Annotated in this window: 59 protein-coding genes and 1 tRNA gene (1 of these 60 only partly in view); 21 read left to right on the top strand and 39 right to left on the bottom strand. The window is 72.1% G+C overall.

The window, feature by feature from the left end:
- The 3 genes in view from LCD35_RS16855 to LCD35_RS16845 are tightly spaced (each overlapping or abutting the next) and all read left to right on the top strand, a layout consistent with a single transcriptional unit that may run on beyond the window.
- Window positions 1-156, top strand: the final stretch of a protein-coding gene (locus tag LCD35_RS16855; RefSeq protein WP_224958411.1) for a glycosyltransferase family 2 protein. It extends 822 nt beyond the left edge of the window; only the last 156 of its 978 coding nucleotides appear in the window; its start codon lies beyond the left edge, outside the window; its stop codon occupies window positions 154-156.
- Complete coding sequence (locus LCD35_RS16850; protein WP_224958410.1) at window positions 143-544, top strand: GtrA family protein; 402 nt, start codon at window positions 143-145, stop codon at window positions 542-544. The genes LCD35_RS16855 and LCD35_RS16850 overlap by 14 nt, the downstream gene beginning before the upstream one ends.
- The gene (locus tag LCD35_RS16845; RefSeq protein WP_224958409.1) at window positions 541-1,806 is read left to right on the top strand and encodes an NAD(P)/FAD-dependent oxidoreductase; all 1,266 of its coding nucleotides are present in this window, start codon (window positions 541-543) and stop codon (window positions 1,804-1,806) included. Before LCD35_RS16850 ends, LCD35_RS16845 begins: the two co-directional genes overlap by 4 nt.
- Before the next feature lie 52 nt (window positions 1,807-1,858).
- Here LCD35_RS16845 and LCD35_RS16840 read toward each other — a convergent pair whose 3' ends face one another.
- The 4 genes from LCD35_RS16840 to glf form a co-directional block, all read right to left on the bottom strand.
- The gene (locus LCD35_RS16840) at window positions 1,859-2,815 is read right to left on the bottom strand and encodes a decaprenyl-phosphate phosphoribosyltransferase (RefSeq protein ID WP_255615105.1); all 957 of its coding nucleotides are present in this window, start codon (window positions 2,813-2,815) and stop codon (window positions 1,859-1,861) included.
- Window positions 2,816-3,017: 202 nt separating this feature from the next.
- Window positions 3,018-3,536, bottom strand: coding sequence for a phosphatase PAP2 family protein (locus LCD35_RS16835; protein ID WP_224967134.1), 519 nt, complete (start codon window positions 3,534-3,536; stop codon window positions 3,018-3,020).
- Window positions 3,537-3,656: 120 nt separating this feature from the next.
- The gene (locus tag LCD35_RS16830; RefSeq protein ID WP_308011326.1) at window positions 3,657-5,636 is read right to left on the bottom strand and encodes a glycosyltransferase; all 1,980 of its coding nucleotides are present in this window, start codon (window positions 5,634-5,636) and stop codon (window positions 3,657-3,659) included.
- A gap of 1 nt (window position 5,637) precedes the next feature.
- Window positions 5,638-6,831, bottom strand: a complete 1,194-nt coding sequence (gene glf / locus LCD35_RS16825) for a UDP-galactopyranose mutase (protein ID WP_224958408.1) — start codon at window positions 6,829-6,831, stop codon at window positions 5,638-5,640.
- A 266-nt stretch (window positions 6,832-7,097) separates the two neighbouring features.
- On the opposite strand from glf, the gene LCD35_RS16820 reads away from it, so the two are divergent.
- Window positions 7,098-8,324 (top strand): glycosyltransferase 87 family protein, encoded by a 1,227-nt coding sequence (locus LCD35_RS16820; RefSeq protein WP_224978348.1) that lies wholly within the window; start codon window positions 7,098-7,100, stop codon window positions 8,322-8,324.
- A gap of 93 nt (window positions 8,325-8,417) precedes the next feature.
- Here the strand turns inward: LCD35_RS16820 and LCD35_RS16815 are convergent, their stop codons facing one another.
- On the bottom strand, window positions 8,418-9,227 hold the full coding sequence (locus LCD35_RS16815; protein WP_224958406.1) for an HAD family hydrolase: 810 nt from the start codon (window positions 9,225-9,227) through the stop codon (window positions 8,418-8,420).
- Between the two features lie 175 nt (window positions 9,228-9,402).
- Here LCD35_RS16815 and LCD35_RS16810 point away from each other — a divergent pair, with 175 nt between their 5' ends.
- Complete coding sequence (locus tag LCD35_RS16810; RefSeq protein WP_224958405.1) at window positions 9,403-10,275, top strand: LLM class flavin-dependent oxidoreductase; 873 nt, start codon at window positions 9,403-9,405, stop codon at window positions 10,273-10,275.
- A gap of 43 nt (window positions 10,276-10,318) precedes the next feature.
- Here LCD35_RS16810 and LCD35_RS16805 read toward each other — a convergent pair whose 3' ends face one another.
- Window positions 10,319-10,936: a helix-turn-helix domain-containing protein gene (locus LCD35_RS16805; RefSeq protein ID WP_224958404.1), complete on the bottom strand. Its 618-nt coding sequence runs from the start codon at window positions 10,934-10,936 to the stop codon at window positions 10,319-10,321.
- Window positions 10,937-11,041: 105 nt separating this feature from the next.
- Between LCD35_RS16805 and LCD35_RS16800 the strand changes: the two genes are divergently transcribed.
- The gene (locus tag LCD35_RS16800; protein ID WP_224958402.1) at window positions 11,042-11,677 is read left to right on the top strand and encodes an endonuclease; all 636 of its coding nucleotides are present in this window, start codon (window positions 11,042-11,044) and stop codon (window positions 11,675-11,677) included.
- Here the strand turns inward: LCD35_RS16800 and serS are convergent, their stop codons facing one another.
- From serS to LCD35_RS16780, 4 genes are all read right to left on the bottom strand, one after another.
- Window positions 11,678-12,943 (bottom strand): serine--tRNA ligase, encoded by a 1,266-nt coding sequence (gene serS, locus LCD35_RS16795; protein ID WP_224958400.1) that lies wholly within the window; start codon window positions 12,941-12,943, stop codon window positions 11,678-11,680. It lies immediately after the preceding gene.
- 93 nt (window positions 12,944-13,036) lie between these two features.
- A complete protein-coding gene (locus tag LCD35_RS16790) occupies window positions 13,037-13,924 on the bottom strand; it encodes a hypothetical protein (RefSeq protein ID WP_224958398.1) in 888 nt (295 codons plus the stop codon).
- A gap of 106 nt (window positions 13,925-14,030) precedes the next feature.
- Complete coding sequence (locus LCD35_RS16785; RefSeq protein ID WP_224958396.1) at window positions 14,031-15,197, bottom strand: glutathionylspermidine synthase family protein; 1,167 nt, start codon at window positions 15,195-15,197, stop codon at window positions 14,031-14,033.
- A 4-nt stretch (window positions 15,198-15,201) separates the two neighbouring features.
- Window positions 15,202-15,837, bottom strand: a complete 636-nt coding sequence (locus LCD35_RS16780) for a hypothetical protein (protein ID WP_224967121.1) — start codon at window positions 15,835-15,837, stop codon at window positions 15,202-15,204.
- A 204-nt stretch (window positions 15,838-16,041) separates the two neighbouring features.
- Here LCD35_RS16780 and LCD35_RS16775 point away from each other — a divergent pair, with 204 nt between their 5' ends.
- Both LCD35_RS16775 and LCD35_RS16770 read left to right on the top strand, forming a co-directional pair.
- Complete coding sequence (locus LCD35_RS16775) at window positions 16,042-17,043, top strand: septum formation family protein (protein ID WP_224958392.1); 1,002 nt, start codon at window positions 16,042-16,044, stop codon at window positions 17,041-17,043.
- Between the two features lie 4 nt (window positions 17,044-17,047).
- A complete protein-coding gene (locus tag LCD35_RS16770; protein ID WP_224958390.1) occupies window positions 17,048-17,398 on the top strand; it encodes a metallopeptidase family protein in 351 nt (116 codons plus the stop codon).
- Window positions 17,399-17,527: 129 nt separating this feature from the next.
- Here LCD35_RS16770 and LCD35_RS16765 read toward each other — a convergent pair whose 3' ends face one another.
- Together LCD35_RS16765 and pheA are read right to left on the bottom strand one after the other, a co-directional pair.
- Window positions 17,528-18,169: a histidine phosphatase family protein gene (locus LCD35_RS16765; RefSeq protein WP_224958388.1), complete on the bottom strand. Its 642-nt coding sequence runs from the start codon at window positions 18,167-18,169 to the stop codon at window positions 17,528-17,530.
- Window positions 18,166-19,089 (bottom strand): prephenate dehydratase, encoded by a 924-nt coding sequence (gene pheA, locus LCD35_RS16760; RefSeq protein ID WP_224958386.1) that lies wholly within the window; start codon window positions 19,087-19,089, stop codon window positions 18,166-18,168. Before pheA ends, LCD35_RS16765 begins: the two co-directional genes overlap by 4 nt.
- A 120-nt stretch (window positions 19,090-19,209) precedes the next feature.
- Between pheA and LCD35_RS16755 the strand changes: the two genes are divergently transcribed.
- On the top strand, window positions 19,210-19,809 hold the full coding sequence (locus LCD35_RS16755) for a macro domain-containing protein (protein ID WP_224967122.1): 600 nt from the start codon (window positions 19,210-19,212) through the stop codon (window positions 19,807-19,809).
- Between the two features lie 65 nt (window positions 19,810-19,874).
- On the opposite strand, the gene LCD35_RS16750 is transcribed toward LCD35_RS16755, so the two are convergent.
- Window positions 19,875-20,369, bottom strand: coding sequence for an Hsp20/alpha crystallin family protein (locus LCD35_RS16750; RefSeq protein WP_225044439.1), 495 nt, complete (start codon window positions 20,367-20,369; stop codon window positions 19,875-19,877).
- 225 nt (window positions 20,370-20,594) lie between these two features.
- On the opposite strand from LCD35_RS16750, the gene LCD35_RS16745 reads away from it, so the two are divergent.
- Complete coding sequence (locus tag LCD35_RS16745) at window positions 20,595-21,122, top strand: DoxX family protein (protein WP_224958379.1); 528 nt, start codon at window positions 20,595-20,597, stop codon at window positions 21,120-21,122.
- A gap of 70 nt (window positions 21,123-21,192) precedes the next feature.
- On the top strand, window positions 21,193-21,828 hold the full coding sequence (locus tag LCD35_RS16740) for a response regulator transcription factor (protein ID WP_224958377.1): 636 nt from the start codon (window positions 21,193-21,195) through the stop codon (window positions 21,826-21,828).
- A 270-nt stretch (window positions 21,829-22,098) separates the two neighbouring features.
- Here LCD35_RS16740 and LCD35_RS16735 read toward each other — a convergent pair whose 3' ends face one another.
- The 7 genes from LCD35_RS16735 to LCD35_RS16705 all read right to left on the bottom strand — a co-directional run bounded on the left by LCD35_RS16735 (window position 22,099) and on the right by LCD35_RS16705 (window position 32,327).
- Window positions 22,099-23,238, bottom strand: a complete 1,140-nt coding sequence (locus tag LCD35_RS16735) for a GAF domain-containing sensor histidine kinase (protein WP_225044438.1) — start codon at window positions 23,236-23,238, stop codon at window positions 22,099-22,101.
- Window positions 23,239-23,333: 95 nt separating this feature from the next.
- Window positions 23,334-26,750, bottom strand: coding sequence for a thiol reductant ABC exporter subunit CydD (gene cydD / locus LCD35_RS16730; RefSeq protein ID WP_225044437.1), 3,417 nt, complete (start codon window positions 26,748-26,750; stop codon window positions 23,334-23,336).
- Window positions 26,747-27,754, bottom strand: coding sequence for a cytochrome d ubiquinol oxidase subunit II (cydB, locus tag LCD35_RS16725; protein WP_225044436.1), 1,008 nt, complete (start codon window positions 27,752-27,754; stop codon window positions 26,747-26,749). The genes cydD and cydB overlap by 4 nt, the downstream gene beginning before the upstream one ends.
- A gap of 25 nt (window positions 27,755-27,779) precedes the next feature.
- Window positions 27,780-29,282, bottom strand: a complete 1,503-nt coding sequence (locus LCD35_RS16720) for a cytochrome ubiquinol oxidase subunit I (protein WP_225044435.1) — start codon at window positions 29,280-29,282, stop codon at window positions 27,780-27,782.
- Window positions 29,283-29,484: 202 nt separating this feature from the next.
- The gene (locus LCD35_RS16715) at window positions 29,485-30,138 is read right to left on the bottom strand and encodes an IclR family transcriptional regulator (RefSeq protein ID WP_224958418.1); all 654 of its coding nucleotides are present in this window, start codon (window positions 30,136-30,138) and stop codon (window positions 29,485-29,487) included.
- Between the two features lie 120 nt (window positions 30,139-30,258).
- Entirely contained in the window at window positions 30,259-31,464 is a 1,206-nt protein-coding gene (locus LCD35_RS16710) for a fumarylacetoacetate hydrolase family protein (RefSeq protein ID WP_225044434.1), read from the bottom strand.
- Window positions 31,461-32,327, bottom strand: a complete 867-nt coding sequence (locus LCD35_RS16705; protein WP_224958368.1) for a hypothetical protein — start codon at window positions 32,325-32,327, stop codon at window positions 31,461-31,463. The genes LCD35_RS16710 and LCD35_RS16705 overlap by 4 nt, the downstream gene beginning before the upstream one ends.
- A 396-nt stretch (window positions 32,328-32,723) precedes the next feature.
- Here LCD35_RS16705 and LCD35_RS16700 point away from each other — a divergent pair, with 396 nt between their 5' ends.
- From LCD35_RS16700 to LCD35_RS16690, 3 genes are all read left to right on the top strand, one after another.
- A complete protein-coding gene (locus tag LCD35_RS16700) occupies window positions 32,724-33,503 on the top strand; it encodes a DUF2470 domain-containing protein (protein ID WP_224958367.1) in 780 nt (259 codons plus the stop codon).
- Between the two features lie 52 nt (window positions 33,504-33,555).
- Window positions 33,556-34,365 carry a CPBP family intramembrane glutamic endopeptidase gene (locus LCD35_RS16695; protein WP_225044433.1) on the top strand — a complete coding sequence of 270 codons (810 nt, stop codon included), beginning with the start codon at window positions 33,556-33,558 and terminating at the stop codon, window positions 34,363-34,365.
- Between the two features lie 222 nt (window positions 34,366-34,587).
- Window positions 34,588-35,769: an arginine deiminase gene (locus LCD35_RS16690; protein WP_225044445.1), complete on the top strand. Its 1,182-nt coding sequence runs from the start codon at window positions 34,588-34,590 to the stop codon at window positions 35,767-35,769.
- Here the strand turns inward: LCD35_RS16690 and LCD35_RS16685 are convergent, their stop codons facing one another.
- Window positions 35,770-36,021 carry a zinc finger protein gene (locus LCD35_RS16685; RefSeq protein ID WP_224967127.1) on the bottom strand — a complete coding sequence of 84 codons (252 nt, stop codon included), beginning with the start codon at window positions 36,019-36,021 and terminating at the stop codon, window positions 35,770-35,772. It lies immediately after the preceding gene.
- A gap of 206 nt (window positions 36,022-36,227) precedes the next feature.
- Here LCD35_RS16685 and LCD35_RS16680 point away from each other — a divergent pair, with 206 nt between their 5' ends.
- The 4 genes from LCD35_RS16680 to LCD35_RS16665 all read left to right on the top strand — a co-directional run bounded on the left by LCD35_RS16680 (window position 36,228) and on the right by LCD35_RS16665 (window position 38,741).
- A complete protein-coding gene (locus LCD35_RS16680; RefSeq protein ID WP_224967128.1) occupies window positions 36,228-37,088 on the top strand; it encodes a helix-turn-helix transcriptional regulator in 861 nt (286 codons plus the stop codon).
- A gap of 20 nt (window positions 37,089-37,108) precedes the next feature.
- Window positions 37,109-37,300: a DUF397 domain-containing protein gene (locus LCD35_RS16675; protein WP_224967129.1), complete on the top strand. Its 192-nt coding sequence runs from the start codon at window positions 37,109-37,111 to the stop codon at window positions 37,298-37,300.
- 23 nt (window positions 37,301-37,323) lie between these two features.
- On the top strand, window positions 37,324-38,061 hold the full coding sequence (locus tag LCD35_RS16670; protein WP_224978095.1) for a hypothetical protein: 738 nt from the start codon (window positions 37,324-37,326) through the stop codon (window positions 38,059-38,061).
- A 119-nt stretch (window positions 38,062-38,180) separates the two neighbouring features.
- A complete protein-coding gene (locus LCD35_RS16665) occupies window positions 38,181-38,741 on the top strand; it encodes a ferritin (RefSeq protein WP_224958348.1) in 561 nt (186 codons plus the stop codon).
- A gap of 71 nt (window positions 38,742-38,812) precedes the next feature.
- Here the strand turns inward: LCD35_RS16665 and LCD35_RS16660 are convergent, their stop codons facing one another.
- The 15 genes from LCD35_RS16660 to LCD35_RS16590 form a co-directional block, all read right to left on the bottom strand.
- Window positions 38,813-39,325 carry a hypothetical protein gene (locus tag LCD35_RS16660; RefSeq protein WP_225044432.1) on the bottom strand — a complete coding sequence of 171 codons (513 nt, stop codon included), beginning with the start codon at window positions 39,323-39,325 and terminating at the stop codon, window positions 38,813-38,815.
- Window positions 39,325-39,900, bottom strand: coding sequence for a SigE family RNA polymerase sigma factor (locus LCD35_RS16655; protein WP_374108091.1), 576 nt, complete (start codon window positions 39,898-39,900; stop codon window positions 39,325-39,327). Before LCD35_RS16655 ends, LCD35_RS16660 begins: the two co-directional genes overlap by 1 nt.
- Window positions 39,901-40,019: 119 nt before the next feature.
- Window positions 40,020-40,970 carry a DUF5926 family protein gene (locus LCD35_RS16650; RefSeq protein WP_224978097.1) on the bottom strand — a complete coding sequence of 317 codons (951 nt, stop codon included), beginning with the start codon at window positions 40,968-40,970 and terminating at the stop codon, window positions 40,020-40,022.
- 71 nt (window positions 40,971-41,041) lie between these two features.
- The gene (locus LCD35_RS16645) at window positions 41,042-41,860 is read right to left on the bottom strand and encodes a glycerophosphodiester phosphodiesterase family protein (protein ID WP_308011299.1); all 819 of its coding nucleotides are present in this window, start codon (window positions 41,858-41,860) and stop codon (window positions 41,042-41,044) included.
- Window positions 41,861-42,000: 140 nt separating this feature from the next.
- On the bottom strand, window positions 42,001-42,927 hold the full coding sequence (locus LCD35_RS16640) for a DUF4328 domain-containing protein (RefSeq protein ID WP_224978098.1): 927 nt from the start codon (window positions 42,925-42,927) through the stop codon (window positions 42,001-42,003).
- A complete protein-coding gene (locus LCD35_RS16635; RefSeq protein WP_224958358.1) occupies window positions 42,924-43,265 on the bottom strand; it encodes a rhodanese-like domain-containing protein in 342 nt (113 codons plus the stop codon). Before LCD35_RS16635 ends, LCD35_RS16640 begins: the two co-directional genes overlap by 4 nt.
- Before the next feature lie 61 nt (window positions 43,266-43,326).
- Window positions 43,327-44,967, bottom strand: a complete 1,641-nt coding sequence (locus LCD35_RS16630) for a cation acetate symporter (RefSeq protein ID WP_374108090.1) — start codon at window positions 44,965-44,967, stop codon at window positions 43,327-43,329.
- Entirely contained in the window at window positions 44,964-45,278 is a 315-nt protein-coding gene (locus LCD35_RS16625) for a DUF485 domain-containing protein (RefSeq protein WP_224958354.1), read from the bottom strand. Before LCD35_RS16625 ends, LCD35_RS16630 begins: the two co-directional genes overlap by 4 nt.
- Window positions 45,279-45,784: 506 nt before the next feature.
- The gene (locus LCD35_RS16620; RefSeq protein ID WP_224958341.1) at window positions 45,785-47,569 is read right to left on the bottom strand and encodes a cation acetate symporter; all 1,785 of its coding nucleotides are present in this window, start codon (window positions 47,567-47,569) and stop codon (window positions 45,785-45,787) included.
- 12 nt (window positions 47,570-47,581) lie between these two features.
- Window positions 47,582-47,887 carry a hypothetical protein gene (locus tag LCD35_RS16615; protein ID WP_224958340.1) on the bottom strand — a complete coding sequence of 102 codons (306 nt, stop codon included), beginning with the start codon at window positions 47,885-47,887 and terminating at the stop codon, window positions 47,582-47,584.
- A 118-nt stretch (window positions 47,888-48,005) separates the two neighbouring features.
- The gene (locus tag LCD35_RS16610) at window positions 48,006-48,863 is read right to left on the bottom strand and encodes a LytTR family DNA-binding domain-containing protein (protein WP_258349521.1); all 858 of its coding nucleotides are present in this window, start codon (window positions 48,861-48,863) and stop codon (window positions 48,006-48,008) included.
- A 314-nt stretch (window positions 48,864-49,177) separates the two neighbouring features.
- A complete protein-coding gene (locus tag LCD35_RS16605) occupies window positions 49,178-50,074 on the bottom strand; it encodes a S49 family peptidase (RefSeq protein ID WP_224958339.1) in 897 nt (298 codons plus the stop codon).
- Between the two features lie 176 nt (window positions 50,075-50,250).
- A complete protein-coding gene (locus LCD35_RS16600; protein ID WP_224968866.1) occupies window positions 50,251-51,498 on the bottom strand; it encodes a sensor histidine kinase in 1,248 nt (415 codons plus the stop codon).
- 131 nt (window positions 51,499-51,629) lie between these two features.
- On the bottom strand, window positions 51,630-52,475 hold the full coding sequence (locus LCD35_RS16595; RefSeq protein ID WP_224958337.1) for an Fpg/Nei family DNA glycosylase: 846 nt from the start codon (window positions 52,473-52,475) through the stop codon (window positions 51,630-51,632).
- 31 nt (window positions 52,476-52,506) lie between these two features.
- The gene (locus LCD35_RS16590; RefSeq protein WP_224958336.1) at window positions 52,507-52,944 is read right to left on the bottom strand and encodes a DUF983 domain-containing protein; all 438 of its coding nucleotides are present in this window, start codon (window positions 52,942-52,944) and stop codon (window positions 52,507-52,509) included.
- Window positions 52,945-53,096: 152 nt separating this feature from the next.
- Between LCD35_RS16590 and LCD35_RS16585 the strand changes: the two genes are divergently transcribed.
- Both LCD35_RS16585 and LCD35_RS16580 read left to right on the top strand, forming a co-directional pair.
- Window positions 53,097-53,612 carry a PPOX class F420-dependent oxidoreductase gene (locus LCD35_RS16585; protein WP_225044431.1) on the top strand — a complete coding sequence of 172 codons (516 nt, stop codon included), beginning with the start codon at window positions 53,097-53,099 and terminating at the stop codon, window positions 53,610-53,612.
- Between the two features lie 102 nt (window positions 53,613-53,714).
- Window positions 53,715-53,787, top strand: a tRNA-Gly gene (locus tag LCD35_RS16580).
- A 54-nt stretch (window positions 53,788-53,841) separates the two neighbouring features.
- On the opposite strand, the gene LCD35_RS16575 is transcribed toward LCD35_RS16580, so the two are convergent.
- Window positions 53,842-54,051, bottom strand: a complete 210-nt coding sequence (locus LCD35_RS16575) for a dodecin (protein WP_224958332.1) — start codon at window positions 54,049-54,051, stop codon at window positions 53,842-53,844.
- 187 nt (window positions 54,052-54,238) lie between these two features.
- Between LCD35_RS16575 and LCD35_RS16570 the strand changes: the two genes are divergently transcribed.
- Window positions 54,239-54,847, top strand: a complete 609-nt coding sequence (locus tag LCD35_RS16570; RefSeq protein WP_224958330.1) for a lytic polysaccharide monooxygenase — start codon at window positions 54,239-54,241, stop codon at window positions 54,845-54,847.
- A gap of 229 nt (window positions 54,848-55,076) precedes the next feature.
- Here LCD35_RS16570 and msrA read toward each other — a convergent pair whose 3' ends face one another.
- Both msrA and LCD35_RS16560 read right to left on the bottom strand, forming a co-directional pair.
- The gene (msrA, locus tag LCD35_RS16565) at window positions 55,077-55,739 is read right to left on the bottom strand and encodes a peptide-methionine (S)-S-oxide reductase MsrA (RefSeq protein WP_224958328.1); all 663 of its coding nucleotides are present in this window, start codon (window positions 55,737-55,739) and stop codon (window positions 55,077-55,079) included.
- Between the two features lie 179 nt (window positions 55,740-55,918).
- A partial coding sequence (locus LCD35_RS16560; RefSeq protein WP_225044430.1) for a hypothetical protein occupies window positions 55,919-56,133 on the bottom strand: 215 nt, incomplete at its 5' end.

Raw genomic sequence — 56,133 nt, 5'->3', positions numbered from 1 at the left:
GGCTGGACGATGATCATGGTGGTGATGCTGTTCCTCGGCGGGGTGCAGATGCTCTCGCTCGGCGTGATCGGCAGCTACATCGGACGGATCTACGACGAGGTGCGCCAGCGCCCGCTCTACATCGTGCGCAAGGTGATCCGGCATGACGGGGGTTGAGCAGCGCCGGCTGCCGAGGCCGAGCCGCGCCCTGGTGCTGTACGGGATCATCGGCGTCAGCGGCGTCACCCTCGACTACCTGGTGTTCCTGCTGCTGTTCAACACCTGCGGGCTGCACGAGCAGCTCGCGAACGCGATCAGCACCAGCGTCGGCATCGCGAACAACTTCGCGCTCAACGCCCGGCTGAACTTCCGCACCCGGGACCGGCTGCTGGTCCGCTTCGCCCGGTTCTACAGCGTCGGCCTGGCGGGCATGGCGGTGACGTTCCTGCTGCTGCACCTGGGTTCCGGGCTGCTCGGGGTGACGCCGAACCTGGTGAAGGCGGCCGCGATCCCGCTGGTCGTGCTGCTGCAATACCTGATCAACAAGAGATGGAGTTTCGGATGAAGCTGGGTGTCGTGGGCGCCGGGGCCACCGGTCTGACCGCCGCGTTCGACGCGGTGAAGGCCGGCCACGACGTCACCGTGCTGGAGGCCTCCGCCGAGCTCGGCGGGCTCGCGGCCTCCATCGAGGTCGGCGGCACCCCGCTGGAGCGCTTCTACCACCACAGCTTCAAGACCGACCGGGCGATGATCGACCTGATCACCGAGCTCGGCCTGGCCGACGACCTGCGGTTCCACTCCCCCAGCACCGGCGTGTACCTGGACGGCGAGCTGCACCCGTTCGGCACCCCGCTGGAGATGCTGCGGTTCCCGAAGTTCTCGCTGCTCGACCGGCTGCGGTTCGGCGCCAGCTCCGCCGCGCTCAAAGCGGTCCGCGACGGCTCCCGGTTCGGGTCGGTGCGCGCCCTCGACTGGATGCGCCGCTGGGCCGGGCCGCGGGTCACCGGGACCATCTGGGAACCGCTGCTGACCGGCAAGTTCGGCGACCGCGCCGAGCAGGTGTCGATGGCGTGGCTGTGGGCGCGGATCCACTACCGCACCTTCGAGCTCGGCTACGTGCACGGCGGGTTCCAGAAGGTGTACCGGGCGCTGCTGGACGCGGTGACCGAACGCGGCGGCCGCGTCGAGTTCGACAAGCCCGTGGTCTCCGTCCGCCAGCCGAACTCGGTGGAGGTGAAGACCGCCGACGGCACCGCCTACGAGTTCGACCGGCTCGTCGTCACCGTCCCGCAACCGGTGTTCGCGAAGGCCGCCGAGATCGAATCCGACGACGTGCTGTGGCGCAACCAGTACCTGGGCGCCACCTGCTTCGTGCTGGAGTGCGACCGCAGCGTCATCCCGTACTACTGGCTCAACATCAACGACACCGATTTCCCGTTCCTCGCCGTCGTCGAGCACACCAACATGGTCGACCGCGCCGAGTACGGCGGGCGGCACGTCGTCTACGTCGGCAACTACGTGCCGCGGGACGACTGGCGGTTCACCACCGAACCCTCGGAGCTGCTGGCGCGCTACGTCCCGTGGCTGCGGAAGCTGAACCCGGAGTTCGACGAGTCGTGGATCCAGGACTGGCACTTCTCCAAGGCCGGGTTCGCGCAACCGGTCGTCACGCCCGAGTACCGGGACCTGATCCCGCCGCACGCCACCTCGATGCCGGGGGTCGTGCTGGCCACCATGTCGCAGATCTACCCGCAGGACCGCGGCCAGAGCTACGCGGTGCGGATGGCCCACGACGTCATCCGCGACCTCGGCCTGGACCGGCCCTAGAACGGCGGGGCGCCCCCGGCGGGCACCGGGGGCGTTCCGAGATCGGGTTCGATCAGAGGTAGTACGCGAGGAACAGGCAGCCCGCGAGCACGGCTCCGAGGACCAGCAGCACCTTGTCCTTCAGCGCCACCTCCTCCGGCTCGCCCGCGACGCCCTTGTCCACGTCCACCGCGTACCGCAGGATCGCGATCACCATCGGGATGATCGAGATGATGCCCCAGCGGGACTGCTCGATCTCGCGGATGTCGTACGCCCACAGGCAGTACGTCATGATCGTGATCGCGGCCGCGATGGCCCACACGAACCGCAGGTACGACGGCGAGTACGCCTTCAGCGACTTGCGGATCTTCGCGCCGGTCTCGGCCGCCAGCTTCACCTCGGCGTAGCGCTTGCCCGCCACCATGAACAGCGAGCCGAACGCCACCACGATGTAGAACCACTGGGTGATCTCCAGCCCGGCCGCGGCGCCACCGGCGACCGCGCGCAGCAGGAACCCGGAGGCCACGATGCACAGGTCGATCACCGGCTGGTGCTTCAGGCCGAAGCAGTAGCCCAGCTGCACCGCGATGTACACGGCCATCACCGTGAACAGCCCGAAGCTCACCACGCCGGAGATGGCCAGCGAGCCGCCGAGCAGCAGCACCGCCACCACCCAGGCGATCGGCACCGGGATGAGGCCCGCCGCGATCGGCCGGTTCCGCTTGGTCGGGTGCTGGCGGTCCGACTCGACGTCGATGGCGTCGTTGATGAAGTAGATGCCCGATGCGGCCATCGAGAACACCACGAACGCCAGGGCGGCGTCGAGCACGACGTCGGTGTTGAGCAGCGCGCCCGCGGTGAACGGGGCGGCCAGCACCAGGACGTTTTTGACCCACTGCTTCGGGCGCAGCTCCTTGATCAGGCCGCTGATCAGGCCCGCCGGAGTACCCGCCTTCGCGGTCACCTTCGCGTGGTAGGCGTCGGAGGACTTGTCCTTCTCGTCCCCGGCCTTCGCCTCGGACTCCTCCAGCGCGGCGGCGCTGCCGCCCGCCTCGGAGCCGATGGACCCCTCGGCGTCGGCCTCGACCTCGCGCACCTGCTCGGCGTCCGTCTCGACGGGAGCCTTCGCGCCGTTCCCGGCGGAGTTCTCCGTCCCGCCGTCCTCGGTCTTCGCCGCGGCCTCGTCGATCCCGCCTTCGGGTTCGCTGACGGTCGCGCCGGTCTCGTTCTTGTCAGCCACGGTTCCTCCGCCGTCTCGTGAACCGCCGGACGCCCAGCGCCACGGCACCGCCGAGCGCTGAACCGGCGAGAACGTCGCTCGGGTAATGAACCCCCAGGACCATCCGGCTGACCATCATCGGCGGCACCAGCGCCGGGGTCAGCCGCTTGCCCAGCAGACCGCCGTAGAGCACGGCGGCCGTCGTCGTCGATGTCGCGTGCGAGGACGGGAAGCTGAGCTTGCTCGGCGTTCCGACCAGCACCTTCACCTGCGGGTCACCGGGCCGGCTGCGCCGCACGACCCGCTTCACCCCGATGGACGCCCCGTGCGCGAAGGCGACGCCGGCCGCGGCCGCGACCCACTCGCCGCGCCGCTTGCGGTCCACCAGCGCACCCACGGCGCCGATCGCCAGCCAGCCTGCCGCGTGCTCGCCGAACAGCGACATCGCGCGGGCCGCCTTGACCACCGGCGGCTTGGCCAGCGCGCCCTGCACCTTGCGCAGGACGAGCGTCTCGGTGGTGACTTCCGGCATCGGTTCCTCGGTGCCGGGGATGAACTCCCGCTCCGCGGCGCTGGACGCGCCGGGAGTCGTCGTAGTCGGTTCAGCAGCCACTTCGTCTCCGGGGTCGGGGCACACAGGTCACGGGGTCGATCACTTCTCGTCGAAGACCTGTTTCCAGGACTCCGGGCTGGTCAGCTCGGGCAGCGCCGCGCGGTAGACCTCGCGCAGCCGCGGCCACTCGCGGGCCAGCTTGCGGTAGTTCGCCAGGGCGCGGAGCCCGAGCCTGCGGAACTCCTCCGGGTCGCGGCGCCGGAACGACACCCCGCTGCCGTCGGCGTTGGACACGGTCGCGCTGTCCAGCGCGCCGAGCAGGAACCAGCGGGCGCTGTCGGCCGGGATGTTCAGCTGCGGCCGCTCGCCCGCCGCCTGGTCGGGTTCCTTGAGGTTGTGCAGCAGCGCCTTCGACGCCCGCGCCGCGATGACCGCCGGGTTCACCGGCGGCTTCAGCAGGCCCTCCGCCATGATCGGGTCCGCCGAGGGCGGCGGGAACTCGCGCGCCGAGGGCAGCGTCTTCGCGTCGTCGTAGTCCTTGCGCAGCTCCAGCACGTCCGGGCGGGCCGTGCGCAGCGAGTCGAACAGCTCGCCCGGTCCGGCCAGGAAGTCCTCGATGGCCTTCTGCTGCACCGCCACCGTGGAGTACTCCATCGACAGCAGGTGCCGCAGGGTCAGCTTCAGGCCCTGCTTGACCAGGACCTGCCGCACCTCTTCCGGGCTGTGCAGCGCGGCCATCACCAGCCGGTTGCGGGTGTGGAAGTAGGCGGTCCAGTCCGTGGCGTCGTTCTTGTCCGTCCACGGCATGTGCCACACCGCCGCGCCCGGCAGCGTCACCGTCGGGTAGCCGTGCGCGCCGGCGCGCAACGAGTACTCCGAGTCGTCGAACTTGATGAACAGCGGCAGCGGCAGCCCGGAGTTCTCGATGACCTCACGCGGGAACAGGCACATCCACCAGCCGTTGTAGTTCGCGTCGATCCGCTTGTGCAGCTTCTTGCTCTTGCGCAGCGGGGTCTTCGCGAAGTCGTAGTCGGTGACCGCGCCCGGCGCGGGGCGCCAGATGCCGACGCCGACGTCGACGACCTCGCCCATGCTGTGCAGCCGCGAGCGGGCCTGCAGGTTCAGCATGTGGCCGCCGACGATCACCGGGTGGGAGGCGGCGCGGGCGAACGCGTTGGCGCGCAGCACGCCGTCCGGCTCCAGCGCGATGTCGTCGTCCATGAGCAGGACCTGCTCGGCGTCCGAGTTGTGCACGCCCTCGTACATGACGCGGGTGAAGCCGCCGGAGCCGCCGATGTTGGCCTGCTCGATCACCTGCAGCTTGTCGCCGAGCCGCTCGGCCGCCAGCTCGAAGCCCTCGGTGTCGCGGATCTTCTGACCGCCCTGGTCGGCGACGACGACCTTCTCCACCACGGCCATGACCTCGGGGTCCTCGCCCAGGGTCTGCAGCGCCACGACGCAGTCGGCCGGGCGGATCGTGGTGGTGCCCACGACGACCCGCTGCCGCGGCAGCTCGACGTCGGTGGTCCAGGCCGCCTCGTCGACCTCCAGCGCGCTGTCGTTGGTGAACAGGTCGAACCAGATCCAGCCGCCGTCCTCGAACGGCTTCAGCGAGACCCGGAACTCCAGCCACGTCCAGGACTTCGGGCTGGCGACCGGCGCACCTTCCAGGTGCACGCTGTCGCCGTTGGCCTTCGAGCGGTAGACGTCGAGCCGACCGGCCCCCTTGACCTTCAGCCGCAGCACCACCTCGTCGACCTTCGTCCACCGCTTCCAGTAGCTGGCGGGGAAGGCGTTGAAGTAGGACGCCAGCGAGATCTTGGAGTGCGCGGGCACCTTGATCGAGCGCCGGGACACCACCGTGGTGGTGCCGGTCTGCGGCTCGTCGATGTAGAGCGCGCGCACGTCCAGCGGGTCCTCACCACGCGGGAAGACCACGCGTTGCAGCACCTGCTCGGGAGCCACCTTGCGGCTCTTCGAGCGGGTGGCGGCCGCCTCACCGGTCTTGCTCTCGGCCGCGGTCGCGGTCCCGGCGCGCTTGGTGGCGGCCGCGGACTCGTCGGGGGTCCGGTCGGTCACGTCAATCCTCCAGCGAGCCGTCCAGGAGGCGGCCCTCGGTGAAATAGGGGGTGAGCTTGTTGTCGAACATGCTCAACGCCGAGCCGATCGCCATGTGCATATCGAGGTACTTGTAGGTGCCCAGCCGGCCGCCGAAGAGCACCTTGCGCTCCTTGGCCTCGGCCTTCGCCTTCTCGCGGTACGCCTCGAGCTTCGCCCGGTCGTCGCCGGTGTTGATCGGGTAGTACGGCTCGTCGCCGTGCTCGGCGAACCGCGAGTACTCCCGGACGATCACCGTCTTGTCCTTCGGGTGCCGGTCCTCCCGCTCGGGGTGGAAGTGCCGGAACTCGTGGATCCGGGTGTAGGGCACGTCCTCGTCCGCGTAGTTCATCACCGGCGTGCCCTGGTAGTCGCCGGTCGGCACGACCTCGGACTCGAAGTCGAGGGTGCGCCAGCCCAGCTCGCCCTCCGAGTAGTCGAAGTAGCGGTCCAGCGGGCCGGTGTACACCACGGGCACGTCGGCCGGGAGCTCGGCGCGGACGTCGAAGTAGTCCGTGCTGAGCTGGACCTCGATGTTCGGGTGCTCCGCCATCTTCTCCAGCCAGGCGGTGTAGCCGTCGACCGGAAGACCCTCGTAGGTGTCGTTGAAGTAGCGGTTGTTGAAGTTGTAGCGGACCGGCAGCCGGGTGATGTTCGCGGCGGGCAGCTGCTTCGGGTCGGTCTGCCACTGCTTGGCCGTGTAGCCGCGCACGAACGCGTCGTACAGCGGACGGCCGATCAGGGAGATCGCCTTCTCCTCCAGGTTCTGGGCGTCGGCGGTCTTGATCTCCGCCGCCTGCTCCGCGACCAGCGCCTTGGCCTCGTCCGGGGAGAACGCGCGACCGAAGAACTGGCACAGCAGGCCCAAGTTCATCGGGAACGAGTAAATCTGTCCCTCATGCCGGGTGAACACCCGGTGCTGGTAATCGGTGAAATCCGTGAACCGGTTCACGTACTCCCACACCCGCTTGTTCGAGGTGTGGAACAGGTGCGCGCCATAGCGGTGCACCTCGATACCGGTTTCCGGTTCCGGTTCCGAATAGGCGTTTCCGCCGATGTGGTCACGTCGGTCCAGCACCAGCACCCGCTTGTCCAGCTGGGTGGCGGCGCGCTCTGCGATCGTCAGTCCGAAGAATCCGGAGCCAACAACGATCAGGTCATAGCCTGCGAAGCTCACAGCCGTCGAGGGTAGCGGCCAGCCGACGGGGCCCGGGAACCGCGTTGAGGTTCCCGTCCCGATTCAACTACATCACGTGTTTTCGCTGGCCATCCGGGTGGCGCTGAGTCCGATCAAGACCGATCGTGCAGCACGAACAGTGACACTTCGCGACTCTCCGGAGTCGTCGCGACGATCGGTGTCGCTCAGCGCGGTGACGGGACCGGCGAGTCGGATTCGGTAGCATCGCCGCGGCCCGCTCCCGGACCTGGAAGGTGATCTGCAGCGTGACCAAGGTCCGAGACGGCCGGTACCTGCTGGTGGCGGCGATCGTCCTGGAAGCGCTGGCGATCTGGTTCGTGCACTGGATCGACACCCGCGGCTACATGGACACCGAGATTTACCGGCTCGGTGCCCGAGCGTGGCTGAACGGTTACGAGATCTACGGCGACCTGACTCCGGAATCCCCGGACAGCACCACCCTGCCGTTCATCTACCCGCCGTTCGCGGCGATCGTCTTCACCCCGCTGTGGTGGTTGTCCGGCGATGCCGCCGTCGTCGTGGTCTCGGTGCTCTCGCACCTGTCGATCCTGGTGACCGCGTATTCGTTCGCGCGCTCTTCGCCCTACCTCGCGCCGAACGCCGGGTCGGTGGCGGTGGCCACCGCGGTCGCCCTGCCGGTCATGACGATCATCGAGCCGACGCGGGACACGGTGAACTACGGGCAGGTCAACCTGCTGCTGATGGGCCTGGTCGCCGCCGACTGCCTGCTGCCGCGCACCCGGTGGCCGCGCGGGCTGCTGGTCGGGATCGCCGCCGCCATCAAGCTCACCCCGCTCGGCTTCCTGCTGCTGTTCCTGCTGCGCAAGGACTTCCGGGCCATGTCGGTCGCGGCCGTCACGTTCGCCGGGACGGTGTTGCTGGGGCTGCTGGCGGCGCCGGACGACTCGGCGGACTGGTGGCTGGACAAGATGTTCTCCACCGGCGAGGACATCGGCGCGGTGTACGCCGGGAACCAGACGCTGCGCAGCCTGCTCGCCAAGCAGGACATCACCGGGACGGCGCTGGACTCGCTGTGGATCGCCGGGTCGCTCGTGCTGCTGGTGCTCGCCGTGCTGGGGATGCGGTACGCGCTGCGCACCCGGAACGTGCCGCTGGCGCTGGTGGTCAACGCGGTGCTGGTGCTGCTGATCTCGCCGATCTCCTGGTCGCACCACTGGGTGTGGGCCGGGCCGGCGCTGGTGCTCGTGTTCGCGATGGCCTGGCGGCACCGCTGGTACGGGATCGCGATGTACGCGGGGCTGTGCGCGCTGGCGGTGCTGGTCGCGCCGCACTGGTACCTGCCCAACACCGGGGACCGGGAGCTGCGGTGGACGTTCTCGCAGCAGGTCGTGGGCGGTTCCTACGCGCTGCTGGGCATCGGCTTCCTCATCGCCTGCGCGGCCGCGCACCTGCTGCACCGGCAGCGGACCGCGGCGGAACCGGCCGCCGAACGGGTCGGCAGCGGGGTCTAGCCAGGACGCCGTGTCCGCCTCCCCAGCCCGAACACGGCGCTCCGAACGTTCATCAGATCTTCACGCCGCCCGCGGCGGCGCCCGGTCAGCGGGTCACGGCCACCAGCGCTCCAGCACCTGCGCGACCCCGTCCTGCCCGTTGCAGCCGGTGACCTCGTCGGCGATCTCCAGCACCCCCGGGTGCGCGTTGCGCATCGCCACGCCGTGGCCCACCCAGTCCAGCATCGGGATGTCGTTGGGCATGTCGCCGAAGCCGATCACCTCGTCCGGCGGGACGCCGAGCTTCTCGGCCACCGCCGCGAGGCCGCTGCCCTTGTCCACCCCCGGCGCGGACAGCTCGACCGGGCCGCCGCCCATCGAGCAGGTCAGGCACAACCGGGGCCCCAGCACCTCCTCGACGGCGGGCACCAGGTCGGTGCTGCGGTCCTCGTGCAGCACCATCAGCTTCACCGCGGGCCGGTCGAACAGCTCCGAGCGCTCCACCACCCGGATGTCCCGGTTCGGCCAGACCCGGTGGAACCCGGCCTCGGCGAGGAACTGCTCGGCCACGTCGTCCCGGGCCCGGCCGGTGGAGCGCTCCACCGCGAACGTGCAGCCGGGCAGCGCCTCGCGCAGCTCGCGGGCCGCGTCGCGCAGCTGCTCCGGTTCCATCTCGGTGCGGTGCAGCACCCGGTCGGATTCGGCGTCGTAGAGCACCGCGCCGTTCGAGCACACCGCGATCCCGGCCACGCCGAGACCATCCACTATCTGCGGCACCCATCGTGGTGGCCTTCCGGTGACCAGCACGAACGGGGTGTCGTCCACGACGGCGCGCACGGTGCGCGCCGTCCGCTCGCTGACCTGGACCGACGGGTCCAGCAGCGTTCCGTCCACATCGGATGCGACTAGCGCGGGTTTGTTCACCCGGGACATGCTGGCGAGACCGCGCACGAGCCGGGGCTCGATTAATCCGGCTTCACCTGACAGTGTGGATCTTTCCGTCGGCCGGGGAGCACTCGGACGGGCGGCAGGCACGAAACCTGGTCAAGAGCCCGCACAGGGTCGAACCCGTCCGGGTGGTACCGATACGGTCAGCGGTGTGCGCGTTGGGATTGTGATACTGCCCGAACACCGGTGGTGGGCCGCGGAGCCGCTGTGGCGGATGGCCGAGGAGTACGGCTTCGCCCACGCCTGGACCTACGATCACCTGGGCTGGCGGTCGCTGGTCGACAAACCCTGGTTCGACGCGGTGCCCACGCTCACCGCGGCGGCGACCGTGACCTCCACGATCCGGCTGGGCACCCTGGTGGCCTCGCCGAACTTCCGGCACCCGGTGCACTTCGCCCGGGAGATCACCGCGCTCGACGACATCTCCGACGGCCGGATCACGCTCGGCATCGGTGCGGGCGGGTCCGGCTTCGACACCGCGGTGCTCGGCGGGCAGCCGCTCGCCCCCGCCGCCCGGACCGAGCGGTTCGAGGAGTTCGTCGAGCTGCTCGACAAGATCCTCACCCAGGACAACACCAGCTGGTACGGCGAGCACTACACCGCCGTGGAAGCCCGCCGCGCCCCCGGCTGCGTGCAGCTGCCGCGCCTGCCGTTCGTCATCGCCGCGAACGGGCCGCGCGCGATGCGGCTCGCCGCCCGCTACGGGCAGGGCTGGGTGACCACCGGCAGCGGCGGGGACGACGTCGAGGCCTGGTGGCGCGGCGTGGCCGAGCTGACCAAGAAGTTCGACGACGCGCTGGCCGCCGAGGGCAAGGCCCCGGCACGCGTCCACCGCTACCTGCAGGCGGACGCGGCACCGGCGTACTCGATGAGCAGCGTGGAGTACTTCAAGGAGGTCGTGGGCCGGGCCGCCGAGCTCGGCTTCACCGACGTCGTGACGCACTGGCCGCGCACCGATTCGCCCTACGAGGGGACCGAGTCGACGGTCGAGGAGATCGCCTCCGAGGTCCTCCCCGAGCTCTGACCCGCGAGGCAGGCGGCCCGTCCGGAACGCCCCCCCCGGACCGCTACGCGGGCGGGTCCGTGGTGAGCAGGGTGGCGCCCACCGCCAGGAACTCGGCGGGCTCGCCGCCGGGCACCACCAACCGGTGCGCCACCGTCGCGCCGAAGCTGGCGCTGTCCCCGGCCCGCAACGTCACCGAATCCTGCTCGAACTCGACGCGCAGCTCCCCGCTGAGCACGTACAACCAGTCGTGCCCCTCGTGCTGCACCGGCCGCACCCCGACGCTCGTCGGGTCCAGCCGGTAGCGCGCCGCGTACATCCCGGGCAGCACCGAGCGGGGCGTGAGCACCTGCACGGCGAGGTCACCGGATTCGACGGTGGGCACCTCGTCGCCGCGCATCACGACCGCGGCCGGGCCGGGCACCGCGTCGGTGAACAGTTCGGGGAGCGCCACGTCCAGCGCTCCGGCGAGCGCGGTGAGCTCCGGAAGCGTCGGCGTCGCCGCCTCGTCCTCGACGGCCGCGAGCCGCTCCGCGGTGAGCCGCGCGGCCTGGGCCAGTCCGGTCCCGGGCAGCCCGCGCTCGGCGCGCAACCGGCGGATCCGCTCGCCGATGCCCGCCAGGCCCCGGGCGTCCGCGCCGTCGCCGGGCGCGCTCTGTCGTTCAGCTGAAGGATCCGCCACGCCCACCACCATAGGCGCTGGTCCCCCGCGCATCCCGGCACCGAGCTCCGCGTGCCGGTGTGGGCGCGGGCACGCCCGGGTAGGCCGGGCGGAGGAGGTGCCGACATGTCCGAACGGTCCACCGCCCGCGCGCTGGTGCGCGAAGCGGGCACCACCTACGCGGAGCAGGCGGGCATAGCGCTCGCCGACAAGCCGTCCCCGCTGTACCGGTTGCTGGTGCTGTCGGTGCTGCTGTCCACCCGGATCAAGGCCGAGATCGCGGTGGCCGCGGCCCGGGAGCTCGGCGAGTTCCCCACCGCGGAGCGGATGCGGGACTCGACGTGGCAGCAGCGGGTGGACGCGCTGGGCCGCGGGCACTACGTGCGCTACGACGAGAGCACGGCCACGGCGCTCGGCCGCGGCGCCGAGCTGGTGCTGGACCGCTACCGGGGCGACCTGCGCCGGTTGCGGGCCGCTGCGGACGGGGACCCGGCGGAGGTGCAGCGGCTGCTGCGCGAGGTGCCGAGCCTCGGCCCGGTCGGCGCGCACATCTTCTGCCGGGAGGCGCAGGCGGTGTGGCCGGAGCTGCGCCCCCACTTCGACGCGAAGGCGCTCTCCGGCGCCGAGAAGGCCGGGTTGCCCGCGGACGCGCACCGGCTGGGCGAGCTGGTGCCCGCGGACGACCACGCCCGCTTCTCCGCCGCCCTGGTGCGCATCACGCTGGAGAAGGGCCTCCTCCAGGAGATCACCGCGTCGGCCTGATCAGGCGACCGGTTCGAGCACTTCCCGGCCACCGAGGAACGGCCGCAGCGCCGCGGGCACCACCACGGAACCGTCCGGCCGCTGGTGGTTCTCCAGGATGGCCACGATCCACCGGGTGGTGGCGAGCGTGCCGTTGAGCGTGGAGGCGATGGCGTTCGGGCCGTCGGCCTCCCGGTAGCGGGTGTTGAGCCGCCGCGCCTGGAACGTGGTGCAGTTCGAGGTGGAGGTCAGCTCGCGGTAGGCCTGCTGCGACGGGATCCACGCCTCGCAGTCGAACTTCCGGGCCGCGCTCGCCCCGAGGTCGCCGGCCGCGGTGTCGATCACCCGGTACGGCACCTCGATCTTGGCGAGCATCTCCTCCTCCCACGCGAGCAGCCGCTCGTGCTCGGCGCGGGCCTCCTCCTCGCGGCAGTAGACGAACATCTCCAGCTTGTTGAACTGGTGCACGCGGATGATGCCGCGGGTGTCCTTGCCGTAGGAGCCCGCTTCGCGGCGGAAGCAGGTGGACCAGCCCGCGTAGCGCAGCGGACCGGCGGCGAGGTCGAGGATCTCGCCCGAGTGGTAGCCCGCGAGCGGGACCTCGGAGGTGCCGACCAGGTACGCGTCGTCCTCCTCCAGCCGGTACACCTCGGTGGAGTGGGAACCGAGGAAGCCGGTGCCCTCCATGATCTCCGGGCGGACCAGCACCGGCGGCACGACCAGGGTGAACCCGGCGGCGGTGGCCTGGGCGGCGGCCATGTTCAGCAGCGCCAGCTCCAGCTGGGCGCCGATGCCGGTGAGGAAGTAGAACCGGGCGCCCGCGACCTTCGCGCCGCGCTCCATGTCGAACGCGCGCAGCCCCAGGCCGAGGTCCAGGTGGTCCCGGACCTCGAAGTCGAACTCGTGCGGGGTGCCGACGTGCTTGAGCACCACGAAGTCGTCCTCGCCGCCGGGCGGGGTTTCGGGCTCGACGATGTTCGAGACCTTCTTCTGGGTGCGCAGCAGCTCGGCGTCGGACTCGGTCTGCTCGGCCTCGGCCTGCTTGACCTGGGCGGAGAGGTCCTTGGCGCGGGCCAGCAGCTCGTCGCGCTCCTCGCCCTTGGCCTTGCCGACCTGCTTGCCGAGCTGCTTCTGCTCGGCGCGCAGCGTGTCGGCTCGGGACACCGCGGACCTGCGACGCTCGTCGGCGGCGAGCAGCGCGTCCACGAGGGACGCGTCCTCACCTCGGGCGCGCTGCGAGGCGCGCACGGCCTCCGGGTCATCGCGAAGCGTCTTGAGGTCGATCACAGCAGGTGAGCCTAGCCGGTCGGCTCCCTCCGGTGCCGTCGCGGGGGCGGTGCCCGCGGCCCGTCCAGGTCATCCGGGTGGCCGGTCGGGGCGTCAGCGCTCGTGGCGGCGCCGCTGCCGGGGCCGGTCCCGGCGGACGGGGTCGCCGAGCCTGCGCCCGGTCGCCGAGCGGTAGCGCGCCCGGCGCGCGGTCTCGGCGGGGCGGCGCGGGGGTCGCTGGTCAGCGGCCTGCTCGTCGGTCGCCGGAGCGGGTTCCTCGGCCACGGCGGCGGGCTGCCCGGGGGCGTCGGCGTCGGCGGGCTCCGGCCGCTCGGCGGCGGGTTCGGCAGGGCGGTCGCCGGGTTCGGCGGGGCGGTCGCCGGGTTCGGCGGGGCGGTCGGCGGATTCGGCGGAGCGGTCCGTCGGTGCGCCCGCGGGGCGGTCGGCCGGTCCCGCGGGGTCCGCCTCCCCGGTCGCCGCCGGACCGGCCTGCTCCGCGGCGGTCGCCGCGTCGGACACGACCTCGCTGCCCGCCTGCACCGACCGCGCGGCGGCCTCGCCGGGCTCACCGACCCCGCCGCGCAGCGCGTCGTCGACGCCCGCGTCCCGCAGCACCCCGCGGGCTTCCCGCGTCAGCCCCAGCACGATCTCCGGGTTGCGGTCGATGGAGGTGAGCACCCGCTCGATGATCTCGGCGACGTGGTCGAGGCGGACCTTGAGGAACGCCTGCGCCTCGACGCCCTTGAGCTCCAGGTCCGCCCGCCCCAGCGACACGTCCGCACCCACGCTCAGGCGCAGCAGGTCGCGGATCTCCGCCTGCAGCGACACCTGGGCCCGCAGGTCCTCGACCTCCAGGTGGAGCTCCTCCACCCGCAGGGCCGGTACGTCGAGCAGCACGTCGGGCTCGACCTCGCCCGGCCGCTCAGCGGCCTGCTGCTCCGCGCGGTGCTGCTCGACCGCTTCGCGGTCCTCGTCGTCGTTCCCCGCCTGGCTGTACGGCATGCGCCCACCCCGCCGTGTCGAACCGGGCTCGCGGAGGCGCGCCGCCCCCACCCCGTTTCCCCACGAAAGCACAGGTCACGAGGTCACGCCCGGTCGGCGGGCCAGGTCAGGAGCCGGGGATGCGGTGCGGGACGAACGCGGCGCCGTCGTCGGTGATCAGGCCCGCGGTCTCCCGGATGCCGAGTCCCGCGGCGGAGTCGCCGACGACCCAGGCGCCCAGCGCGGGCCGCATCCCGTCGAACTCAGGCAGCGGGTCGAACGCCTGGTAGACGTAGCCCTCTTCGCCGTAGAAGCCGCCGGTCTCGGTCTCCCAGCCGGGCGCGACCACGGTGATGTTGTTGCCCTCCCGGCCGAGCCGCGGCTTGCGCACGTACTCGGTGAGCATGCCGGGCTGGTCCAGGAACGTCGGCAGCAGGTTCGGGTGCCCGGGGTACATCTCCCACAGCACGGCCAGCAGCGCCTTGTTGGACAGCAGCATCTTCCACAGCGGTTCGATCCACTGCGTCGCGGGCAGCGTGTGCACCGCGTGCTTGCCGAAGTCGTCGTCGACCATCCACTCCCAGGGGTAGATCTTGACGACGGAGTTCATCGGCGCCTCTTCGAGGTCGACGAAGCGCTCCAGCAGCGGCTCCCAGCCGATCTCCTCGATCACCAGGCCGACGGTGTCCATGCCCGCCTCGGCCGCGGTCTCCTGCAGGTAGGCGGAGGTGATGTTGTCCTCGCCGCTGGTGTCCGAGCCGGACCAGGTGAAGTGGACCTCGCGGGTGGCGAGCTGGTCGGCGATCTCGCCCCAGCGCTCGACCAGCTTCTCGTGGATCGAGTTCCACTGGTCGTCGCCCTCGTGGCACTCGGTCAGCCAGTTCCACTGCACGACCGCCGCTTCCAGCAACGAGGTCGGCGTGTCGGCGTTGTACTCCAGCAGCTTCGCCGGACCGGAGCCGTCGTAGCGCAGGTCGAACCGGCCGTAGAGGTGCGGATCGTTCCGCTTCCACGACTCGGCGATGTGCGGCCACACCCACTCGGGGATGCCGAAGTCCCGGTAGCGCTCGGTGGTGACCACGTGGTCCACCGCGTCCAGGCACATCGACTGGAGCAGCTCGACGTCGGCCTCCAGGGAGAGCACCTCGTCCAAGCTGAACTCGTAGTGCACGCCCTCGTCCCAGTACGGCCGCTGCGAGCCGTCGGCCGCCCGCGCCGGGGTGCCGAACACGAGACCCAGTTCCTCGACCTTGCGCTGCCAGTCCGGCCTGCGCCCGGTTGTCCTCCGCCGCACTCGTTCAGCTCCCGCTGCTGCCGCTCTTGTTGCTGATCCCGAAACCGCCGCGCTGCACCGTCTGGCCCTTGGTGTTCTTGATGTTCGCGTCGGCGGGCTTGGTGAAGTTGGGGCTCGACACCGGCTGGCCCACCGGCGGGGCCGCGGTGCCGGGCTGGGTGTAGCCGTACCGGTAGGAGTTGTACCCACCGACGCCGCCACCGGGCAGGAAGATCGGCATGAAGAACATGCCGCCGCTGTGGTACCCGCCGTGGCTCTGCACGTAGTTCTCGTCGCACATGTTCGGGTCCTGGACCGTCGTCTGGCCCTGACCCGTGGCGCAGTACTCCTGCACCGCGGTCTGCTCCTGGCTGTACGCGGAACCCGAGTAGAACGCGGCGACCAGCGCGACCACGCCGACGGTGACCCCGCCGCCGACCATCACGCGCCGCCTGGTCTGCGTCTTGCGCTCCTGCTCGGCGAGCTCGGCCTGCGCCTGCTCCTCCTGGCGCTTCTCCGCCGCGATCCGGGCTCGCTTCTCGGCGAGCGTCGGTTCCCGCGGGGTCGTCGATTCGTCCTGGAAGCGCATCCGGCCGCGAGCCCCCTGCTCACCCGGTTGCTGCACCTCGTTCGGCCGCGTCACATCGTCAGCCCCGCCCATGGGCGGCTGGTCTCTGCGGTCCGGCCCGTCCTGGTCTGCCAATGGTCTGCCATCTTCCGTCATCGCCCACTCCCAGCGGCAACACTACCCATCGCGCACCCGCGCCGGGTACGCCTCGGTAGGACGCGCGGGGACACGAATCGGTTTCAACTCGATGCGTGAGCGTTTGGGCACGGGTCCCGTGCGCCAGGCATGATGTGATCGATGGCCGAGCGCAGCGATCCCCAGAAGCACCGCCGGAAGAAGCCCAACACCCGGCTGGTGATGATCGCCGCCGCCATCGGCGGGGCACTGGTCCTGCTGATCAGCGCGCTGCTGAACACGCCCGGCCAGGGCGGCTCCGGCATCGGCGGGCCCGGCCGCGAAGGCGCCGCACCCGCCACCCCGCCGGTGTTCGAGGCCGAGGCCGGCACCTGCCTGCACTGGACGGAAGCGGACGCGGCGGACATCCGGCAGGTCAAGTGCCGCGAGCGCCACCTGTTCGAGGTCACCGGCAAGGCTGATCTCAAGGCCGACTTCGCGGGCACCGCGCCGTACCCGTCCGCGGAGCAGTGGCAGCAGCTCAAGCAGGAGCGCTGCACCGCCGTCTCGGCGCAGTACCTGCGCGGCAGGCTCGACCCGGAAGGCCGGTTCTCCGTCGGCGCGTTCACGCCCAGCGAGAAGGGCTGGGGTTCCGGGGACCGGATGCTGCACTGCGGCCTCCAGCAGCCCGGCCCGTCCGGGGAGCTGTTCGCGATCAAGGGCAAGGTCGCCGAGCAGGACCAGTCCAACACCTACGAGGTGGGCCGCTGCCTCGGCATCAACGGCACCGAGGTGTGGGACCCGGTGGACTGCGCGCAGCCGCACTCGGTGGAGGTCACCGGCGTCGTCGACCTCGGCCAGCAGTTCCCCGCCGACTACCCGGCCGAAGACGACCAGGACGGGTTCCTCGCCACCCGCTGCGGCGAGCTCGCCGCCGAGTACGCGGGCAGCCCGACCGCGGTGCAGGACAAGAAGCTCGTCCCCTACTGGGACACGCTCTCCGAGGAGAGCTGGAACGCCGGGTCGCGGCAGGTCAACTGCAAGGTCAGCGCGCAGCTGCCGGACGGCAGCGGGCTCGCGCCGATCACCGGCAGCGTCAAGGGCGACGTGCAGGTCGGCGCGGAACCGGCGCCGCAGAACACCGCCCCCATCCAGCCCGGCGTCCCCGCCTCCGGGGAGCGCTGAGCCGGTGCCGGTGGAGATGACCCGGGCCCGGTTCGACGAACTCGTCGCCGACGCGCTCGACCTCGTGCCCGAGCAGTTCGCGACCGCGATGAACAACGTGGTGGTGCTCGTCGAGGACCACAACGAGGAGGACCCGACGCTGCTCGGCCTGTACTTCGGGGTGGCGCTGACCGAGCGGGACAGCACCTACGCGGGCGTGCTGCCGGACCGGATCTCGATCTACCGGGAACCGCTGCTGGAGATGTGCGACTCGGAGGACGAGGTCGTCGACGAGGTGGCGATCACCGTGGTCCACGAGATCGCGCACCACTTCGGGGTCGACGAGGACACCCTGCACTCCCTCGGCTGGGGCTGACCGCCGACTACCTGCCTTCGAACCCTGCCCGGCGGGCCGGGTCAGTTTCGTGTCGGCGGCGGAGCCGCTGAGCCGCCGACCACGTACGCAACCCGACCACGACGCAACAGAAGTGGAAAGGCAAGCAGGTCAGTCCGGCAGGTCGTCCCATTGGGCGCAGCGCCAACCCGTCGGCGAGGCCGAGTCGGCCTCCAGCACGATGATCCCGGTGTTCGGCAGGTAGGCCGCGCTGGAGCGCCGCGGCTCCACCTCGGGCGCCAGCCGGGCCGCCACCAGCCGCACCATCGCGCCGTGGCTGACCAGCACCACCGCGCCGGTCGTGACCTCGTCCAGCACCGGCTGGGCGGAGGCGAAGAACCGGGTGAGCGCCTGCGTGCCGGTCTCCCCGCCGGGCATCGACCGGTCCTCGCCGTGGTGCCACCCGTCGTAGATCTCGTCGAACCGCTCGCGGGCGTCGAGGTCGCCGCGGCCTTCGAGGTCGCCGACGAAGATCTCGTGGGTGCCGTCGGCGATCCGCACGTCGAGCCCGTGCCGGGTCGCCGTCGGCAGCGCCGTCTCCTGGGCGCGCAGCGCGCGGCTGGCGTGCACCGACAGCACCTTCTCGGTGCCGAGGCGCTCCGCCAGGTCCGCTGCCTGCCGCCTGCCCTGCTCGGTGAGCCCCGGGCCGGGCGGCAGCGTGTCCAGCAGGCCCGCCACGTTCGACGGGGTCTGCCCGTGGCGCACCAGGACGAGCCGGAGCCCGTCGGCGGGCGCACGCAGCACCGGGGTCATGAGGCGCCTCCTTCGCGCACGCGGGCCAGCCAGCGGGCGGACGCCTGGAACGCCTGCTCCGACACCGGGGTGGGGACGCTGGCAGGCGAGTGGTCGGCCTTCGGGTAGGAACCGAGGAACCGCACCTCGCTGCACCTGCGGTGCAGGCCGCTGAGCGCGTCCCCGACGCGGGCGTCCGCGACGTGCCCGTCCAGGTCCAGGAAGAAGCGGTACTCGCCGATCCGGTCCTTGATCGGGCGGGACTCGATGCGGCTCAGGTTGATGCCGCGCAGCGACAGCTCCAGCAGCATCTCGGTGAGCGTGCCCGGCTCGTGGGCGATCACCGCGGCGATCGAGGTGCGGTCCGCGCCGGTCGGGTCGGGCAGCGGTCCGGGCCTGCGCAGCAGCAGGAACCGGGTGACCGCGTCGGCGTTGTCGGCGACGCCCCTGGCGAGGACGTGCAGCCCGTCGAACAGCTCCACCGCCAGCGGGGACGCGACCGCCGCGTCCAGCTCCCCCGCGGCGACCTGCTCCACGGCGGCCGCGGTGGACGACGCCATCCGCACGTCGGCGTCCGGCAGATTCGCCGCGAGCCAGCCGCGGACCTGCGCGATCGCGTGCGGGTGGCTGGCGACGGTGCGCACCTGGTCGGCGGTGACACCCGCGCGCACCAGCACGTCGAACTGCACCGACACGGTCGCCTCGCTGACCGCGATCAGCGGATCACCACCGGCCAGCGCGTCCAGCGTGGCGGGCACCGATCCCTCGACCGAGTTCTCCACCGGCACGCCCGCGGCGAGGACGTCGCCCGCGCGGAGGGCGGCGAGCGCCTGCGGCACGGACTCGTAGGGCAGCAGCTCGGCGTCGAAGCCTTCGGTGAGGATCCTGGTCGCCTGTTCGGTGAAGGTTCCGGGCGGCCCCAGGTAGGCGATGTGCGGCACGGGCACCAGCCTACGGGCCGGGTGGAACGTCCCACTCAGACCCGGACCGGTGATCATCTTTCCCCGGATGTGTGACCTACCCAATTACATTCAGTCGCCCGTTCCTGCGATGCTGTCAGTGTGACCGCGGATTCGGAGCGCTCATCGGACCGAGCGGAGCCGGAGCTGCGGCTCGTCCTCTGCGCCTTGGACGAGCCGCTGACGGCAGCGTGGCGAACCGTCGCCGCCGACCGCGACAACCTCGAAGTCCACCAGGGATCCGTGCTGGACCTGCGGGTGGACGCGGTGGTGAGCCCGGCCAACTCGTACGGCTGGATGCGCGGCGGGGTGGACGCCTTGTACTCGCGGGCCTTCCCGAACGTGGAGGAGTCGGTGCGCAGCGCCGTGCTCGCCTACCACGGCGGTGAACTGCCCGTCGGCGAGGCGCTGCTGGTGCCCACCGGTTCGCCCTGCCCCGCCTGGCTGGTCAGCTCCCCCACGATGCGCCAACCGGGTGAAGTGCTGCCCGCCGACACCGTGCACCCCTACCTGGCCGCGCGGGCCGTGCTGCGGCTGTGGGCCGCCGGGGTGCTGGAGAACGGGATGCGGGTGCGCGACGTGGTGCGCACCATCGCGCTGCCCGGGCTGGGCACCGGTGTCGGCGGCGTGGACCCGCGGCTGTGCGCGCACCAGGTCGCGGCCGCCTGGGACGAGACCTTCGCCCGCGCCGACCACGGCTGACCCACCACCGCACGAGCGAGCGCCCCACCCGGCCACCGGCCGGACGAGGCGCTCGCCGCGGGGCCTCACCGGTCTTCGGCGGGGACCCCGACCTCCTTGGCCGCGCGGTCGCGGACCGCGACCTTCGTCGGGGCGGCCTGCTCCAGGGCACCGCGGACCCGGACTTCGAGCACGCCGCGGTCGTAGTCGGCCTCGACCTGCTCACCGGTCACGCCCTTCGGCAGCCGGAAGCCGCGGCTGAACGCACCGCTGCGCAGCTCCCGCACCAGCACCCGGCTCGGCCCGGACCCGTCCGCGTCCTCGGCGGGGACCTCGGTGCGGGCGATGCGGCTGCCGCTGATCTTGAGGGCGCCGTCGGCGACCTCGACGGACACGTCCTCGACGTCCACGCCGGGCAGGTCCAGCCGGAACACCAGGTCGGAGCCCTCGCGCAGCACGTCGGCCGCCGGGGCGTACCGCTGCTCCGCGCCGCCGCGCCCGCGGAAGGCACCGCGGACCAACGCGTCGAACTCCCGGTCCAGGCCGGCGAACTGGTCCCAGCCACGAACGGCAAGAGCCATCACTCATCACTCCTTCGTCGACTCCGGGACGTCACCGGCTCGGTTCCAGCCCGAACCGGATACCCGGTCACTGTGGTTGCATGAGTGCCAACGGCTCAACTTTGCGGATTGTTCCCGGCGCAGCGAACCTCTTTCCGGCGGCTCCGGTTGCAAGATCGATTCCACGCCGGGGCGGCGTCCGCTCGGCGCGGTACCGTCGGGGTCGCGTCCAACTAGGAGGTACCCATGCTGATCCGCCGCCTGGCCCGCCCGCTGCTCGCCGCGATCTTCATCAGCGGCGGCATCAACGCCCTGCGGGACGCCGAAGGACACTCCAAGGCCGCGGCGCCCTTCCTGGACAAGACGGTCGGCAAGGTCGAGGACTCCCTGCCGGAGCAGGTGCCGACCGACGCGGTGACGCTGGTGAAGCTGGACGGCGCTGTGAAGCTCGGCGCCGGGGTGCTGCTGGCGCTCGGCAAGGCTCCGCGGCTCTCCTCGGTGCTGCTGGCGAGCAGCCTGGTGCCGACGACGCTGGCCGGACACGCCTTCTGGGAGATCGACGACCCGCAGGAGCGCGCCGGGCAGCAGATCCACTTCTTCAAGAACCTCGGCCTCATCGGCGGCCTGCTGATCGCGGCCGTGGACACCGAGGGCAAGCCGTCCGTCGCCTACCGCGCCAAGCACGGCGCCTCCCGCGTGGCCGAGCAGACCCAGCTCAACGCGAAGGCCGCGAAGAAGGTCGCCCGCAGGGCCAAGCGCAGGGCCCAGCGCTGACCGCCGGCCCCGTGGCCGGTCAGGGGACCCTTACCTGCACGTCCGGGTGATGCGGTCGTAGCGTGAGGACGTGCCGGTACGCGTGCTGCTCGTCGACGACCACGAGGTGGTCCGTCGCGGCCTCCGGGACCTGCTGAGCACCGAGCCGGACCTCGACGTCGTCGCCGAGGCCGGCGGGGTCGGCGAAGCGGTCGTCCGGGCGCAGGCCGCCGAACCCGACGTCGCGGTCGTCGACATGCGACTGCCCGACGGGGACGGCCTGGACCTGTGCCGCAGGCTGCGGGCGCTGCCCACCCCGCCGCAGTGCCTGGTGCTCACCGCCTTCGACGACGAGCAGGCGCTGGTCGGCGCGATCAACGCCGGCGCCTCCGGGTACCTGCTCAAGCAGGTGCGCGGCAGGGACCTGGTGAACGCGGTGCGCGAGGTCGCGGCGGGCCGCTCGCTGCTGGACCCGGTGACGACCGCGCGGGTGCTGGAGCGGATGCGGCGCGGCGCCGAGCAACCCGCCGACGAGCTGGACGCGCTCACCGAGCAGGAGCGCCGGGTGCTCGACCTGATCGGCGAAGGGCTCACGAACCGGCAGATCGCGGAACGGCTGTTCCTGGCGGAGAAGACGGTGAAGAACTACGTCACCGCGGTCCTCGCGAAGCTCGGCATGGAGCGCCGCACCCAAGCCGCCGCCTGGGTAGCCCGCCGCCAGGGCTGACGTTCTTTGACTTTCCGCTCGTTTTGCGGAGTGGTCGGGTGGCGGAACCTCAGCTGCTTCCTCGCTGCGGGATCGTTTTCACCGGTGGCTCCGCCACAGGCGAAAACGCTGTCCTCGCGAGGAACCAGCTGAGAACCCGCGGGTGGTCCTGCTGCGTGCGTGGTCTCCGTTCAGCGGCTTCGCCGCTGACAGGACGAAGGCACGAGCCGGGCGTGGGTTCGGGGCTGGCGGTGCGTGCGCTGCTTGGCCCATCTCGCGGCGGGCGAGCGGTCAGAGCGGGACTTCCCAGGTGACCGTGGTTCCGCTGTCGGGTGAGGAGTGGATGACGCAGCGGCCGCCGGAGGCCGCCGCTCGCTCCTCCAGGTGCCGCAGCCCGCGCTTGGTGACGTCGCGCGGGATCCCGCAGCCGTCGTCGACGACCTGCAACCGCATCGCCCGGTCCGAGCAGCGCACCCGCACCAGCACGGCGCGCGCCCCGGAGTGCCGGACGACGTTGGAGAGGGCTTCGCGCAGCGCGGCCCGCAGGTGGTCGGCGAGCGCGACGGGCACTCCGCCGAGATCGCCGTCCATCTCCAGCTTCGGCGGCCTGCCGAGCAGTTCGCCGGCGATCTGCACCTCGGAACGGATGGAGTCGGCCAGGTCGGGGGCCTGCACGGGCGTCTCCGGGTCGGCGGAGCGCAGGGTGCGCACGGTGGCGCGGACCTCGGCGATGGTCTGGTCGAGCTGGTCCATGGTGTCGGTGAGCCGCTCGGAGTCCGCCGGGTCGAGGCGCCCGGCGAGCCTGCGGTCCAGCACCTCCAGCTGCATCCCGGCCGCGTAGAGCCGCTGCACGATGACGTCGTGCAGGTCGCGGGCGATGCGCTCCCGCTCCTGGTAGACCGCGATGCGCTCACGAGCGGTGGAGCCTTCGGCGAGTACCAGCGCCAGCCCGGCTTGGGCGGCGAACCCGGTGAGCACCTCGACCGCGACCCGGGTGAACGTGGTGGCGCCGCGGCGCCGGTAGACCGCGAGCGCGCCGAGCCTGCGCTCCCGGGTGCCGAACGGGGCGACCGCGAACGGCCCGTAGATCCGCAGCGAGGGCGGCACGTACGGCGCGGTCATCGGATCGTCGATCAGGTCGTCGACGACGATGGGCACCCCGCTGCGGGCGACGCGGGCGGCGGCGGAGCGGGCGGAGAGCACCGCACCGACCGGGTCGCCGGAGGACGCGGGCTCGGCCGGGTAAGCGGCTTCGACGGTGAGCCTGCCGTCGTCGGCTCGGACCATGACGAGACCGAGGTCGGCTTCGGCGAGCGCGGCGGCGCGGCGCACCACCATCGGCAGCACCACGTCCGGGTCTTCGGCGGACAGGGCGGCCTTGGTGATCTCGGTGGAGGCGGCCAGCATGCGCCGGGCGAGTGCGGGATCCATGGCGTGCACGAGGCTAGTCCTCCGGTCCGCTCCTGACCTGCGCAGCAGGTGGGCGGTGTGACCTGGCCGATGATCGGCCGCGCGCGGGTCGGCGGTCATCGGGCGGCCGCCGGGGCGCGCAGGACGGTGACCGCGCCGTCGTGCACGCGCAGCACCAGGTCGGCCGCCTCGGCTTCGGCGGGCCGGTGCGTCACGTGCAGCACGGTGCGGTCGGCCTGGTCGCGCAGCCGCCGCAGGAGGGCCGCGGAGGTGGGCACGTCGAGGTGCGCGGTCGGTTCGTCGAGCAGCAGCGGGCCGTCGGCGAGCAGGGCGCGGGCCAGCGCGAGGCGCTGCGCCTCACCGCCGGAGAGCGCGGTGCCGCCGGAGCCGACGTGCTCGCCGAGCCGATCCGCCCAGCCGGGGAGCCCGGCCAGCCGCAGCGCCGCGCCGAGCCGCTCGTCGTCGGCGTGCGGCGCCGACATCCGCAGGTTCTCCCGGACGGTGGTGGACACCAGGTTCGGTTCCTGCGGGCACCAGGCGGCGCGGTCCGGCAGCAGCGCGGTCCCGCGTTCGGCGGGCAGGAAGCCGAGCAGCAGCGCGAGCAGGGTGGACTTGCCGCTGCCCGAGGGGCCGAGGACGGCGACGTGCGCTCCCGGCGGGACGGTCAGGTCGACGTCGCGCAGCGCGGGTTCGGCGGCGCCGGGCCAGCGCACGTCGACGCCCCGCAGTTCGATGCGCCCGTCGGTGGCGCGGGCGGCGGCCCCGGGTTCGGCGGCGGCGGGTTCGGCAGCAGCAGCGGAGTCGGCGGCGGGTTCGGCGCCCGCACCCGGTCCGGCCGCGTCCGGCCCGGTAGCAGCGCCGGTAGCGGCGGCCGTGCCCGAAGCGGTTCGGGGATCGGCGGCCGCACCGGATTCGGCCGCGCGCGGTTCGGCGGCCCCGGCGGCGAGCAGCGGCGCCAACCGGTCCTGCGCGGCCCGCAGGTTCCGCCACTGCTGCGCGGCGGGCGGCAGCAGCGCGACGGCCTCGGCGGCGGCGAGCGGTACCAGCGCCAGCAGCGGCGCGAGCTCCGGCGCGAGGCGCCCGGCGGCGACGGCGTCCGCGCCGAGCCACGCCCCGCCGAGCACGGCGACGCCCACGGCGAGGGTGCCGACGGCGGTGGCGGCCCCGGCGCCGAACGCGGCGCGGCGGGCGCGGGCGGCGAGCCGGGCGTCGGCGGCGGCGAGTTCGGCGCGGCGCCCGGTGTGCGCGCCGAAGGCGAGCAGTTCGGCGGCGCCGTCGAGCAGTGCGAGCACCCGGTCGGCGACGTGCCTGCGCCCCGCGGCGACGGCGGTGCTGGCGCGGCGTTCCGCGGCGAGCGCCGCCGCGACCCCACCGGCTCCCGCGACCAGCAGCGACACCGCCAGCAGCGCACCGGCGGACGGCAGCACCAGTGCTTGCAGCACCACGGCGGCGAGCGCGACGAGCACCGCGGTCAGCGGCGGGAGCACGACCCGCGGCACCAGGTCGCGCACCGCGTCGACGTCGTCGACGAGCCGCGCGACGCCGTCGCCGCGCCGCAGTCCGGCGGTGCGGGCCGGACCGAGCCGCACCAGCGCGTCCCACAACCGTTCCCGCAGCATCCCGGCGGTGCGGAACGCGGCGTCGTGCGTGACGAGCCGTTCCACGTAGCGCACGGCGGCCCTGGACAGCGCGAAGGTGCGCACGCCGACGACGGCGACGGACAGGGTGAGGATCGGCGGCTGCTGCGAGGCGCGGGCGATCAGCCACGCGGAGGTCGCGGTGAGCGCCAGCCCGGACAGCAGCGACAGCGCGGCCAGCCCGACCCCGGCGAGGGTGCGCGGGGTGATCAGCTCGCGGAGGGTGCCGCGGGCGGCGGGCAGCCCGGGCACGGTGCCCGCGGGCCCGTCGGCGGGCGCGAGTTCGGGTTCGGCGGGTTCGGCGCCGGGGCGGTGGCTGGCGAGCACGACGGTGGCGCCGCGCTCGGCGGCGCGCTCGATCGCCCGCTCCACCTGGTGCGCGGTAGCCGGGTCGAGGTGCGCGGTGGGCTCGTCGAGCAGCAGCACCCGGGCGGTGCCGCGCAGCCGCAGCAGGGCGCGGGCGACGGCGACCCGCTGCCGCTCCCCGGTGGAGAGCCCGTCGACGGGCCGGTCCCGCAGGTGCGCGGCGGCGGCGTCGGCGAGCGCCTCGTCGAGCGCGTCGAGGGTGCCCGCGGGCTGGTCGGCGACCGCGAGCGCGAGTTCGTCGGCGACGGTGCCGCCGCTGAACGCGGGCCGCTGCGGCACCCAGGCGAGGTGCCTGCGCCAGGTGGCCGGGTCGAGCTCGCCCAGCTCGGTGCCCGCGTAGCTGAGGCTGCCGCGTTCCGGCCGGGTGAAGCCGAGCAGCACGCCGAAGGTGGTGGACTTGCCGCTGCCGCTGGGACCGATCCCGTCGAACCCGTCGAGCCGGAGCACTTCGCCGGGCCTCGCGGTGAAGGAGAGCCCGTCGGGCGCGTGCCCGCCGCGGCGGGCGACGGCGAGGTCCCGCACCCGCAGCGGGCCGGCGGCGCCGAGCTCGACGGTCGAGCCCGCGGCGGCGGGCGGGTCACCGGTGATGATCTCGTCGGCGCGCCGCACCGCTTCCACGCCGTCCTCGCTGGCGTGGTGCGCGGCCCCGGCGGCGCGCAGCGGCAGGTAGCACTCGGGCACGAGCACCAGCACCATCAGCCCGGTCGCCAGGTCCAGCTCCCCGGACACCAGCCGCAGCCCGATGCCGACGGCGACCAGCGCCACCGACAGCGAGGAGCACAGCTCCAGCACCAGCGCGGACAGGAACGCGATGCGCAGCGTGGCGACGGTGCTGCGCCGGTGCTCGTCGCCGACCCGGTGGACCACGGCGCGCTGCGCGCCCGCCCGGCGGAACGCGGTGAGCACCGGCAGCGCCCGCACCAGTTCGTGCAGCTGCGCGGACAGCCGCCGGGTGTCGTCGGCGGCGCGTTCGGTGCGCTGCTCGGTGTAGCGGCCGACGAGCCACGCGAACAGCGGGATCAGCGGCACGGTGACGAGCACGACGACCGCCGACACCGGGTCGGACCACAGGATCCAGGCGCCCGCGAGCAGCGGCACCACCGCGGCGGTGACCAGCGCGGGCAGGTACTTGGTGAAGAAGGCGTCGAGCGCGTCGAGGCCCTTGGTGGCGAGCGCGGTCAGCTCCACCGGCCCGCGGCCGCGGATCCACTCGGGTCCGCGGCGCAGCGCCGAGTCGAGCAGCTGCGCCCGCAGTTCCTCCTTGGCCCCGGCGGCGGCGCGGGCGGAGACGGATTCGGTGGCCCAGCCGAGCGCCGCGCGCGCCACGATCGCCGCGGCGAGCACGCCGAGCCGGTCGGTGACGGCGGCCGCGCCCACCCCGGCGGTGACGACCTCGGCGAGCGCGCTCGCCAGCGCCCAGGCCTGCACGATCAGCGCGGCGGCGTGACCGGCGGCGAGGGCTCCGGCGGCGAGCAGCGCCCACCGCGCCGACCGGGACAGCCGGGGCAGGGCGCCGAGCGGCCCGCTCACGGCGCGTGCACCGGCGGGATGTGGTGGGTGCCGATGCGCTTGCGGAACACCCAGTACGTCCAGCCCTGGTAGATCAGCACGGCCGGGGTGCCGAACGCGGCCACCCAGGTGATCACGCTGAGCGTGTAGGGGCTGGAGGCGGTCTCGGCGATGGACAGCGAGAACGCCGGGTCGAGCGTGGAGGGGATGACGTTCGGCCACAGCGCCCCGAACAGGGTGACGACGACCCCGGCGAGCGCGATGCCCTGCAGCGCGAACGCCTGCCCCTCCCGCCAGGAGATCATCCGGGCGAGCGCGGCGAGCGCCGCGGCCAGCGCGATGCCCAGCGGCACCCACGTCCACGCCTCGCCCTGGGTGAGCTGCGCGATGAGCAGCAGCGCGATCACCGGCAGCAGCAGCACCGGCCCGAGCCGCAGCGCGAACTTCCGCGCCCGCTCCCGCACCTCGCCGGCGGTCTTGAGCGACAGGAACACGGCGCCGTGCAGGAACGAGAAGCCCCACACCGCCAGCGCCCCCACCACGGTCGGCAGCGTCAGCAGCACCAGCGGCCCGCCGACGCGGTCCCCGTTGGCGTCCAGCGGCAGGCCGAACACGCTCGCCGACAGCACCAGCCCGATCATCATCGGCGCGATCCAGGAGGCGAGCACGATCACGGTGTCCCAGGTGCGCCGCCACCGCGCGGTGTCGACCTTGCCGCGGTACTCGAAGGCGACGCCGCGCCCGATGAGCACCAGCAGCAGGAGCAGCAGCGGCAGGTACGCGGTGCTGAACAGCGAGGCGTACCAGCCGGGGAAGGCCGCGAAGGTGGCGCCGCCCGCGACGATCAGCCACACCTCGTTGCCGTCCCACACCGGCCCGATCGTGTTGATCAGCACTCGGCGTTCGCGCTCCTCGCGGCCGAGGATCGGCAGCAGCATCCCGACGCCGAAGTCGAAGCCCTCCAGGAACAGGTAGCCCAGCCACAGCACGGCGATCAGGGCGAACCAGAAGGTGGGCAGGTCCATCACGTTCTCCACGGGTCCGGGGGCGTCAGTAGGCGAACGACAGGGTGTCGTCGTCGGACTTCTCGTCGTCGGACGGCTGGTGCGGCATGGTGGCCGCGACCCCGCCGCGCACGAAGCGGACGATGAGGAAGACCTCGACGCAGGCCAGCACGCCGTACACGGTGGTGAGGCCGATCAGCGAGGTCAGCATCTCCCCTGGCGTCACCCCGGAGGACACGGCCGATGCGGTGTACATCCACACCCCGTCCACGCCCGAGGGGTTCGGGTTGGGGGCGACGACGAACGGCTGCCTGCCGAGCTCGGTGAAGATCCAGCCGAACGCGTTGCCGAGGAACGGGGTGGCGATGCTCGCCACGGCCAGCGGCCCCCACCAGCGCCCCTTCGGGAAGCGGCCGCCGCGGGTGAACCAGAGGACGGCGACCGCGCCGAGCGCGGCGACCCCGCCGAACCCGATCATGAACCGGAAGCCCCAGTAGGTGGCGGGCAGGTTCGGCACGTAGTCGATGGGCTGCCCGGCGAACTGCCCGAGCCGCGGGTCGTCGGGGTAGTTCGTGCCGTATGCGGCCTGGTACTCGGGCACCAGGGCCTGCACGCCCTTGACCTCGCTGGTGAAGTCGCCGTTGGCCAGGTACGAGAGGATGTAGGGCACGGTGAAGCTCTTGACGTCCTCGCAGTTCTGCCGTCCCACGTCGCCGTAGGCGAAGATCGAGAAGCTGGCGGGTTCCTCGGTGTGGCAGAGCGCCTCGGCCGAGGCCATCTTCATCGGCTGCTGCTCGAACATGAGCTTGCCCTGCACGTCACCGGAGATCGCGAGTCCGGCGAAGGCGACCACGCCGACCCAGGCGCCGAGCCGCATCGAGGTGTGCCAGAGCTTCCGGTCCTCGTCGTCGCGCGGCGAGTCCCGGTGGTGCCGCACGATCTTGTAGGCGCCGATGCCGATGAGGAACGACCCGGCGACGGCGAAGCAGCCGAAGACGGTGTGCGGGAACGCGGCGAGCACGGTGTTGTTGGTCATCACCGCCCAGATCGAGGTCAGCCGCGGCCGCCCGTCGACGACCTCGATGCCGACCGGGTGCTGCATCCACGAGTTCGCGGCGAGGATGAAGTAGGCGGAGGCGACGGTGGCCAGCGAGAACGCCCAGGCGCAGGCGAGGTGCACGCCCTTCGACAGCCGGTCCCAGCCGAAGATCCACAGGCCGAGGAAGGTCGATTCGACGAAGAACGCGACGATGCCCTCCATCGCGAGGGGCGCGCCGAACACGTCGCCGACGAAGCGGGAGTACTCGCTCCACGCCATGCCGAACTGGAACTCCTGGACGATGCCGGTGACCACACCCATCGCGAAGTTGATCATCATCAACTTGCCCCAGAAGCGGGTCATCTTCAGGTAGCGCTCGTTCCCGGTGCGCCACCACGCCGTCTGCATTCCCGCGACCAGCAGGGAGAGGCCGATGGTCAGCGGAACCATCAGGAAGTGGTAGACGGTCGTGATGCCGAACTGCCACCGGGCGATGTCGAGGAGTTCCACGCGGCCAGTCTGCCGGGGCCGGGCACCCCGGTTTCAGGGGCCGCCGTCCCCCTCGTGCCAGGACGGAGGTCCCGGGTCCGACCAGGACTTTCGTCCCGGGTCGCCGCGGCGGGATGTGATCTTTTCTACCGGACGGATCCCATGATCGGAACCCCTCTCGCCCGGATCGGGGCCGCGGCGGCGCTCGGCGCGGTCCCGGGGATCAGCGGAGCGCTTCGGCCACCGCTCGGGCCGAACCGGCGACCAGCGGCCCGACCTCCTCGACGGCGAGGGGTTCCAGCGCGAGGACGCCGACGCTGGCGCGCAGCGAGGGCACGCCCAGCACCGGTGCGGCGACGCCGTAGCCGCCGCAGTGCAGCTCGCCGCTGCTGCTCACCCACGGCGGCCCGTCCGCGAGCAGGTCCACGGCCCGGCCAGCGGCACCGCGCTGCACGGGGTGCCGGGAACCGATCCGGTAGGCCACGTGGTGGCTGGTCCAGGACGGTTCGGCGACCGCGACGGCCTGCGCCTCACCGCCGTCGGCGACGGTGAGGTGCGCGGTGGCGCCGACCTGCTCGGCGAGCTCGTGCAGCGCGGGCGTCGCCGCGAACCGCAGCTGCGGCAGCACGCGTCCGGCGACGCGCAGCACGCCGAGCCCCAGCCGCACCCGGGTGCCCTCCCGGCGCACCAGTCCCCGGTCCTGCAGCGGGCCGAGCAACCGGTACACGGCGGCGCGGCTGACGCCGACGGTGGCGGCGAGGTCGCTGATGGTGGGGGCGGCGCCGTCGGCTTCGGCGACGGCCTGCAGCAGGTTGAGCCCGCGCTCCAGGGTCAGCGAGGTCTCCTTGGCGGGGGCGTCCTTGGCCGCGCCGCCCACCGGGTGCCCGTGGCCGCCAGCCGGGCCGCGGCGTCCCGGGTCAGCGGGACCGGGCCGGTGCGCCGCCCGCGGCGGGGCCGGATCGGGAGGTCGCGCCGGGTCGGGGGTTCGGGCCACCGGTCACCTCCAGGTCGCGGACAGCACCGTGCCCGTCACCTCGCTGAGGCCGATCACCGAACCGTCCGGTCCGGGCGCGGTCCCCCCGAGTGTGACCCGATCACCGTCCTGGAGGAAGGTGCGCTGCTCCCCGTCGTCCAGCGTGATCGGTTCGGCGCCGCCCCAGGTGAGCTCCAGCAGGCAGCCGCGCTCCTCCTTGGCCGGCCCGGACACGGTGCCGGAGGCGAACAGGTCGCCGGGCCGCACGGTCGCCCCGTTCACGGTCAAGTGCGCGAGCTGCTGCGCCGGGGACCAGGCCATGTCGGCGAACCGCGGCCGGGACAGCACGATGTCGTTGCACCGCACCTCCAGCGACAGGTCCAGCCCCCACGGCTCGGTCTCGGCGAGGTAGTCGTGCAGGGCGTGCTCCCGTTCCGGCAGCGCGATGCGCGCGTGCTCGAAGGCCTCCAGCGGCGTGATCCACCCGGCGATGGACGTCGCGAACGACTTCGCCAGGAACGGGCCCAGCGGCTGCGATTCCCACAGCTGCAGGTCCCGCGCGGACCAGTCGTTGACCAGCGCCACGCCGAAGCAGTGCTCGGCGAAGTCCTCCGTCGGCACCCGCGACGCGGTCTCCCCGCCGCACACGAAGCCGACCTCGGCTTCGAAGTCGAGCCTGCGGGTGGGGCCGAACGCGGGGTTGCGGTCGCCGGTGGTGCGCCGCTGCCCGCTGGGCCGCGGCACGTCGGTTCCGGAGACGCGGACGGTCCCGGCACGGCCGTGGTAGCCGACGGGCAGGTGCGTCCAGTTCTCCGGCAGTTCGCTCGCGCCGCGGCGCAGGATGCGGCTGACGTTCCGCGCGTGGTGCGGCGAGGAGTAGAAGTCCACGTAGTCGGCGACGGTGAACGGCAGCACCATCGTGTGCCAGTCGGTGCGCACCAGTTCGGCGCCGGCGGGCGCGCGGTCGGCGGTGACCAGTTCGGTGAGCCGCTCCCGCAGTTCCCGCCAGCGCGCCCGCCCGGCGGCCAGCAGCGGGTCGAGCGAGCGGGCGCCGACCAGTTCGGACAACCGAGGACCCAGCGCGTCCGCGACACCGCGCAGCGGCAAGGCGTGCTTGCCGACCCGCACGGCCACCACCGGTCCGCTCGCGGTGACCAGCACCCCGTACGGGAGGGTCTGCGGTCCGAACGGCTTGTCGGCGGCGAACTCGGGGTCCTCGATCCAGGTCACAACAGCCCCAGCCCTTCCAGGTCGGTCACCGGGTCGGTCAGCGAGCAGGAGCCGTAGGAGGCGAACACGTCGCGCACGGCGGTCGCGGCCGCGTCGGACAACGAGCCCGCTTCGGCGGCGAGGGCGTCGCCGTCGGCGCTCTCCAGCGCGTCGCGCACGTCCTTGCCGGACAGGCAGCGGGCGGTGGCGACGAGCAGGTTGAGGAAGCCGTGCTGCATGAACCCGGTCGCCGGGTCGGCGCCGCGGACGGCGGTCTGCATGCCCGCGGTGGTCTTGAACGGGACGCTGAGCGTGCTGACGGTGGCGAGGAAGTCGGCGACGACGTCGACGGGCGGCACCGATTCGGAGGTGGGCCCGCCGGTGCGCAGCTTCGGCCAGCAGCCGTGCTCGGCGACGCGCTTGATGCCGTCCAGCCAGCCTTCGGGGCTGCGCCGGGGTTCGACGACGCGGATGACGTCCTCGGGCACGAACTCGGAGACGCGTTCCAGCCAGACGTCGTCGACGTCGGAGGGCGCGGGCATCTCGACCATGCGCAGCGCCAGGAGTTCCTGGCGCCCTTCGATGATGGACAGCGCCTTGGGCACTCCGCCGAGCCCGGTGTCGCAGACCAGCGACAGCGGGACCGGTTCGGCCGGCTTGGCCTTGGCGAGCTCGGTGATGAGCTCGGCCAGCCGGGAGGCCTGGCACAGCATCGGGCCCATCACGCCCGAGTACTCACCGGTCCGGGCGGCGAGGTGGGCGTTGACCGCGTGGTCGACTTGCGCGCTGCCCGGTGGGAACAGCGCTGCGTCGTCGACCAGTCGGGCGAACAGTGGCGGGATGCCGCGCGGACCCGGCGCGCGAAGCTCAACAGCGCTTGACACGGCAGACACGCTAATGCCGCGCCGTTCGGTGAACAAAGGTGGCCGAGGAACGGGCGTCCGGCGGTCTTCCCCTGCTGCCGTTCGGTGGATCATCACTGCTGGTGGCGGGCTCCGCCGGGCCCCGTTGATCCACTCGGGTGATCTCGCGGCGGCTGCGCGGGGTGGCCCCGCGGCCGTTCCGCTGCGCGGATCGATCTCGCCACCAGCCGGTCGGGAACCGCGCCGATCCCTCCTCCGGTTCCGCGCCGGGCACCGTCCCGGACCGCGGGAGAACCCCGCGCGGCGGTGGGAACTTCCCGCGCACAGCCCCGCGGTGGGCCGATCAGCTGGTAAGACGGACAGCGGCTTTCCCCTGCGGACCTGCTGGGTTAGGCTTACCTAAGTTGGAGGTGAGCGGTGCGCGAGAGGACGACACGTCGCCCGGCCAAGCCGAACCCGGCGGAGCGGGCCCGAACGATCGCTAGACGAGGTGGCAGGGCCGCGTTGATGCCTTCCGGGGAGAGTTCGGCCCGGATCGCACCGCTGCTGCACCACGTGCATCCGGACGGCACCGCCACGGTGCTGCTCGGCGACGACCACCCGCTGGTCGCGACGGCGTGGCAGGCGCCGCGGACCGAGATCGCGGCGGTGCTGGAGGTGGCCGACCCGACCCCGGTCCAGCTGCGCGAGTCGGTGCGCGGACTGCTGTGGCTGACCGGCCAGATCCGCGTCCTGACCGGGACCGACGCCCGGGAGGACGTGCTGGCGGTCGCCGAGCAGCGCCCGGACAGCCGGCTGCTCGACGCGGGCCACGGCGCCTCGGTGCTCAAGCTGGAACCGGCGTCGCTGGTGCTGGCGGACGCGGAGGGCACCTGCTCGGTGCCCGCCGCCGAGTTCACCGCCGCCCGCCCGGATCCGTTCTGCATGTTGGAGGACGGCTGGCTGCGGCACCTGGAGAGCGCCCACCGGGACGTGGTGGGCATGCTCGCGCGGCACCTGCCGGACGACCTGCGCGGCGGGCACATCCGCCCGCTGGGCCTGGACCGGTTCGGGCTGCGGCTGCGGGTGGAGTCGGCCGACGGCGATCACGACGTGCGGCTGGCGTTCTCCGAGCCGGTGGAGACCGCGGAGTCGCTGGGCCTGGAGCTGCGCCGCCTGGTCGGCTGCCCGTTCCTGGCTGGCCAGCGCTCGGCCTGATCCCGTTGCGGCGGCGCGGGTTCCGCCGCGCCGCGCGGGTACGGTTCCGTAGGTGAGCACCTTGCGCGAGTGGCTGGTCCCGGCCCGCCCCGAGGAACCGGCCCGGCTCGCCGATCCGGCGCAGCGCCGCGCGATCGGCGTGGAGCTGGTCGTGGTGTTCGCGGTGACGCTGGGCATGTCCGGCCTGCAGAGCCTGCTGTCGCTGCTGGACGCGCTGTCCCAGCCGCAGTCGCTGGCGGACCAGGCGGTGGCGATCAACGCGCCGCAGGCGGAGGCCGGGCTGCTGGACCTGGCGCAGCAGCTGGCGAACGTGCTGCGGCTGTTCGCCTGGGGCGCGCTGGGGATCTTCCTGCTGTGGCGCGGCGGGGTCGCGCTGGCGCGGATCGGCCTGGACCGCTCGCGGCCGTGGCGGGACGCGCTGGGCGGCACGGGGCTGGCGGCGCTGATCGGCGTGCCGGGGCTGGGGTTGTACCTGACGGCGCACGCGCTCGGGCTGAGCCTCACCGTGCAACCGTCCACTTTGGACGACGCGTGGTGGCGGGCGCCGGTGCTGGTGCTGTCGGCGTTCGGGAACTCGTTCGCCGAAGAGGCGCTGGTGGTGGCGTACCTGCTGACCCGGTTGCGGCAGCTGGGCTGGTCGGAGAACCGCTCGCTGTGGGCGTCGGCGGTGCTGCGCGGCAGCTACCACCTGTACCAGGGCTTCGGCGGGTTCGTCGGGAACGTGGTGATGGGCCTGGTGTTCGGCCGGGTGTGGCAGCGCGCGAACCGGTTGTGGCCGCTGGTGGTCGGGCACGCGCTGATCGACGTGGTGGCGTTCGTCGGTTACGCGGCGCTGCGCGGGAAGGTCGGCTGGCTCCCCTGACGGCCCCGCCCGGCGAACGGCCCACCCGTCCGGCCCGGTCGGGCGAACGGGCCGTCCGCCCGGCGGTCGGCGGGTCGATCCGAGTCGTCGACGGTGGACAACGGATCGCCCTTCCGGTGGTCGTTCAGCGCAACGTTCGATGTTTTTCACGCGCGGGCAGCCCTGTTTTCGATCGTGACGGCTAGGCTCGATGACGTGAACCCACGCGCGAGCGAACCGCACGTGCGCAGCGAGGTCGGCCCGCTGCACACCGTCCTGCTGCACCGCCCGGGCGACGAGCTCAAGCGGCTCACCCCGCGCAACAGCGACCAGCTGCTGTTCGACGCGATCCCGTGGGTGGACCGCGCGCAGGCCGAGCACGACGCGTTCGCCGAGGTGTTGCGCTCCCGCGGCATCGAGGTGGTGCTGCTGCACGAACTGCTGGTGGAGACCCTCGCGGATCCGCGGGCGCGGGCCGCCGCGGTGCACAGCGCGGTGGACGAGCGCGAGCTCGGCACCGACATCGCCGACGTGCTCCGCTCCCACCTGTCCACAGTGGACGAGAAGGCGCTGGCGGGTGCGCTGATCGCGGGCATGACCTTCGAGGAACTCCCCGCCGCGGAAGGCGATTCGCTGGTGCGCCGGATGCACCTGCCGCACGACTTCGCGCTCACCCCGTTGCCGAACCTGCTGTTCACCCGCGATTCCTCGGTGTGGGTGGGAGATCGCGTCGCGGTCGCCTCGCTCGCGATGCCCGCGCGCCACCGCGAATCGGCGATCACCGACCTGATCTACGCCTACCACCCGCGGTTCTCCCGCTCCGGCCGCGCGTACGGCGCGCACTCCGCGCCGGTGGAGGGCGGGGACGTGCTGCTGCTGGCGCCGGGCGTGGTCGCGATCGGCGTCGGCGAGCGCACCACCCCGGCAGGCGCGGAGTCCTTCGCCCGCTCGATGTTCGCCGACGACCTCGCGCACACGGTGCTGGCGGTGCCGATCACCCAGCAGCGCGCGTCGATCCACCTGGACACGGTGTGCACGATGGTCGCCGAGGACGCCGTGGTGATGTACCCGGCGATCCAGCACTCGCTGACCGCGTACTCGCTGCGCCCGCACGAGGACGGCGTGTCCGTGTCCGGCCCGGAACCGTTCCTGGAATCCGCGGCGCACGCGATGGGCATCGACCGGCTGCGCGTCATCGACACCGGCCTGGACCCGGTGACGGCGGAGCGCGAGCAGTGGGAGGACGGCAACAACACCCTCGCCCTCGCCCCCGGCGTCGTCATCGCCTACGAGCGCAACGTGGAGACGAACTCCCGCCTGGAGGCCGCCGGCGTGGAGGTCGTGCGCATCAGCGGCTCCGAACTCGGCACCGGCCGCGGCGGCCCCCGCTGCATGTCCTGCCCCATCACCCGCGAATCGCTGTAGTCAGGGCCGCGCCCGCTGCCGCAGTTCGAGCAGATTCCTTGCCTGCCGCCCGCATTCCGCGCAGGTCGGGTCCAGCCAGTCCACATCGGACGGTTCGACGAGCTCCGCCGAGGTGCCGCACAGCGCGCTGCGCAGCTCGCCTGCGCGCGGCGGCCGATCCGGGCTGAACCCGTGCCGCTCGCCGCGCATCGGGCGCCAGTACACGACCAGACCTGAGCTACCACCGAGCACGACGATCACCTCTCGTTCCAACGGAATCCACCGGGGAGGACGACGGCCCCGGTCCCGGCCGGTCGGGGAGGTACCGGTTCCAGGGCCGCCGCCGACGGTGACTCGGAGTGGTCTATCGTCACCGTCTGAACATGACCGTATTGCACCGCCAGGTAATTACCTAGTGATGTAAGTCGATCGTGTGTCGACTTGATCTCCGACCTGCGCATTCGACTGGGAGCACCGACATGGCACCGACCTCCCCGACCGTCGCCGCATGGGCACTGGGGCTGCGCCTGCGCGAGAAGCGGACCGAATCCGGCCTGAGCGGCGCGAAAGCGGCCGAACGCATCGGCACCGCCGCCGCTTACCTGTCCGATGTGGAGCACGGCAAGAAGACCGTCGCGGCGGAACGCCTGAACAAGATGATCGAGGTGTACGACTTCAACGCGGACGAAGCCGAAGAACTCCGAGCGCTGCGCGAAGATGCCACCGGCCGCGGCTGGTGGACCAAGTACTCGGCCCTGTTCAGCGAAGATCTCCTCCGCTTCTTCGGCTTCGAGCACGGTGCGGAGAGCATCTGCTCCCACGAGAGCGGCGTCGTCCACGGCATGCTCCAGACCGAGGCGTACGCACGAGCGATCATTGAGGCTGGCCAGGCGAACCTCCGCATGGCCGAGGTGGAGCGCCGCGTCACGAGCCGCATGCTTCGAGGCTCTCGCCTTCGCGGTGACGACCCGCTGAAGCTCACCGTGCTCATGAGCGAGGCGGTCCTCCATCAACGGGTCGGTGGGACGGAGGTGCTGCGAGAGCAACTGGAGCACTTGGTCGACATCGCCGAGGCGGATTCAGAATCCGTACAAATGCACATCATCCCGTTCGAAGCCGGTGGACATCCCGCGCTCGGCGCCTCGACGTTCCACCTGATGACCTTCCCCAGCGCGCGGCTCCCGACCTTGCTGTGGCAGGAATCCGTCACATCCACCCAGCTGGTCATGGACGGATTGACCGCACGGGAATACGACCTGGCGTTCCACGAAGCAGCGAACCTCAGCCTGAGCCGAGAAGACTCGATCACGTTGATCAAAGAGACCGCCAGGAGCCTCTAGCTTGCGGTTACAGTAAAAACATGAATCCGGCCCACGTTGCAGCCCTGCGCGAAGCACGCTGGCGAAAGTCGAGCCGAAGCAGCAGCAACTCGTACTGCGTCGAGGTCGCCGTGGCCGAGCGAGCGGTCGCGGTGCGCGACACCAAGGACCGCACCGGCGGCACGCTCGGCTTCACCCGATCCCAGTGGACGGCGTTCCTCACCTCCCTGTGAGCGACCGGATCGAGCGATCCGGCGTGCGCACCGCCCCGCGCTGCCAGGGTGGAGGCATGGGATTCGGCATCGCGCATCGGGAGGAACCGGCGTACAGCGAGTTCGGGCTTCGGGTGGAGCAGGTCCAGGTGGGCAGGAGCGACGCGCAGGTGCTCGTGCCGGTGGTGGACGGGCGGGACCTGTTCGGCGACGTGGTGCCGGTGAAGGGGATCGGGCGGGATCCGGACGACCTGCTCGGGCGGCACGGCCCCCTGCTGCCGACCGAATGGCCGCATCCGCCGCCGACGACGCTGCTGTGGCGCTGCGACTGCGGCGTTGAAGGGTGCGGATTCGCCAGTGCGCGGATCGAGCACGACCGGTTCAACAATGATTACGACCACGTGGTGTGGACCGATTTCACGCTGCACTGCCTCGGCGATGCCGAGCCTCCGCGAGAACTGCGGTTCCGCACCCGGCAGTACATCGCGGAAATCGTGCGCCTCCACGCCGACCGCACGTGGGAGACCGAACTGCGGCGCACCGCGCGGGAAGTGGCCACGGCGCTCGACGGCGATCCCGCGATCCTCGGGCAGTGGGACTGCGCCCTGCGGTGGGCAAAGCCACACGAACGCGCCGGCCAGGTATCCGTGCTGGTTACGGACGGTTCAGCCGAGTACTCGACGAGATACGACGGCGCCGCGGGCGCGGCGGAGATCATCTCCCGACTGCGCGCCACCGACCCGCGCGAGAGCGCCGAGCGCACCTACTCCAGACCCGGCTGAATCCACTTAGGATTGCCTTGCCGAAATAAGGCAAAGTAAACTTAACCAAGGTTCGGCGAACATTTCCAAGGGTTACCTGACGAATTGCGAGGTGTCAATTGGAGCGTATTCTTCATGCCATGCCCACCACCGCAAAGAAGATCCAGCCCCGCGAATCCCGATTCCACCAGCTGCTGCAGGACCAGGTGCGCAACGAGCTCACCGCCTCGCAGCAGTACCTCGCGGTCGCGGTGTGGTTCGACAACGAAGACCTGCCCCGGCTGGCCGCGCACTTCTACCGCCAGTCGATCGAAGAGCGCAACCACGCCATGATGATCGTGCAGTACCTGATGGACAACGACATCAAGGTCGCCATCCCGTCCATCGAAGAGGTCCGCAACGACTTCACCGAGACCCGGGAGCTCGTCGCCCTCGCCCTGGAGCAGGAGCGCGAGGTCACCCAGGAGATCGTGACGCTGGCCAAGGCCGCCCGCGACGAAGGCGACTACCTCGGCGAGCAGTTCCTCCAGTGGTTCCTCAAGGAGCAGGTCGAGGAGGTCTCGCAGATGTCCACGCTGCTGGCCGTCGTCGACCGCTCCGGCGGCAACCTGTTCGACGTGGAGAACTTCCTCGCCCGCGAGACCGTCGGCGACGAGGGCGCCGACCCCACCGCGCCGCCCGCCGCGGGCGGAGCGCTCTGAGCTGACCGCACCCACCACAGCGGCCGACGGCCCCCTGCTCACCCGAGCCGGGGGCCGTCGCGCGTTCCGGGTCAGCCCGGGTCGGACGGTTCGGTGGACGGCTCCGTCGGTTCCGACGTCGGTTGCGGCTCGGACGGTTCGGACGGCTCCGCGGACGTGGACTCCGGTTCCGAGGTGACCTCCCGCAGGATCGACAACCGCTCGTCCTCGGCGTCCTCCGCCGGATCGCCCCGCTCCGGCGGCGACCGGCGAGGCCCCCAGCCGCCGCCCGGCGCCGGTTCCGCGGGCACCGGCGGGGACGTCGGCAGCGGGATCGGGGGCTGCACCGGCGAGGGCACCGACGTGCCCACCACCGGCGGCACCGCCGGGCGCACCGGCCCCGGATCCGGCCGCGCCACCAGCACCGCTCCCCCGCCGAACAGCACCCCCATCGCCAGCACCCCGCCCACCGCGGCCAGCGTCGTCTGCCGCTTGCGCCGCCGGCGCGCGCCCGCCCCCAGCGACCACTCGGCGCCCGTGCGGACCGGCACCTCCAGCCGGTCGTCCGCGAACATCCGGCGCAGCTCGTCGTCGAGGTCGCCCATCACATCCCACCGCCCTCGAACACCGGACCGAGCCTGCGGCGCAACGTGGCCAACGCCTTGCTGGCCTGGCTCTTCACCGTGCCCGCGCTGACGCCGAGGGTCTCGGCGATCTCCGCCTCCGACAAGCCCTCGTAGTAGCGCAGCACCACCACGGCGCGCTGCCGCGGCGGCAACCCGCGCAGCGCCTGCCACAGCGGCTCGTTCTCCAACCGATCCGGCGACTCCACCGCGGGCACGTCCGGGAACTCGGCCAGCAACGTCTCCCGGCGGATCCGCCGCCACCGGCTCACGTGCGCGTTCGCCATCGCCTTGCGCACGTACGCGCGCGGCTCCTCGCACTGCTGCCGGATCCTCGCCCAGCGCGCGCCGACCTTCTCCAGCACCGTCTGCACCAGATCGGCCGCGTCGTGCGGGTTCCCCGTCAACGCGTGGCCGTAGCGCATCAAGCCCGGCAGGGCGACGCGCACGAACTCCGCGAAATCGTCCTCCGTCGCCATATCCCCTTGCAGTGCCGGGCGCGACCAGCCCACCGAGGCCTCCGACGAGGCGCGCACGGCAGGCATGTGAGCGGTCACGCCGCCTCCCCTCCCCGGGCTTTCGCTGCGGAGAGGACACGCGAGGCCGGGGCGCGCGGTTGCCGGAACGAGGCCTATTCACTCGAACGGCCCAGCGCGCTCCCGGCCGGGGAACCGCGTCAGCGCAAGGTGACCTGGCGGCCGCGCAGCCCGTCGCGGGACCGGCGCTCGGTCGCGTCCAGCGGCGAGTCCTCCAGGGACTCCAGCGCTTCCGCCAACCGGCGGCCCAGCGCCGCGGCCGGCTCGTTCCACTCCCGCGGGTGCTTGTCCCGGTCCAGGTCCCACACCGGCACCAGCACGCCGTGCGCGCGGAACGAACCCGCGAACCGGCTGTCCTCGTCCAGCGCCAGCTCACCGCGCGCCGACAGGCGGGCCAGCGCGGCCAGCAACTTCTCCTCCGGCTCCGGGCGCACCCAGCGCAGGTGCGCCTTCTCGCCCGGGTCCACCCAGTACGCCGAGCGCGCGCCCTCCGCGGTCAACCGCTCCGTGGGCATGATCGCCGCGTTCGCCCGCTCCAAGGACAGCGCGACCTCGCCGGTCGCCTCGGTGCCCTCCGGCAGCCACCACGCGAAGTCCTCGTGCAGCTGGACGTCCAGCTCCGCAGCCGGGTCGAGCAGGTCCTGCAGGCGCGTCCGGACCTCCGCCTGCGCCGGCTCCGGGCCCACCACCGGCAGCGACTGGCCCGGCTCCGCCTGCTGCACCCACTCGATCGCGCGGGCCAGGTCCCGGCTCAAATCACCCGAACGGGTCTGCACCTGGAGGCCGATGAACGCCTGCCCGTCCGTGCGGCGCACCGCGGCCGCCGCCATCGGCAGCACCGACGCGACCGTCACCTCCGGGCCGGACAGCAGCGGCAGCCGTGCCGTCGCCGACGGCACGAACTCGCGCAGCGCGACCAGATCACCCTCCGCGGCGAGTCCCTCGAAAGGCCTGGTCACGATCACATCGGTGGCGCCGCCCGCCTTGCCGTGGCACGCCTTGTAGCGCTTCCCCGACCCGCACGGGCAAGGCTGCCTCGGGCCGACGGCGCCCTCAGCTCGCTGGGACGGGGTGGCCGTACGCTTCGACACTCGAAGCCTCCTCGCAGCTGTGACAAGACCCACCGACGCTATCGAGCCGCCACCGCGACCGACGTCCCGGGTCAGCCGCCCGACAACCGCAGCCGCGTCGCACCCGGCCGGTTCGTCGCCACGAACCGCACCCCCGCGCGGCGGCACAGCTCCACGTCCGCCGGGTCGTCCACCGTCCAGCAGTAGGTGTCCCGGCCCCGCGCCGCCCACCGGCCCGCCAGCTCCGGGTCCCGGCGCAGCAACCGGATGCTCGGGCCCGCCAGGTCGGCCCAGCGCGGCAGCTCCCCCGCCCGCGCCGCGCGCGACGCCCGGTCGAACAGCAGCACCGTCGGCACGCCCGGCGCGTCCGCCCGGAACCGGCGCACCGCCGCCGACGAGAACGACATCATCACCACCGGCGACTCGTCCTTGTGCGCGGGCGCCGACACGCCGTGCCGGGCCAACGCCGCCGTCAACTTCGCCTCCACCAGGCCCGCGTAGCGCACCGGGTGCTTCGTCTCCGCGAACAACCGGATCCGCCTGCGCTGCGCGCGCACCAGGCCCAGCAGGTCGTCGAAGGTCAGGATGCGGCGCTGCGCGGCGCCCACCGCCGCGCTCGCCCGCGGCTCGAACACCAGCTCGTCCGCCGACTCCGGCAGCTCGTGGTGCCAGTGCGCGAAGTCGAAGCGGGACATCGCGGGCAACGTCAACTCGCTCACCACGCCGCGGCCCGAGGAGGTGCGGTCCACCCGGCGGTCGTGCACGCACACCAGGTGTCCGTCCCGCGTGACCCGGACATCGCACTCCAGCGCGTCGGCCCCCTGGTCCAGGGCCACCTGGTAGGCGCCGAGGGTGTGCTCGGCGCGTTCCGCCGACGCACCGCGGTGCGCGACGACCTGCGGGGAACCCATGCCGGGCATTATCCCGACCGCCCGCCCGAGCCCACCACGCCGGAGGCCCGCCAGGTGAACGGGCCATCCACCCGGTACGGCTGGACGAGTGGGCCACTCACCTGGTGGGGCTTCTGGTGGGTCGTTCGCCTGCGGTCAGATCAGCGGGGGGCGTCCGCCGGCCGAGCCGCGCGCGGCGGTTCCGGGGCACCGCGGACGCCGACGACGCGCGGGCGCGCCAGCAGCGTCGGGTCCGACGGCACCAGCAGGTTCGTCACGTACGTGATCACCCGCATCGCCAGCACCGCGCACGCGGCCGCCGCCACGTCCGCCCAGAAGTGCAGCACCACGCCGTCCGCCATCGCCTGCACGCCGTCCCGGAAGCCCCACAGCAGCGCGGCCCAGCCCAGCAGCAGGCTCAACGCCCACGAACCCCACCACCACCCGACCAGCCGCGACGGCCGCGGACGCTCCGCCGCACGACGCGCACCGGCCGCCACCAGCACCCCGTGCTCCAGCTCCGCCAGCGCCGTGCCCGGCGCCACCAGGTTCCAGCCCGGTACCAGGACGCCCGCGACGACCTGCCACTCCGGGCGGCGCGGCACCACCTCCAGCTGCCGCGCCGACGCGCGCCGCGCCCACACCAGCCACAGCACCGCGAACACCCCGCTGGTCGCGCCGAGCAGCCAGCTCAGCACGCCCGACGTCACCACCAGCGTGTCCGACAGGTCCAGCGCCACCTTCGACAACGCCGAACCGCGGCTCATCAGCAGCAGGCCGTACCGCCAGGCCTCGGCCACCGCCGCCACGCCGGACACCGCCGCCATCAGCCACAACGCAGACCACGACATCGCCGACAGCCACGTCACCCGCTGCACCGGGTCGACCTGCGGGCGCGTCGGCAACGCCAACGGCCACCGCCAGCCCAGCAGCGGAAAACCCCAGCGGGGGACGCCCGGGTAGGACGGCGGGCCCGAATAGCGGGCCGGTGGGCGCGCGCGGCGCCGCGGCCGCAGGCCACCGGGCGGAGTGGCCACCCACTCCACCCGCAGGCCCGATCCGGCCGGGCGGTCCGGCGGCGTCGTCACAGCACGATCGGGTCGGCGCCGGGCTCGTCCGACACCACCGGGCGGCCGATCGCCGACCAGCCGTTCATGCCGCGCTCCACGTTCACCGCGTCCCAGCCGTTCGCGTTCAGGTAGGCCGTGACCCGCGCGGACCGGCCGCCGGAGCGGCACACCACGTAGACCTGGTCGGCCTCGGGGATCTCGTCGAGGCGCTGCGGCACCTCGTTCATCGGGATGTGCAGCGCGCCCGGGGCGTGGCCCGCGGCCCACTCGTCGTTCTCCCGCACGTCCAGCAGCACCGACTTCGCGTCCGGCAGCTCGGCGGGCAGCTCCTCCGGCGGCACGCCGGGTACTTGCATCGGGGTAGTCACGGACCCGATGCTGCCACGCCGCCCGTGGGCCCGTCGTGAGGTGGGGCGATCAGTGCTGCGGGGTGGACTTCTCGGCGCCCGCCCCGGTGAGCGAGCGGACCTCCATCTCCGCGTACTTCGCCGCGTTGTGCGGCTCCTTGCTCAGGACGGTCCCGAGGTAGCCGAGCAGGAAGGACACCGGGATCGAGATCAGCCCGGGGTTCTTCAGCGGGAACCACGCGAAGTCCAGCGCCGGGAACATCGCCTCCTCGTTGCCGCTCACCGCGGGCGAGAACACGATCAGCACGATGGTCACCGCGAGCCCGCCGTAGATGCTCCACAGCGCCCCGGTGGTGTTGAACCGCTTCCAGAACAGCGAGTACAGCAGCGTCGGCAGGTTCGCCGAGGCCGCGACCGCGAACGCCAGCGCCACCAGGAACGCCACGTTCTGCCCGTTCGCCGCGATGCCGCCGAGGATCGAGACGATGCCGATCACCACCGCGGTGATCCGCGCGACCTTCACCTCCTGGTTCTTGTCGTCGACCTTCCCCTTCTTGAGCACGTTCGCGTAGATGTCGTGCGCGAACGATGCCGAAGCGGTGATCGTGAGGCCGGCGACGACGGCGAGGATGGTCGCGAACGCGACCGCGGAGATGAACCCGAGCAGCAGCGGGCCGCCCAGCTGCAGCGCCAGCAGCGGTGCCGCCGAGTTCACGCCGCCCGGCGCGTCCTTGATCGCCTCGGGCCCGACCATGGCCCCGGCGCCGTAGCCGAGCACCAGCGTGAACAGGTAGAACAGCCCGATCAGCCAGATCGCCCACACCACGGAGCGGCGGGCTTCCTTCGCGGTGGGCACCGTGTAGAAGCGCATCAGCACGTGCGGCAACCCTGCGGTGCCGAGCACCAGCGCGATGCCCAGCGAGACGAAGTCGAGCCTGCTGGTGCTGCTGGCCCCGTACTGCGCGCCCGGGTTGAGCAGCTCCTCACCACCGGCACCGGCCCGCTCCACGGCGGCCCCGAGCAGCCCGGACAGGTTGAACCCGTAGTGGCCGAGCACCCAGAGGGTCATCACGAACGCGCCCGCGATGAGCAGCGCGGCCTTGATGATCTGCACCCAGGTGGTGCCCTTCATGCCACCGACCAGCACGTACAGGATCATCAGCGCGCCGACGACGGCGATCACGATGGCCTGCTGGCCCTTGCTCTCGATGCCGAGCAGCAGCGCGATGAGCCCGCCGGCGCCGGCCATCTGGGCGAGCAGGTAGAAGAACGAGACCGCCAGCGTGGACAGCGAGGCGGCGGTGCGCACCGGGCGCTCCCGCATCCGGAAGCTGAGCACGTCGGCCATCGTGTAGCGGCCGGTGTTGCGCAGCAGCTCCGCGACCAGCAGCAGCGCCACCAGCCAGGCGACGAGGAAGCCGATCGAGTAGAGGAACCCGTCGTAGCCGTACACGGCGATGGCCCCGGCGATGCCGAGGAACGACGCCGCCGACAGGTAGTCACCGGAGATCGCGATGCCGTTCTGCGGCCCGCTGAACGCCCGGCCCGCCGCGTAGTAGTCCGAGGCGGTGCGCGTGTTGCGGCTGGCGCGGAACACGATGACCAGCGTGACCAGCACGAACAGCCCGAAGATGCCGATGTTGAGCCACCGGTTGGACGCGGTGTCGGTCTGCTGCGCGAGGAACGGGTGGGCGGCCTGGAGTGTGGTCACCGCTGCTCTCCTTCGACGCGTTCGCGGATCTGCTCGGCGACCGGGTCCAGGTTCTTGTTGGCGTACCGGACGTAGAGCGTCGTGATGAGGAAGGTGGAGACGAACTGCAGCAGCCCGAGCACCAGGCCCACGTTGATGTTGCCGATGAGCTTGATGCTCATGAACCCGTGCGCGTAGTCGGCGAGCAGGACGTAGACCAGGTACCAGACGAGGAAGATCGCCGATACCGGGAAGACGAATGTGCGCAGCCGTTGCCGGAGCGTGGCGAATTCGGGGCTGTTCTGCGCGGCCGCCCAGGTCTCGGCGTCGATGGCGGGACCTGGGTCGCCGCTGGCGCTGGGGTCGCTGCCGGGGCTGGGGTCGCTCTGGCCCGTGGAGCTCACGGTTGTCCTCCTGGGTAGGAGAGGTCGCGCCCGCCGGCGACGTGTGACCTCTATCTCCTGTCGACGCGCGAACGCTACGTAGTTCGTCCGAATCTGGAAAGACCCCGAACGTGGATTGATATCAATCCGCTGGGTGACCGAAGCGCCGACAAATCCCTGATTATGACACGTGGAGTGACCCCTGTCACGCCAACTACCCGTACGGCCCAATGCGAGACTCGGCAGGTCAGCGAGACGCCCGACCGGCCACCCGGACGAACCGGACGCGACGGCGCGGAGCGGCGCGCACCGGCCGCCCATCGCACGCGGTGAACACCGGGGAGCCCGGTCCCGAGACCACATTCGCGCTGATCACCGGACCGGGGGCACCACCACCGGTCGCCGGGCGCCCGCCGCCGACGCACCGCACCGCCGAACGAGCTGATCCGATCGGGCTAACGCCGGTGCCGACCGCCGGAATCCTTGCTCGGCACGGGCTTGCGCACCCGCCGATCGTCCTGAAAACCCAGCCGGTCCGGCGCGTGCATGCGCAGCATCACCCGGGACACGCCCTCCGGAAGCTGCCGCTTGGTGCCCGCGCTGACCAGCACCATCACCAGGAACGCCACCGGGACGCTCACCAGGGCCGGCTGTTGCACCAGCTCCGCCAGCACCCCTTCGCCGCCCGGACGCAGCGCTCCCACCACCAGCGCCGCCAGCACCAGCGCGCCGCCCGCCACCAGACCGGCCGCCGCGCCGAACGCCGTCAGCCCGCGCCACCACACCCCCAGCACCAGCAGCGGGCAGAACGTCGACGCCGCCATCGCGAACGCCAACCCGATGCTGCGCGCCAAGTCCTGCTCCGCCACCAGCAGCGCCAGCACCATCGGCACCGCCGCCGAGGCGAGCAGCAGCAGCGGCATGTGCCAGCCCCGCACCCGCTGGAAGTTCGACGACACCACCCCGGACAGGCTCACCACCAGCCCGGACGAGGTCGACACGAACGCCGCGAACGCGCCGGCCGCCGTCAACGACGTCAGGACCCCGCCCGGCCAGCTGCTCAGCATCGCGTTCGGCAGCAGCAGCACCGCGGCATCCGTCTGCCCGGTGACCAGCAGCTTCGGCACGAACAACCGGGACAGCAGCCCCAGCACCGTCGGGAACAGGTAGAAGGTGCCCAGCAGGACCAGCACGAACAGCGCCGTGCGCCGCGCACCGTGCCCGCTCGGGTTCGTGTAGAAGCGCACCAGCACGTGCGGCAGGCCCATCGTGCCCAGGAACGTCGCCACGAGCAGCGAGTACGTGCCCACCAGCGAAGCCGAACCGGAGCCGGACGGGTGCAGCCACGAACCGTTGTCCGGTTCCGCCTCGGACACCACCGGAACCGCCGCGCCCGCCTCGAACGAGAGGGTGCTGCCCGCGTCGACCGCGTACTCCCCCGGCGGGACCCAGGTGTTCGCCTGCCCGTTCGGCTGCAACGGGCCGCCCGGCGACTCCCGCGGCGCGTCCACCAGCACCCAGGTCGGCTCGACGACCCGCAAGGTCACCGGCGTCTCGACCTCCACCGCGGTCCGGGTCTCGAACACCGGTCCCGGCTCGTTCAACCGGTCCGCCGAACCGCCCAGCAGGAACACCCCGAACAGCACGAACGCCGGCGCCGTGATCGCGAACAGCTTCAGCCAGTACTGGAACGCCTGCACCAGGGTCACCGCGCGCATGCCGCCGCTGAACACGCTCGCCAGCACCACCGGCAGCAGCGCCACCGCACCCACCCAGGCGGGCAGCTCGGTGAGCACCGCGAACGTCAACCCGGCCGCCTGGAACTGCGGCACCAGGTACAGCCAGCCGATCAGCACCACGAACGCCGTGGTCAACCAGCGCAGCCAGGGCGAATCCAGCCGCACCACCGCGAAGTCCGGCACCGTGTAGGCCCCGGACCGGCGCAGCGGCGCCGCCACGAACAACATCACCGCCAGGTAGCCGGAGGCGAACCCGATCGGGTACCAGAGCGCCTGCGACCCGTCCTTGAGCACCAGCCCGGCCACGCCGAGGAACGACGCCGCGGACAGGTACTCGCCGGAGATCGCGGCCGCGTTGCGTTCCTCCCGCACCAGGCGCCGCGCGCGGTGCAGGTCCGAGGTGGTCCGGGCGTGGCTCGACCCCCACACGCCGATGGCGAAGGTCGCCGTCACCACGACGGCGATACCGCCCAACGCCCAGAACACGGAGATCTCCGGCACCGCCGAGCCCCGCTACCGCTCGATCATGTGCAGGAAATCGCGCTCGTGCCGAGCCGCTGCCCGCGAGTACCAGAAGCCGAGCAGCACCATGAACGGGTAGGGCAGCACCCCGAGGACCAACCAGGGCAACCGGATTCCGGCGATCACCATGTCTCCCAGCGACGGCAGCACGTGGAACAGCAGCGGCAGGCCGAACAGCCCGGCCCCGAGCAGACCCGTCATCAGCAGTGCGCTCCGCAGCTGGGCGCGCACCAGGTAACTGACCAGCACTTCGCCGACGCTGGTCTGCTCCTCCAGCTCCATGATCGTACGGGCCACCGGCCTGCTGCGGCGGCGATCGGAGAGAACGACGCGCTGCCTGCGGGGACGGCGGCCGCCTGCGGCGGTCGCCGGTTGTTCCGGCGTCATGCCCGACCGGCCGGGCGGCGGGGCGCGCTCATCCCTGCGACCCCCAGCCCTGTCTCGGCGCGCGCACCAGCCGGTCCTTGAGCTCCCGGGTGTGGCGCCTGCTGACCGGCAGCTCCTTCGGCTCGCCGCCGCCGAGCAGCACCGAGTAGCCGGACGAGGACATCCGCAGCTCGGTGACCAGCGTCATCGACACCAGGTACGAGCGGTGGATGCGGATGAAGTTGGCGTCCGCCCAGCGCTCCTCCAACTGCGCCAGCGGGATCCGCACCAGGTGCGAGCCGCCGTCGGTGGTGTGCAGCCGCGCGTAGTCGCCCTGCGCCTCCACCCAGCGGACCGTCTTGCGGGAGACCATCTTCGTCGTGCCTGCGAGTTCCACCGGGATCACCTCGTCCTCGTCGGCCGCGGCGGGGAGTTCCGCGGCCGTGGCGTCGGCCCGGCCACCGGCGGCGCGTTCGGCCTTGCTGCGCTCGATGTTGCGCAGCGCCCGGTCCACCCGGTCCGCGTCGGCGGGTTTCATGATGTAGTCCAGCGCGCCCACCTCGAACGCCTCCAGCGCGTTCTCCTCGTGGCCGGTGATGAACACCAGCGAGGGCGGCTGCTTGAAGGCGTTGAGCACCCTGGCGAGTTCCATGCCGCTGAGCCCCGGCATCGAGACGTCGGCGAACACCGCGTCCACCACGGAGTCCTCGCCGTCCCGGGACCGCAGCTGGTCGTCGCTGCGCAGCAACCGCAACGCCTCCGCGGCGTCGAACGCGGTGAGCACCCGGCCCACCCGCGGGTTGTTGCCGAGCAGGAACTTCATCTCGTCCAGCCCGGCCATCTCGTCGTCCACCGCCAGCACCACCAGTCCCGTGGTGCCGACCTGCGCGCTCGTGTCCGGTTGAATACTCACTGTAACGCCAATCCTGCCGCGCCGGGTGGCGCACTGTCCACGATCAGGTTTCTCGGCTCGGTGCGCCACGACGGCGTCGTCGCGGAGCCCGGCTCGCACGTGCGGCGTTGCCGAGGGATGCCGTGGCAGCCGCTGCGTCGATCATCGTGGCATCACTCGGCCGAGCGACACAGGCCACGCCGCGAGCCACGGCTGAGTGAGGTGTGTCACGCCGCCGGATCAACGTACGGTGCGCACCCGGGCAGGACTGCGGCGGGGTCGGGGGAGCGCGACCGCGGCGGTCCCGCCGGTCGCGCTCCGCCGGGCGGTCACAGCCCGAAGCGGGACCACTGGGCGCGCTGCTCCAGCGCCTCCACCAGGGAGGACGCCGAGGCGCCGAGACCCAGCCGGGTGCCGGGGGCGCTGCCGCTGAGCCGGGCCAGCAGCGGCTTGCGCGGTTCGACGTCCACGATGTGCGCCTTCGGGAACCGCTCCGCGACGATGCCGCGCAGCGTGCCCAGACCGTCGACGAGCCCGAGCTCCTTCGCCTTCGCGCCGGTCCACACCTCGCCGGTGAACAGGTCGGCGTCGGCGAGCTTGCCCCCGCGCCGCTCCCGCACCCAGTCGGTGAACTGGTCGTGCAGCTCGGTCTGCAGACCGTGCAGCCAGCGCACGTCGTCGTCCTTCTCCGGGCTGAACGGGTCGAGCCGCACCTTGTTCTCGCCCGCGGTGTAGACCCGGCGCTGCACGCCGATGCGCTCCAGCAGCCCGTCGAGCCCGAAGCTCGCGCTCACCACGCCGATGGAGCCGACCATCGAGGTGCGGTGCGCGTAGATCTCGTCGGCGGCGCACGCCAGCCAGTACCCGCCGGACGCGGCCACGTCCTCGCAGAACGCCAGCACCGGCACCTTCTTCTCCGCCGCCAGCTGGCGGACCCGGTCCGCGACCAGCGCCGACTGGGTCGGCGCCCCGCCCGGCGAGTTGATCGACAGCACCACCGCGGACAGCCGGTCGTGCCCGAACGCGCGGCTCAGCGCCGACTCGGTGGTCTGCAGCGAGATGGTGCCGCGGTTCATCGGGCTCGGCGTCGGCGTGATCGTGCCGTGCAACTTGACCACCGCCACCACCGGTCCGCGTTCGGCCCGCTCGGCCAGCTTCGGCGGCAGCTTCGAGGCGAGCTTGCCGGTCAGGACGTCGGTGAACTTCTGCGGTGCGTTGTCGTTCATGCCCCGACGTTACCGGCTCGGCGGGCCCGCCGACGGGCTCCGGAAGCGGCCGGCGGGACCGTTCGCACCAGGTGAACGGCCCGTCCGGGCGCGGGTCAGGGACTGGGCTGGACGCAGCGGCTGGGCTGCATGGATCAGCGGCTGGGCTGCGCGGGTCAGCGGCTGGGCTGCGTGGATCAGCGGCTGGGCTGGGCGCTCGCACCCGGGGCCGGCTCGTCGAAGGCGGCCACCGGCAGCGGGAGCACGCCGGGCGCGAACTTCGGCACCCGCATGATCACCTTCATCCCCGCGTTCTCCGCCGTCTCCACCACCAGGCCGTAGTCGTCGCCGAACGTGGCCCGCATCCGGTTGTTGATGTTGCCGAGGCCGACGTGCGCGCCGGTGAGGTGCGCGTTCGCCAGCTCCGCGTCCAACCGGTTCGGGTCCATCCCGATGCCGTCGTCGTCGACGCTGATCAGCGCCTCGGAGCCGCGGTCCTCGGCCACCACCGACACGGTGCCGCCGCCCGGCTTCGTCGCCAGCCCGTGCCGCACCGCGTTCTCCACCAGCGGTTGCAGCGCCAGGAACGGCACCACCACCGGCAGCACCTCCGGTGCGATCTTGAGCTGCACCTTCAGCCGGTCCGGGCCGAACCGGGCGCGCTCCAGGATCAGGTAGCGGTCGATGTTGCGGATCTCGTCGGCCAGCGTCGTGTAGAGGCCGGTGGAGCGGAACGAGTAGCGGGTGAAGTCGGCGAACTCCATCAGCAGGTCGCGGGCCTGCTCCGGGTCGTTGCGGATCTGCGAGGAGATGGTGTTGAGCGCGTTGTAGATGAAGTGCGGCGAGATCTGCGCCCGCAGCGCCCGCACCTCCGCGCGGGCCAGCTTCTCCTTCGACTCCTGCAGCTCGGCGAGCTCCAGGTGGGTGGACACGTGGTGCGCGACCTCGCTGGCCGCGCGCAGCAGCCGCTTCCGGTCCCCACCGCTGATGATCACCAGCGCCCCGCGGATCTCCCCGGACACCTCCAGCGGCACCACGACCCCGTACCGCATCAGGCAGGGGCGCTGGTCGCACAGCAGGTCGGTGTGGTCGATGTACTCGCGCTTGCCGTCGCGGAGCGTGACCTCGATCTTGCCGCGCAGGTCCGCGTAGTGCTGGTTCGCGTCGCCGTCCCAGCTCAGCAGGGTCGCGTCCGCGTCCACCACGCCCACCGCCACGCAGGAGAGCAGTTCGCGCAGGTGGGGGGCGGTCTTGTCCGCCGACTCCTGCGTCATGCCCGCGCGCAGGAACGGCGCGGCACCCGTCACGTGGTGCAGCGCCGTCAGCATCGCGTCCTCCACCGAGGTGCTCACCCGGCGCGAACGGCACAGCAGCACGAACATTCCGAGCACGGCGAGGGCGGCGAGCGCGGTCAGCACGGTCCGCTCGGTCAACAGCTCCGGCACGTCCACCAGTATTCGTCCCAGGCACGCGGGGAATCAAGAACGCTACGCCGGGTAGCCGGATCCGAGCGGTGAACGGTGCTCACCGACTCCGTTCGGACCTGTCGGCTGCGCCGGACGCACCGGACCGGCGGTCACTTCAGCAGCCGCGACATCCGCCGGTCCGCCAGCCGCTTGCCGCCGGTCTGGCAGGTGGGGCAGTACTGCAGCGAGCGGTCCGCGAACGACACCTCCCGCACCAGGTCACCGCACACCGGGCAGGGCAGGCCGGTCCGCCCGTGCACCCGCAGCCCGGAGCGCTTCTCCGCCTTCAGCCGCGCGGCGTCCCGGGAGCGGTCGACGGCGTCGGACAGCACCTCCCGCAGCGCGGCGTGCAGCCGCCGCACCGCGTCCTCGCCCAGCTTCCCGGCGGTGGCGAACGGGGACAGCTTCGCGCGGTGCAGCACCTCGTCCGAGTAGGCACCGCCGACGCCGGCCAGCCGCGACTGGTCGGTGAGCACCGTCTTCACCCGCTCCGAGCGCCCGGCGAGCACCGCGGCGAACTCCTCCTCGGTGATGCCGAGGGCATCCGGACCGAGCTTCGCGATGCCGGGCACCTCGGCGGGGTCGTGCACGATCCACGCGGCGAGCCGCTTCTGCGTGCCCGCCTCGGTGAGGTCGAAACCGGGTCCGTCGAGGTGCACCCGCATCGCGATCGGCCCGCGGCCCGGCTTCGGCGGGGCGGGCGCGAGCGCGTCGGACCAGCGCAGCCAACCGGCCCGCGCCAGGTGCACCACCAGGTGCAGGCCGTCGCAGTCCAGGTCCAGGTACTTGCCGCGCCGGTCCGCGCCGGTCACCACCCGGCCGACCAGCGCGGTGTGCGGCGGGTCGGCGGTCTTGAGCACGCTCATCGAGGCCACGTCGACCCGGGTGACGGCGCGCCCCGCGGCGACGTCCCGCAGGTGCCGCGCCAGCGCTTCGACTTCCGGCAGCTCAGGCACCCCACCAGTCTGCCAAGATCCGCGGCCGGGCTCACTCGGTCGGCTGCAGGGAACCGTTCATGTCGGGTTCGGCGTAGAGCTCGATCTGGCGGGCGATCTTCGCCGTCTCCTGGCGCGTGTTGAAGAAGCCGCGCTGCACGCCGACCCAGCGCTCCGGCTGGTGCTCGTCCTCGTCGCCCGGGGTCTCCGCGATGATCGTCCACGGGCGGTGCATCAACCAGCGGACCGGGAAGAACAGCACCGCGACGATCAGCAGCAGGATCAGCCAGATCGGGATGTAAACGCCCTCCGGGGTCCACAGGACGAAGGTCAGGATAAGAACAGCGAGCACGCCGAACATGAGGATCGCCGGCCCGGCGCCACCGTTCACGTCGTGCTCGAAGTCGTCGCCCGCGATCGGGTTCGACCACTCCAGGCTGGAACGCACGTTCCACAGCCTGCCGTCGGATCCCCGCACCACCCGGTTCATCGTCGCCTCCTCGCCCGGCGCCGGGCGTTCTCGGATCGTTCGTCCCAGCCGTGCCCCCGGTTCCGGCGGCAGCGCGCCGTCACCGAGCGTGCCGATACCGTATCGCGCCCGTCATCGGCCTTGAGGGTGAAACCCGGGGGGCACCCGGATCATTGTCGATCACGGACGGCGAGGGGACCAGCCCCGGCCGGTTCGCCGACCGCGGAACCCGGGCCCGCGGCGCTACGGTGGGCGCCACCACCACGACCGGGGAGGACGAGATGGATCTCGACCGGGCGCGTTCCTTCCTCCGCGAGCACCACCGGGCGGTGCTGGGCACGCTGCGCGCCGACAGCACGCCGCAGCTGGTGCCCGTGCTCGTCGCCGTCGACGACCGCGGGCGCGCGCTGATCAGCACCCGGGACGGCAGTGCGAAGGTGCGGAACCTGCGGCGGGACCCCCGTGCGTGGATCTGCGTGCTGCCGGACGAGTTCTTCGGCGAGTGGATCCAGGTCGACGGCGCGGTGGAGGTGGTCGAGCAGCCGGCAGCGTTGCCGCTGCTGGAGGACTACTACCGCCGGGTCGCCGGGGAGCACGAGGACTGGTCCGCGTACCGGCGGGCGATGGCCGAGGAGCGCCGGGTGCTGCTGCGGATCGAGTTGGAACGGGCCGGTCCGAGCCGGCGGTGACCCCCCGGGAACGGCTCGCGAACGATGGGTTAGACTGTTCCCAACAGCGCTTCGAGGGGCGTGAAGATCACTCCGGTGATCGGGACTCCCGAGATCGTTGATGCGGATGTAGCGCAGCTGGTAGCGCATCACCTTGCCAAGGTGAGGGTCGCGGGTTCGAGTCCCGTCATCCGCTCGCAGAAGGCCCCGCCGGTGACGGCGGGGCCTTTTTCGTGCGTGGTCGGTCCGGTCAGTCCTCCAGCTTGAACCCGATCTTGAGCCCGACCTGGAAGTGCGCGACCTCGCCGTTCTCGACGTGGCCGCGGACTTCGGTGACTTCGAACCAGTCCACCTCCCGCAGCGTTCGCGCGGCGCGGCGCACCCCGTTGCGCACGGCGTCATCGACGCCCTGCTCGGACGTTCCGACGATCTCGGTGACCCGATAGACGTTGTCTGCCATGCCGGGATGGTCCGCACGGCCGCAGCACCCCGCAAGCTGACGGCGATCATGGGCTAGACCAATCGGGCTCAAGGTCTGGACCAATAGCGATGTGTCTGCCAACCTCATGTTGCCCGGAACGGAGCTATTAAGCCAGAAGAGTGAGACGTACTTTTTGCGACACCGATTCAGAAAGGAGCACTCCCCCATGCTCAAGAAAAGTGTGAAAAGCACGATCGGTATCGCCGCGGTCAGCATCGCCGGATTGGCGTTGCCGGTTTTCACGTCCGGAGTCGCGACCGGCCACGGATTCGTCCAGAGCCCCGCGAGCCGCCAGGAGGCCTGCTCGAACGGGACGCTGAACGACTGCGGCGCGATCCAGTGGGAACCGCAGAGCGTCGAAGGCCCGAAGGGCTTCCCCGAAGCCGGCCCCGAGGACGGCAGCATCTGCTCCGCGGGCCTGGAGCAGTTCTCCGAGCTGGACGACCCGCGCGGCGGCCAGTGGCCCACCACGGACGTCGCCGCTGGTCAGGACTTCCAGTTCCAGTGGAAGATCACGGCGGCGCACTCCACCAGCTCGTTCCGCTACTACGTCACGAAGGACGGTTGGGACCCCACCCAGCCGATCAGCCGCGACCAGCTCGAACCCACCCCGTTCGTCGACGTGGACTACGGCGGCGCCCAGCCGCCGAACACCTACACCCACGACGGGAAGATGCCGGAAGGCAAGTCCGGCAGGCACGCCATCGTCGGCGTGTGGGACGTCGCGGACACCGCGAACGCGTTCTACTCCTGCGCGGACGTGAACTTCGGCTGATTCGATGATCTAGAATGTCCCCGGTGCCGGGGCCCGGCGTGCCACTAACACGCCGGGCCGCGGTGCATCGCATTCCGCGGAACGGAATTTGACGCTCCCGGCGGCGCGCTCGGCGGCCGTCCGGGAATTCTGTTTATTGAACGGAATCGCGGTAAATTCCGCTCGCGGTTCACCCGGATCGCCCCGGCCGAACCGAGTGGATCTTGCCACGCCGGGCGACCGGCCGCGATCACTCCGTGACGAGCCCGACAGGGCAGGACACCCCGGTGCCGCCGATGCCGCAGTAGCCGTTCGGGTTCTTCGCCTCGGACAGGTACTGCTGGTGGTAGCCCTCGGCGTAGTAGAACTCGCGCAGCGGCGCCACCTCGGTGGTGATCGTGCCGCGACCCGCCGCGGTCAACGCCGCCTGGTAGCCGTCGCGGGTCCGCTCGACGACGGCGCGCTGCTCGTCGTCGGCGAAGTAGACCGCCGAGCGGTACTGGCTGCCGCGGTCGTTGCCCTGCCGCAGGCCCTGCGTCGGGTCGTGGCCCTCCCAGAAGACCTTCAGCACCCCGGCCAGGTCGATCACCGCCGGGTCGAACACGACCAGCACGGCCTCGGTGTGCCCGGTCAGACCGCTGCACACCTCCTCGTAGGTCGGGTTCGGCGTGTAGCCGCCCGCGTAGCCGACCGCCGTCGTCCACACCCCGTCCGTGCGCCAGAAGATCCGTTCCGCGCCCCAGAAGCAGCCCATGCCGACGACCAGCGACTCGGTGCCCTGCGGGAACGGCGGCACGATGGTGCGGTCGCCGAAGACCGCGTGCCGCTCCGGCACCGGCAGCGGGGTGGAGCGCCCGGGCAACGCCTCGTCCGGGCCGATCATGCGGGTCCTGTCACCGAAGAACAGCGCCATGCCACCGATGCTACGCGCGGGATCAGCGGTGGTCCGGGCCGTGTGGAGCGCCCCGCACCCGGGGTGACGGGCGCGGGGCGCGGATGCGTCGTGGGGACTCCCCTCCCCCGAACGCAGCAACACCGTAGAACGCGCGTTCGAGTGATCGCCAGTCCGGTCGGCGCAGGTCACACCGCCGGTCAGGACCGGTGCGGCGGGAACCGGTCCAACGGGCGGGCCTCCACCACCTCCGGCGGCGGGGCGGCGTGCCTGCCGCGGCGGCGCGGCGGGGTGGCGGACGGGTCGGCCAGGTCGCCGGTGAAGCTGCGCGCGGCGGCGGGCTCGGCGTCCTGCTCGGCGCTCGGCCAGGAGACCGGCGGGAAGTCGCGGGCGGTCTCCACGTCCTCGGCGGGGT

Origin of the sequence: Saccharopolyspora sp. 6V, assembly GCF_020176785.1 — a bacterium.
Taxonomy (GTDB): Bacteria; Actinomycetota; Actinomycetes; order Mycobacteriales; family Pseudonocardiaceae; genus Saccharopolyspora_C; species Saccharopolyspora_C gregorii.
This window is presented reverse-complemented; position numbering and strand designations above follow the sequence as displayed.

Excerpts from the sequence above, each read along its gene's own strand:
- LCD35_RS16850 (WP_224958410.1), top strand. The coding sequence starts at position 143 with ATGACGGGGGTTGAGCAGCGCCGGCTGCCGAGGCCGAGCCGCGCCCTG.
- LCD35_RS16845 (WP_224958409.1), top strand. The coding sequence starts at position 541 with ATGAAGCTGGGTGTCGTGGGCGCCGGGGCCACCGGTCTGACCGCCGCG.
- LCD35_RS16835 (WP_224967134.1), bottom strand. The coding sequence starts at position 3,536 with ATGCCGGAAGTCACCACCGAGACGCTCGTCCTGCGCAAGGTGCAGGGC.
- LCD35_RS16800 (WP_224958402.1), top strand. The coding sequence starts at position 11,042 with ATGTCCGAACGGTCCACCGCCCGCGCGCTGGTGCGCGAAGCGGGCACC.
- LCD35_RS16790 (WP_224958398.1), bottom strand. The coding sequence starts at position 13,924 with ATGCCGTACAGCCAGGCGGGGAACGACGACGAGGACCGCGAAGCGGTC.
- LCD35_RS16780 (WP_224967121.1), bottom strand. The coding sequence starts at position 15,837 with ATGGGCGGGGCTGACGATGTGACGCGGCCGAACGAGGTGCAGCAACCG.
- LCD35_RS16775 (WP_224958392.1), top strand. The coding sequence starts at position 16,042 with ATGGCCGAGCGCAGCGATCCCCAGAAGCACCGCCGGAAGAAGCCCAAC.
- LCD35_RS16765 (WP_224958388.1), bottom strand. The coding sequence starts at position 18,169 with ATGACCCCGGTGCTGCGTGCGCCCGCCGACGGGCTCCGGCTCGTCCTG.
- LCD35_RS16750 (WP_225044439.1), bottom strand. The coding sequence starts at position 20,369 with ATGGCTCTTGCCGTTCGTGGCTGGGACCAGTTCGCCGGCCTGGACCGG.
- LCD35_RS16745 (WP_224958379.1), top strand. The coding sequence starts at position 20,595 with ATGCTGATCCGCCGCCTGGCCCGCCCGCTGCTCGCCGCGATCTTCATC.
- LCD35_RS16735 (WP_225044438.1), bottom strand. The coding sequence starts at position 23,238 with ATGGATCCCGCACTCGCCCGGCGCATGCTGGCCGCCTCCACCGAGATC.
- cydB (WP_225044436.1), bottom strand. The coding sequence starts at position 27,754 with ATGGACCTGCCCACCTTCTGGTTCGCCCTGATCGCCGTGCTGTGGCTG.
- LCD35_RS16680 (WP_224967128.1), top strand. The coding sequence starts at position 36,228 with ATGGCACCGACCTCCCCGACCGTCGCCGCATGGGCACTGGGGCTGCGC.
- LCD35_RS16675 (WP_224967129.1), top strand. The coding sequence starts at position 37,109 with ATGAATCCGGCCCACGTTGCAGCCCTGCGCGAAGCACGCTGGCGAAAG.
- LCD35_RS16665 (WP_224958348.1), top strand. The coding sequence starts at position 38,181 with ATGCCCACCACCGCAAAGAAGATCCAGCCCCGCGAATCCCGATTCCAC.
- LCD35_RS16660 (WP_225044432.1), bottom strand. The coding sequence starts at position 39,325 with ATGGGCGACCTCGACGACGAGCTGCGCCGGATGTTCGCGGACGACCGG.
- LCD35_RS16645 (WP_308011299.1), bottom strand. The coding sequence starts at position 41,860 with ATGGGTTCCCCGCAGGTCGTCGCGCACCGCGGTGCGTCGGCGGAACGC.
- LCD35_RS16635 (WP_224958358.1), bottom strand. The coding sequence starts at position 43,265 with ATGCAAGTACCCGGCGTGCCGCCGGAGGAGCTGCCCGCCGAGCTGCCG.
- LCD35_RS16605 (WP_224958339.1), bottom strand. The coding sequence starts at position 50,074 with ATGAACGACAACGCACCGCAGAAGTTCACCGACGTCCTGACCGGCAAG.
- LCD35_RS16590 (WP_224958336.1), bottom strand. The coding sequence starts at position 52,944 with ATGAACCGGGTGGTGCGGGGATCCGACGGCAGGCTGTGGAACGTGCGT.
- LCD35_RS16575 (WP_224958332.1), bottom strand. The coding sequence starts at position 54,051 with ATGGCAGACAACGTCTATCGGGTCACCGAGATCGTCGGAACGTCCGAG.
- LCD35_RS16570 (WP_224958330.1), top strand. The coding sequence starts at position 54,239 with ATGCTCAAGAAAAGTGTGAAAAGCACGATCGGTATCGCCGCGGTCAGC.
- msrA (WP_224958328.1), bottom strand. The coding sequence starts at position 55,739 with ATGGCGCTGTTCTTCGGTGACAGGACCCGCATGATCGGCCCGGACGAG.